At 64.8% G+C, this 55,878-nt stretch carries 54 protein-coding genes (1 of these 54 only partly in view); 42 read left to right on the top strand and 12 right to left on the bottom strand.

Annotated elements, in window-relative coordinates:
- Nucleotides 1-744: hypothetical protein (locus KHO41_RS12200; RefSeq protein WP_211953544.1), on the top strand; the 744-nt coding region annotated here is incomplete at its 5' end.
- Here the strand turns inward: KHO41_RS12200 and KHO41_RS12205 are convergent.
- Both KHO41_RS12205 and map read right to left on the bottom strand, forming a co-directional pair.
- Complete coding sequence (locus KHO41_RS12205; RefSeq protein WP_211953545.1) at nucleotides 705-3,287, bottom strand: [protein-PII] uridylyltransferase; 2,583 nt, start codon at nucleotides 3,285-3,287, stop codon at nucleotides 705-707. The genes KHO41_RS12200 and KHO41_RS12205 overlap by 40 nt on opposite strands.
- A gap of 77 nt (nucleotides 3,288-3,364) precedes the next feature.
- Nucleotides 3,365-4,183, bottom strand: coding sequence for a type I methionyl aminopeptidase (gene map, locus KHO41_RS12210; RefSeq protein ID WP_211953546.1), 819 nt, complete (start codon nucleotides 4,181-4,183; stop codon nucleotides 3,365-3,367).
- 342 nt (nucleotides 4,184-4,525) lie between these two features.
- On the opposite strand from map, the gene rpsB reads away from it, so the two are divergent.
- From rpsB to KHO41_RS12290, 16 genes are all read left to right on the top strand, one after another.
- Nucleotides 4,526-5,269: a 30S ribosomal protein S2 gene (gene rpsB / locus KHO41_RS12215; RefSeq protein ID WP_211953547.1), complete on the top strand. Its 744-nt coding sequence runs from the start codon at nucleotides 4,526-4,528 to the stop codon at nucleotides 5,267-5,269.
- Nucleotides 5,270-5,565: 296 nt separating this feature from the next.
- Nucleotides 5,566-6,444 (top strand): translation elongation factor Ts, encoded by an 879-nt coding sequence (tsf, locus tag KHO41_RS12220; RefSeq protein ID WP_211953548.1) that lies wholly within the window; start codon nucleotides 5,566-5,568, stop codon nucleotides 6,442-6,444.
- A gap of 273 nt (nucleotides 6,445-6,717) precedes the next feature.
- The gene (gene pyrH, locus KHO41_RS12225) at nucleotides 6,718-7,428 is read left to right on the top strand and encodes a UMP kinase (protein WP_011298042.1); all 711 of its coding nucleotides are present in this window, start codon (nucleotides 6,718-6,720) and stop codon (nucleotides 7,426-7,428) included.
- Between the two features lie 108 nt (nucleotides 7,429-7,536).
- Entirely contained in the window at nucleotides 7,537-8,097 is a 561-nt protein-coding gene (gene frr, locus KHO41_RS12230; RefSeq protein ID WP_211953549.1) for a ribosome recycling factor, read from the top strand.
- A 48-nt stretch (nucleotides 8,098-8,145) separates the two neighbouring features.
- Nucleotides 8,146-8,916, top strand: coding sequence for a polyprenyl diphosphate synthase (uppS, locus tag KHO41_RS12235; protein ID WP_041679969.1), 771 nt, complete (start codon nucleotides 8,146-8,148; stop codon nucleotides 8,914-8,916).
- A 39-nt stretch (nucleotides 8,917-8,955) separates the two neighbouring features.
- Nucleotides 8,956-9,777: a phosphatidate cytidylyltransferase gene (locus KHO41_RS12240; RefSeq protein WP_211953550.1), complete on the top strand. Its 822-nt coding sequence runs from the start codon at nucleotides 8,956-8,958 to the stop codon at nucleotides 9,775-9,777.
- A gap of 17 nt (nucleotides 9,778-9,794) precedes the next feature.
- On the top strand, nucleotides 9,795-10,982 hold the full coding sequence (gene ispC, locus KHO41_RS12245; RefSeq protein ID WP_211953551.1) for a 1-deoxy-D-xylulose-5-phosphate reductoisomerase: 1,188 nt from the start codon (nucleotides 9,795-9,797) through the stop codon (nucleotides 10,980-10,982).
- 104 nt (nucleotides 10,983-11,086) lie between these two features.
- A complete protein-coding gene (gene rseP / locus KHO41_RS12250) occupies nucleotides 11,087-12,478 on the top strand; it encodes an RIP metalloprotease RseP (protein WP_211953552.1) in 1,392 nt (463 codons plus the stop codon).
- Between the two features lie 98 nt (nucleotides 12,479-12,576).
- Nucleotides 12,577-14,931, top strand: a complete 2,355-nt coding sequence (gene bamA / locus KHO41_RS12255) for an outer membrane protein assembly factor BamA (protein ID WP_211953553.1) — start codon at nucleotides 12,577-12,579, stop codon at nucleotides 14,929-14,931.
- A gap of 21 nt (nucleotides 14,932-14,952) precedes the next feature.
- On the top strand, nucleotides 14,953-15,480 hold the full coding sequence (locus KHO41_RS12260) for an OmpH family outer membrane protein (protein ID WP_011298035.1): 528 nt from the start codon (nucleotides 14,953-14,955) through the stop codon (nucleotides 15,478-15,480).
- Between the two features lie 34 nt (nucleotides 15,481-15,514).
- Nucleotides 15,515-16,603 carry a UDP-3-O-(3-hydroxymyristoyl)glucosamine N-acyltransferase gene (lpxD, locus tag KHO41_RS12265; RefSeq protein WP_211953554.1) on the top strand — a complete coding sequence of 363 codons (1,089 nt, stop codon included), beginning with the start codon at nucleotides 15,515-15,517 and terminating at the stop codon, nucleotides 16,601-16,603.
- 10 nt (nucleotides 16,604-16,613) lie between these two features.
- Nucleotides 16,614-17,066, top strand: coding sequence for a 3-hydroxyacyl-ACP dehydratase FabZ (gene fabZ, locus KHO41_RS12270; protein WP_011298033.1), 453 nt, complete (start codon nucleotides 16,614-16,616; stop codon nucleotides 17,064-17,066).
- 129 nt (nucleotides 17,067-17,195) lie between these two features.
- A complete protein-coding gene (gene lpxA / locus KHO41_RS12275) occupies nucleotides 17,196-17,999 on the top strand; it encodes an acyl-ACP--UDP-N-acetylglucosamine O-acyltransferase (protein WP_211953555.1) in 804 nt (267 codons plus the stop codon).
- Nucleotides 18,000-18,087: 88 nt separating this feature from the next.
- Nucleotides 18,088-19,221 carry a lipid-A-disaccharide synthase gene (gene lpxB, locus KHO41_RS12280; protein ID WP_376988893.1) on the top strand — a complete coding sequence of 378 codons (1,134 nt, stop codon included), beginning with the start codon at nucleotides 18,088-18,090 and terminating at the stop codon, nucleotides 19,219-19,221.
- Nucleotides 19,221-19,877, top strand: coding sequence for a ribonuclease HII (rnhB, locus tag KHO41_RS12285; RefSeq protein WP_211953557.1), 657 nt, complete (start codon nucleotides 19,221-19,223; stop codon nucleotides 19,875-19,877). The genes lpxB and rnhB overlap by 1 nt, the downstream gene beginning before the upstream one ends.
- Nucleotides 19,878-19,905: 28 nt before the next feature.
- A complete protein-coding gene (locus KHO41_RS12290; protein ID WP_211953558.1) occupies nucleotides 19,906-20,691 on the top strand; it encodes a TrmH family RNA methyltransferase in 786 nt (261 codons plus the stop codon).
- On the opposite strand, the gene ppsR is transcribed toward KHO41_RS12290, so the two are convergent.
- The gene (gene ppsR, locus KHO41_RS12295; protein WP_244873807.1) at nucleotides 20,685-21,590 is read right to left on the bottom strand and encodes a posphoenolpyruvate synthetase regulatory kinase/phosphorylase PpsR; all 906 of its coding nucleotides are present in this window, start codon (nucleotides 21,588-21,590) and stop codon (nucleotides 20,685-20,687) included. The genes KHO41_RS12290 and ppsR overlap by 7 nt on opposite strands.
- A 278-nt stretch (nucleotides 21,591-21,868) precedes the next feature.
- On the opposite strand from ppsR, the gene ppsA reads away from it, so the two are divergent.
- The 3 genes from ppsA to KHO41_RS12310 all read left to right on the top strand — a co-directional run bounded on the left by ppsA (nucleotide 21,869) and on the right by KHO41_RS12310 (nucleotide 25,862).
- Nucleotides 21,869-24,253 carry a phosphoenolpyruvate synthase gene (gene ppsA, locus KHO41_RS12300; protein WP_211953559.1) on the top strand — a complete coding sequence of 795 codons (2,385 nt, stop codon included), beginning with the start codon at nucleotides 21,869-21,871 and terminating at the stop codon, nucleotides 24,251-24,253.
- 173 nt (nucleotides 24,254-24,426) lie between these two features.
- On the top strand, nucleotides 24,427-24,852 hold the full coding sequence (locus tag KHO41_RS12305; protein WP_211953560.1) for an NfeD family protein: 426 nt from the start codon (nucleotides 24,427-24,429) through the stop codon (nucleotides 24,850-24,852).
- 80 nt (nucleotides 24,853-24,932) lie between these two features.
- Complete coding sequence (locus tag KHO41_RS12310) at nucleotides 24,933-25,862, top strand: SPFH domain-containing protein (RefSeq protein ID WP_211953561.1); 930 nt, start codon at nucleotides 24,933-24,935, stop codon at nucleotides 25,860-25,862.
- Nucleotides 25,863-25,891: 29 nt separating this feature from the next.
- On the opposite strand, the gene smpB is transcribed toward KHO41_RS12310, so the two are convergent.
- Nucleotides 25,892-26,344 carry an SsrA-binding protein SmpB gene (gene smpB / locus KHO41_RS12315; protein ID WP_011298024.1) on the bottom strand — a complete coding sequence of 151 codons (453 nt, stop codon included), beginning with the start codon at nucleotides 26,342-26,344 and terminating at the stop codon, nucleotides 25,892-25,894.
- A 202-nt stretch (nucleotides 26,345-26,546) separates the two neighbouring features.
- On the opposite strand from smpB, the gene KHO41_RS12320 reads away from it, so the two are divergent.
- On the top strand, nucleotides 26,547-26,984 hold the full coding sequence (locus KHO41_RS12320; RefSeq protein WP_211953562.1) for a type II toxin-antitoxin system RatA family toxin: 438 nt from the start codon (nucleotides 26,547-26,549) through the stop codon (nucleotides 26,982-26,984).
- Nucleotides 26,971-27,318, top strand: a complete 348-nt coding sequence (locus tag KHO41_RS12325; RefSeq protein WP_211953563.1) for an RnfH family protein — start codon at nucleotides 26,971-26,973, stop codon at nucleotides 27,316-27,318. The genes KHO41_RS12320 and KHO41_RS12325 overlap by 14 nt, the downstream gene beginning before the upstream one ends.
- Nucleotides 27,319-27,347: 29 nt before the next feature.
- Here KHO41_RS12325 and KHO41_RS12330 read toward each other — a convergent pair whose 3' ends face one another.
- Together KHO41_RS12330 and KHO41_RS12335 are read right to left on the bottom strand one after the other, a co-directional pair.
- Nucleotides 27,348-27,866 (bottom strand): DUF4124 domain-containing protein, encoded by a 519-nt coding sequence (locus KHO41_RS12330; protein ID WP_211953564.1) that lies wholly within the window; start codon nucleotides 27,864-27,866, stop codon nucleotides 27,348-27,350.
- A 103-nt stretch (nucleotides 27,867-27,969) separates the two neighbouring features.
- Nucleotides 27,970-28,929: a DMT family transporter gene (locus tag KHO41_RS12335; RefSeq protein WP_211953565.1), complete on the bottom strand. Its 960-nt coding sequence runs from the start codon at nucleotides 28,927-28,929 to the stop codon at nucleotides 27,970-27,972.
- 123 nt (nucleotides 28,930-29,052) lie between these two features.
- On the opposite strand from KHO41_RS12335, the gene guaB reads away from it, so the two are divergent.
- From guaB to guaA, 3 genes are all read left to right on the top strand, one after another.
- Nucleotides 29,053-30,516 carry an IMP dehydrogenase gene (gene guaB / locus KHO41_RS12340; RefSeq protein ID WP_211953566.1) on the top strand — a complete coding sequence of 488 codons (1,464 nt, stop codon included), beginning with the start codon at nucleotides 29,053-29,055 and terminating at the stop codon, nucleotides 30,514-30,516.
- Nucleotides 30,517-30,592: 76 nt separating this feature from the next.
- Complete coding sequence (locus KHO41_RS12345) at nucleotides 30,593-31,216, top strand: hypothetical protein (RefSeq protein ID WP_211953567.1); 624 nt, start codon at nucleotides 30,593-30,595, stop codon at nucleotides 31,214-31,216.
- Nucleotides 31,191-32,810: a glutamine-hydrolyzing GMP synthase gene (guaA, locus tag KHO41_RS12350; protein ID WP_211953568.1), complete on the top strand. Its 1,620-nt coding sequence runs from the start codon at nucleotides 31,191-31,193 to the stop codon at nucleotides 32,808-32,810. The genes KHO41_RS12345 and guaA overlap by 26 nt, the downstream gene beginning before the upstream one ends.
- Nucleotides 32,811-32,932: 122 nt before the next feature.
- Here guaA and KHO41_RS12355 read toward each other — a convergent pair whose 3' ends face one another.
- Both KHO41_RS12355 and KHO41_RS12360 read right to left on the bottom strand, forming a co-directional pair.
- The gene (locus KHO41_RS12355) at nucleotides 32,933-33,319 is read right to left on the bottom strand and encodes a type II toxin-antitoxin system RelE/ParE family toxin (protein WP_211953569.1); all 387 of its coding nucleotides are present in this window, start codon (nucleotides 33,317-33,319) and stop codon (nucleotides 32,933-32,935) included.
- A 15-nt stretch (nucleotides 33,320-33,334) separates the two neighbouring features.
- On the bottom strand, nucleotides 33,335-33,634 hold the full coding sequence (locus KHO41_RS12360) for a type II toxin-antitoxin system Phd/YefM family antitoxin (protein WP_211953570.1): 300 nt from the start codon (nucleotides 33,632-33,634) through the stop codon (nucleotides 33,335-33,337).
- A 286-nt stretch (nucleotides 33,635-33,920) separates the two neighbouring features.
- Here KHO41_RS12360 and KHO41_RS12365 point away from each other — a divergent pair, with 286 nt between their 5' ends.
- Nucleotides 33,921-36,557: a ligase-associated DNA damage response DEXH box helicase gene (locus KHO41_RS12365; protein WP_211953571.1), complete on the top strand. Its 2,637-nt coding sequence runs from the start codon at nucleotides 33,921-33,923 to the stop codon at nucleotides 36,555-36,557.
- On the top strand, nucleotides 36,554-37,249 hold the full coding sequence (pdeM, locus tag KHO41_RS12370; RefSeq protein ID WP_211953572.1) for a ligase-associated DNA damage response endonuclease PdeM: 696 nt from the start codon (nucleotides 36,554-36,556) through the stop codon (nucleotides 37,247-37,249). Before KHO41_RS12365 ends, pdeM begins: the two co-directional genes overlap by 4 nt.
- A gap of 15 nt (nucleotides 37,250-37,264) precedes the next feature.
- Here the strand turns inward: pdeM and KHO41_RS12375 are convergent, their stop codons facing one another.
- A complete protein-coding gene (locus tag KHO41_RS12375; RefSeq protein WP_211953573.1) occupies nucleotides 37,265-37,666 on the bottom strand; it encodes a hypothetical protein in 402 nt (133 codons plus the stop codon).
- 201 nt (nucleotides 37,667-37,867) lie between these two features.
- Between KHO41_RS12375 and KHO41_RS12380 the strand changes: the two genes are divergently transcribed.
- Nucleotides 37,868-38,374 carry a DUF1993 domain-containing protein gene (locus KHO41_RS12380; protein WP_211953574.1) on the top strand — a complete coding sequence of 169 codons (507 nt, stop codon included), beginning with the start codon at nucleotides 37,868-37,870 and terminating at the stop codon, nucleotides 38,372-38,374.
- 27 nt (nucleotides 38,375-38,401) lie between these two features.
- Here the strand turns inward: KHO41_RS12380 and KHO41_RS12385 are convergent, their stop codons facing one another.
- Nucleotides 38,402-39,607 (bottom strand): MFS transporter, encoded by a 1,206-nt coding sequence (locus KHO41_RS12385; protein ID WP_211953575.1) that lies wholly within the window; start codon nucleotides 39,605-39,607, stop codon nucleotides 38,402-38,404.
- Nucleotides 39,608-40,021: 414 nt separating this feature from the next.
- Here KHO41_RS12385 and queE point away from each other — a divergent pair, with 414 nt between their 5' ends.
- The 5 genes from queE (at nucleotide 40,022) to KHO41_RS12410 (ending at nucleotide 44,553) form a co-directional block, all read left to right on the top strand.
- A complete protein-coding gene (gene queE, locus KHO41_RS12390) occupies nucleotides 40,022-40,657 on the top strand; it encodes a 7-carboxy-7-deazaguanine synthase (RefSeq protein ID WP_211953576.1) in 636 nt (211 codons plus the stop codon).
- 96 nt (nucleotides 40,658-40,753) lie between these two features.
- On the top strand, nucleotides 40,754-41,230 hold the full coding sequence (locus tag KHO41_RS12395; protein ID WP_211953577.1) for a 6-pyruvoyl trahydropterin synthase family protein: 477 nt from the start codon (nucleotides 40,754-40,756) through the stop codon (nucleotides 41,228-41,230).
- 8 nt (nucleotides 41,231-41,238) lie between these two features.
- Nucleotides 41,239-41,772, top strand: a complete 534-nt coding sequence (tadA, locus tag KHO41_RS12400) for a tRNA adenosine(34) deaminase TadA (RefSeq protein WP_211953578.1) — start codon at nucleotides 41,239-41,241, stop codon at nucleotides 41,770-41,772.
- Between the two features lie 25 nt (nucleotides 41,773-41,797).
- Entirely contained in the window at nucleotides 41,798-42,754 is a 957-nt protein-coding gene (ldcA, locus tag KHO41_RS12405) for a muramoyltetrapeptide carboxypeptidase (protein ID WP_211953579.1), read from the top strand.
- A 176-nt stretch (nucleotides 42,755-42,930) separates the two neighbouring features.
- On the top strand, nucleotides 42,931-44,553 hold the full coding sequence (locus tag KHO41_RS12410) for an ABC-F family ATPase (protein ID WP_211953580.1): 1,623 nt from the start codon (nucleotides 42,931-42,933) through the stop codon (nucleotides 44,551-44,553).
- Nucleotides 44,554-44,623: 70 nt separating this feature from the next.
- On the opposite strand, the gene KHO41_RS12415 is transcribed toward KHO41_RS12410, so the two are convergent.
- Complete coding sequence (locus KHO41_RS12415) at nucleotides 44,624-45,247, bottom strand: hypothetical protein (protein WP_211953581.1); 624 nt, start codon at nucleotides 45,245-45,247, stop codon at nucleotides 44,624-44,626.
- A gap of 189 nt (nucleotides 45,248-45,436) precedes the next feature.
- On the opposite strand from KHO41_RS12415, the gene KHO41_RS12420 reads away from it, so the two are divergent.
- The 4 genes from KHO41_RS12420 (at nucleotide 45,437) to KHO41_RS12435 (ending at nucleotide 50,999) form a co-directional block, all read left to right on the top strand.
- The gene (locus KHO41_RS12420; RefSeq protein WP_211953582.1) at nucleotides 45,437-46,867 is read left to right on the top strand and encodes an aldehyde dehydrogenase family protein; all 1,431 of its coding nucleotides are present in this window, start codon (nucleotides 45,437-45,439) and stop codon (nucleotides 46,865-46,867) included.
- Nucleotides 46,868-47,002: 135 nt separating this feature from the next.
- Nucleotides 47,003-49,492 (top strand): penicillin acylase family protein, encoded by a 2,490-nt coding sequence (locus tag KHO41_RS12425; RefSeq protein WP_211953583.1) that lies wholly within the window; start codon nucleotides 47,003-47,005, stop codon nucleotides 49,490-49,492.
- A 68-nt stretch (nucleotides 49,493-49,560) separates the two neighbouring features.
- Nucleotides 49,561-50,280 (top strand): glutamine amidotransferase, encoded by a 720-nt coding sequence (locus tag KHO41_RS12430; protein WP_211953584.1) that lies wholly within the window; start codon nucleotides 49,561-49,563, stop codon nucleotides 50,278-50,280.
- Entirely contained in the window at nucleotides 50,277-50,999 is a 723-nt protein-coding gene (locus KHO41_RS12435; RefSeq protein WP_211953585.1) for an MOSC domain-containing protein, read from the top strand. Before KHO41_RS12430 ends, KHO41_RS12435 begins: the two co-directional genes overlap by 4 nt.
- Nucleotides 51,000-51,016: 17 nt before the next feature.
- Here KHO41_RS12435 and KHO41_RS12440 read toward each other — a convergent pair whose 3' ends face one another.
- Nucleotides 51,017-51,259 carry a DUF1289 domain-containing protein gene (locus KHO41_RS12440; RefSeq protein ID WP_211953586.1) on the bottom strand — a complete coding sequence of 81 codons (243 nt, stop codon included), beginning with the start codon at nucleotides 51,257-51,259 and terminating at the stop codon, nucleotides 51,017-51,019.
- Between the two features lie 194 nt (nucleotides 51,260-51,453).
- On the opposite strand from KHO41_RS12440, the gene KHO41_RS12445 reads away from it, so the two are divergent.
- From KHO41_RS12445 to KHO41_RS12465, 5 genes are all read left to right on the top strand, one after another.
- Nucleotides 51,454-51,918, top strand: coding sequence for a PaaI family thioesterase (locus KHO41_RS12445; RefSeq protein WP_211953587.1), 465 nt, complete (start codon nucleotides 51,454-51,456; stop codon nucleotides 51,916-51,918).
- A 325-nt stretch (nucleotides 51,919-52,243) separates the two neighbouring features.
- Nucleotides 52,244-53,185, top strand: coding sequence for a LysR family transcriptional regulator (locus KHO41_RS12450; protein WP_211953588.1), 942 nt, complete (start codon nucleotides 52,244-52,246; stop codon nucleotides 53,183-53,185).
- 181 nt (nucleotides 53,186-53,366) lie between these two features.
- Entirely contained in the window at nucleotides 53,367-54,515 is a 1,149-nt protein-coding gene (locus KHO41_RS12455; RefSeq protein WP_244873808.1) for an acyl-CoA dehydrogenase family protein, read from the top strand.
- Between the two features lie 28 nt (nucleotides 54,516-54,543).
- Nucleotides 54,544-55,059: a MaoC family dehydratase gene (locus KHO41_RS12460; protein WP_011297997.1), complete on the top strand. Its 516-nt coding sequence runs from the start codon at nucleotides 54,544-54,546 to the stop codon at nucleotides 55,057-55,059.
- 10 nt (nucleotides 55,060-55,069) lie between these two features.
- Nucleotides 55,070-55,878, top strand: the 5' portion of a protein-coding gene (locus KHO41_RS12465) for a thiolase family protein (RefSeq protein WP_211953666.1). The gene runs 406 nt beyond the window's last position; 809 of the gene's 1,215 nt are visible here — the first part of the coding sequence; the start codon lies at nucleotides 55,070-55,072; its stop codon lies beyond the right edge, outside the window.

A 55,878-nucleotide genomic window follows, 5' to 3' on the forward strand; every position in this document is an offset into this window, starting at 1 on the left:
GAAGCGGCGGGGGCGTGCCTCATCGTCGCCGAAACGACGCGGACGCGATTCGTCATCGCGGAAGCGGCGCTGCGGCTGTTCGCCGCCTTCGGGACGCCGCGGGCGCTGCGGACGGTTGTCGTCGCTGAAGCGGCGGGGGCGAGCCTCATCGTCACCGAAACGACGCGGCCGCGATTCGTCATCGCGGAAGCGGCGCTGCGGCTGTTCGCCGCCTTCGGGACGCCGCGGGCGCTGCGGGCGGTTGTCGTCGCTGAAGCGACGCGGCCTGGCTTCATCATCGCCGAACCTGCGCGGAGCGCGGTCGTCATTGCCGAATCGCCGCGGACGGTTGTCATCGTCGCCGAAGCGGCGAGGGCGCGACTGGTCGTCATCAAAGCGGCGCGGCCGCGCCTGGCGCTCACCATCGGCGGGACGGCCTTGACGCGGCGGGCGATCGCTGTCGCCGCGCGCCGGCCGCGGAGCGCGGCCGGCTGCCGGGTCGGCCGGAGGCATCCCACCCTTGCCGGACTTGGCGCCAGCGCCGCCCTGGGCGCGCCGGATCCCTTCGGCCACGGCCTGCACGCGCTTGCGGTTCAGGTCGGAGACGCGCACGGGCCGATTGCCGGTCGGCTTGCGGGTGGCGGTGCCGTCGGGCGGCTTGATGCCGAGCGTCTTGCGCTTCGGCGAATTGCTGTCGGTCATATCTTCAATGCTGCGCGGCCGGATCAGATTTCCAGCGCGGCGAGCAAGTCCTGTTCAAGCTGAATCTGCAATCGGTTGTCGGCGGCCAGACGGCTGCCGTCGACCAGGAACACGTCTTCGACGCGTTCCCCAAGGGTGTTGATGCGCGCCGTATGCACGGACACGCGATGTTTCGCCAGCACGCGCGTGATCGCGTAAAGCAGGCCGGTGCGGTCATTGGCCGACAGCGACAGCAGGTAATACTGGCCGCGTTCGTCGGGCCGCAGGTCCACGCGCGGCTTGATCGGGAAGCTGCGCGACTGGCGCGACAGGCGGCCCTGGCTCGGTTCCGGCAGCGCGGCCTGCTGCTGCAGCCGGTCGCCGAGTTCATGCTCGACCAGCGCGAGGATGTCGCGATAGTTGCCGCCATCGTCGGCCATGCCCGGGTCCGTGACCTGGAACGTGTCCAGCGCGTAGCCATGGCGTGTCGTGTGGATCTTCGCATCCTGGATCGAGAACGCCTTGCGCTCGAAGTAGCCGCAGATGCGTGCGAAGAGGTCGGGCTGGTCCTTGACGTAGACGGCTACCTGCAGGCCTTCTCCGGCCGGGGAGATGCGTGCCTTGACCACCGGCAGCGGACTGTCGACCTTGTTGAAGAGGTGACGGGTCAGCCAGGCGATGTCGCGCGAATCGTGGCGCAGGAAGAAGGCTACGTCGAGTTGCGCCCACAGCGGTTTGCCCAGTTCGGGGTCAAACGCCTTCAGGCGCAGTTGCGAGATGGTTTCTTCCTGGCGCTGCGCCCAGATCGAATGCGGATCGACCCTGGCGCCGCCCAGCACGCGCAGCGTGATGCGGTACAGGTCTTCTAGCAGCTTGCCCTTCCAGGCATTCCAGACCTTGGGGCTGGTGCCGCGGACATCGGCCACGGTCAGCAGGTATAGCGCCGTCAGGTGCCGTTCGTCGCCGACCACGCGCGCGAACGCGTGAACGACGTCAGGATCGGTCAGGTCCTGCTTCTGCGCCACGTGACTCATCGTCAGATGGTGCTCCACCAGCCAGCAGATCAGGTCGGCGTCCTCGCGCCCGATGCCGTGCTGCTTGCAGAAGCGGCGCGCATCCACGGTGCCCAGCTTCGAATGGTCGCCGCCGCGGCCTTTGGCGATGTCGTGGAACAGCGCCGCCACCGACAGCACCCACGGCTTGTCGAAGCTCGCCATGAGCTGGCTGCAGAACGGGAATTCGTGCGTGTGCTCGACAATCGCGAAGCGGCGCATATTGCGCACCACCATCAGGATGTGCTGGTCCACGGTGTAGACGTGGAACAGGTCGTGCTGCATCTGGCCCACGATGCGCCGGAAATTGATCAGGTAGCGGCCCAGCACGCTGGTCTGGTTCATCAGGCGCAGCGCATGGGTGATGCCCTGCGGCTCCTGCAGGATGGCCAGGAACAGGCGGCGGTTTTCGGGGTCTTTGCGCCAGCGCGCATCCATCACGGTACGCGCGTTGTAGAGACCCCGCAGCGTGCGCGGCGACAGGCCCTTGATGCCCGGCGTGCGCTCATAGAGCAGGAAGGTCTCCAGGATCGCGTGCGGGTCGTCTTCGTAGAGGCTGTCGCTCGTGATCTCCAGCATGCCCTGGCGCTCGACAAAGCGCTCGTTGATCACGCGCGTCACCTGCGATTCGCTCGGGAACAGCAGCGCCTCGATATTGAGCAGCAGCACGCTGTTGAGCTGGGTCACCGCCTTGGCGGCCCAGAAGTACCGGCGCATGAGCTGCTCGCTGGCCCGCTTGTTGGCGTTCTGCCGATAGCCGAACGATTCTGCCAGCGCGGTCTGCAGATCGAACACCAGCACGTCCTGCCGGCGCCCGGCCACCAGGTGCAGGCGCGCGCGGATGGTCTTGAGCAGGCGTTCGTTGCGCGAAAGTTCCTGGGCTTCGCGCTGCGTCAGCAGCCCCCGCTCGAACAATTCTTTCCAGCTGTCGCCGAGGCCGGCAGCCTTGGTCATCCACAGGATCACCTGCAGATCGCGCAGGCCGCCCGGGCTTTCCTTGCAATTGGGCTCGAGCGCGTATGGGGTGTCCTGGTACTTGGCGTGGCGCTGGCGCATTTCCAGCAACTTGGCCTGGAAGAATGCGGCCGGGTCCAGATCGGCCTGGTGTTGCTTGCGCAGCGCCTCGAACAGCTTGCGGTCGCCGGTCAGCAGCCTGGCTTCGAGCAGCGAGGTCTGGATGGTGATATCGGCACGCGCCTCGCGGATGCAGTCTTCCACGGTGCGCACCGACGAGCCGATCTCCAGCCCCAGATCCCAGCACATGCCGATGAACCGTTCGAGCCGGCTCACAGTCTCGGCATTGGGTTCGGACGGCAGCAACAGCAGCACGTCCACGTCGGAGTATGGGAACAGCTCTCCGCGACCGTATCCGCCGACGGCCACCAGCGCCGCGCCGGCAGGCATGTCGAGCCCGCGCCATGCCTCGACAAGCGCGGCATCCACGGCGCGTCGCAGACGCGTGACCAGCGTGCCTACGTGAGGCGACAGGTCAAAATCGGCAAACAGGGCCTGCTTGTCGGCTTTCAACTGGTCGCGAACGCGCGCGGCGAGCAGGAGTTCCGGCGTGGTGTCCATGGGCAGGGCAGGAAGGTTCGTGGGCACGGCTGGAAAAAGAAAGGCGCCGGTCAGGCGCCCCCCAACGATGTTGCGGCTCAGGCCGCGACCGACTCAGTAATGAACGCGGGCGGCGCCGGCGTGGCGGCGGAGACCGTCAGCACCTCGTAGCCGGTTTCGGTCACGAGCACCGTATGTTCCCACTGCGCGGACAGGCTGCGGTCGCGGGTCTTGACCGTCCACTGGTCGGGCATGGTACGGATGTCGCGCTTGCCGGCGTTGATCATCGGCTCGATCGTGAAGATCATGCCTGCCTTGATCTCGGCGCCGGTACCCGCGCGGCCGTAGTGCAGGATCTGCGGATCTTCATGGAAGTTCTTGCCGATGCCGTGGCCGCAATACTCGCGCACCACGCTGTAGCCGGCCGCTTCGGCATGGACCTGGATCGCGTGGCCGATGTCGCCGAGGCGCGCGCCATGGCGGACCTGTGCGATGCCCTTCCACATGCATTCATACGTCACCTGGGCCAGGCGCTTGGCGAGGATCGAGCCTTCGCCGACGATGAACATGCGGCTGTTGTCGCCGTAGTAGCCTTCCTTGGTGATGACCGTGATGTCAAGGTTGATGGCATCGCCGCTCTTGAGCACGCGGTCGCCGGGAATGCCGTGGCAGATCACGTCGTTGACCGAGGTACAGATCGCGCCGGGGAAGGGCGGGTAGCCCGGGGGCGCATAATTGAGGGGTGCCGGGACGGTGCCCTGGACGTCACGCATGTAGGCGTGGCACAGGCGGTCGAGTTCACCGGTCGTCACACCAACCTTCACGAACGGCGTGATGTAGTCGAGGACTTCCGAAGCAAGGCGGCAAGCCACACGCATTTGGGCGACGTCTTCGGCGGTATTCAGGTGGATGCTCATGTTGCTTCGCCAGAATAAGTGATGGCGAGGCCACAGGCCGCGCCGGAATCGATAGGGTAATGTGGGATTATCGCACCATCGGCGCCCGATCGCAGCGATCCGCCGTGCAATCGGGGTCAGATGAAAGGCGCTGCCCGGTCCACCCGGCTCGCCGCGGCAGAATTGCTGGCCGCTTGAGTGGTGCGCCCATTTATTGCTAGAATAGCGGGCTGACTTGTTTGCGGTGCAGCATTTGCCGCGTCGGGTCAATATTCTGAACGAAATCGCTGGTCCGCCCATCCGGGGTGTTCCTTTTCAGGAATGTCGGGGCGGACTTCAGACCGAACCCTATTGGAGAATCACATGTCCGTTACCATGCGCGAAATGCTGGAAGCCGGTTGCCACTTCGGCCACCAGACCCGCTTCTGGAACCCGAAGATGGCCCCCTTCATCTTCGGCCATCGCAACAAGATCCACATCATCAACCTCGAAAAGACGTTGCCGATGTTCCAGGACGCACTGAGGTACGTGCGTCAGCTGGCAGCCAATCGCGGCACCATCATGTTCGTGGGTACCAAGCGTCAGTCGCGCGAAATCCTGGCTGAAGAAGCAGGCCGTGCCGGCATGCCCTACGTCGACGCCCGCTGGCTCGGCGGCATGCTGACCAACTTCAAGACGGTCAAGACCTCGATCAAGCGCCTGAAGGACATGGAAGCCGCCAAGGAAGCCGGCGCGCTGGAAACCATGAGCAAGAAGGAAGCGCTGATGTTCGAGCGCGAAATGATCAAGCTGGAAAAGTCGATCGGCGGCATCAAGGAAATGGGCGGCATTCCTGACGCCATCTTCGTGGTGGACGTCGGCTACCACAAGATCGCCGTGACCGAAGCCAACAAGCTGGGCATCCCCGTGATCGGCGTGGTTGATACCAACCACTCGCCGGAAGGCATCGATTACGTGATCCCGGGCAACGACGACTCGTCCAAGGCTGTGGCCCTGTACGTGCGCGGCGTGGCTGACGCGATCCTGGAAGGCCGTGCGAACGCCGTGCAGGAAGTCGTTGAAGCCGCTCGCGGCGGCGACGATTTCGTCGAAGTGCAAGAAGGCTGATTGCCGGCTGCCGAGAGGACCCCGATCACGCGCATCGCCACGGAACGATCACAAGGCATCGGCCACCGGACCTGACAAAAGGTGCGGGGCGTTGCGCGGAGCCGGTCAAAGCCGGCCTCGGCAAGTTGGAAAGAAAAAGGGGGCACATCCGGCGCCCCCTTTTTTTGAATTTGCAGTATCCGAATGATTGTCATCCGCCGCAGGCAAGCTCTGCCGCGGGTGAAGCTGTACACCCCCCGGCCGGTTGCGTGCCAGGAAACTGGCGCACCCGGCGCGAACCATTCAAGGAGTGACAAATGGCGGCAATTACCGCAAGCATGGTGGCTGAACTGCGCGCGAAGACCGACGCGCCGATGATGGAATGCAAGAAGGCCCTGACCGAGGCCGACGGCGATCTGAACAAGGCTGAAGAGCTGCTGCGCGTCAAGCTGGGCAACAAGGCCAGCAAGGCTGCATCGCGCGTGACCGCTGAAGGCGTGGTCGCTTCGTTCATCGACGGCACCACCGGTGTTCTGGTCGAATTGAACTGCGAGACCGATTTCGTCTCCAAGAACGACGACTTCCTGGCGTTCTCGGCCAAGGTTGCCGAGCTGATCGCCAAGCAGAACCCGGCCGACGTGGCCGCCCTGTCGGCGCTGGAAATCGACGGCGTGAGCGTTGAAGCTACCCGTACCGCCCTGATCGGCAAGATCGGCGAGAACCTGACGATCCGCCGCTTCGTGCGCTACGCCAATGGCGGCAAGCTGGTTTCGTACCTGCACGGCACCCGTATCGGCGTGATGGTCGAGTTCGACGGTGAAGAAGCCCCCGCCAAGGACGTCGCCATGCACGTGGCCGCCATGAAGCCGGTGTCGCTGTCGGCTGACCAGGTTCCCGCGGACCTGATCGCCAAGGAGCGCAGCATCGCCGAGCAGAAGGCTGCCGAATCGGGCAAGCCGGCCGAAATCGCCGCCAAGATGGTGGAAGGTTCGGTCCAGAAGTACCTGAAGGAAGTGTCGCTGTTCAACCAGCCGTTCGTGAAGAACGACAAGCAGACCGTCGAGCAGATGCTCAAGGCTGCCAACACGACCGTGAAGGGCTTCACGCTGTACGTGGTGGGCGAAGGCATCGAGAAGAAGCAGGACGACTTCGCTGCCGAAGTGGCCGCCCAGGTGGCCGCTGCCCAGAAGGGCTGATGTCCGGGGCGGCCGGTGCCTCCCGTCAGGGTTGGCACGCCGCCTATAATGCCGAAGGGGCGCCGCAAGGTGCCCCTCTGTGTAAGTGGGACCGAAGCAGCAATCCGCAGCCCCGGCTGCATGTTGCTGCAACAGCCAGTTTCCGGCGCCATCCGCCTGCCGCGGGTGCCGCCGAAAACCGGTTATCTCCGGCATCCGCGCGGCCGTGCCGCCCGGGTGTATCAAAACAATACGTCTCAAATCGAGCAGCCTTGCTCCTGTCCGAGGGTGAATATGCCAGCCTACAAGCGCGTCCTACTGAAACTCTCCGGTGAAGCCCTCATGGGCGATGATGCCTTCGGCATCAACCGCGCCACCATCGAAGGGATGGTCAACGATATCGCCGAAATCGTGAAGCTCGGCGTCCAGGTGGCGGTGGTCATCGGTGGCGGCAATATCTTCCGCGGTGTCGCGGGCGGTGCTGCCGGCATGGACCGCGCCACGGCCGACTACATGGGCATGCTGGCCACCATGATGAACGCGCTGGCCCTGCAGGACGCCATGCGCCACGCCAATATCGAAGGCCGCGTCCAGTCCGCGCTGCGCATGGACCAGGTGGTCGAACCCTACATCCGCCCGCGCGCGATCCGCCAGCTCGAAGAGGGCAAGGTCGTGATCTTTGCCGCCGGTACCGGCAATCCGTTCTTTACCACCGACACCGCCGCGGCACTGCGTGGCGCGGAGATCGGTGCGGAGATCGTGCTCAAGGCGACCAAGGTGGATGGCGTGTACACGGCCGACCCCAAAAAGGACCCGAGCGCCACGCGCTACACCACGATCACGTTCGACGAGGCCATCTCGCGCAATCTGCAGGTCATGGACGCCACGGCGTTCGCGCTGTGCCGCGACCAGAAGCTGCCGATCAAGGTGTTCTCGATCGTGAAGCCGGGCGCGCTCAAGCGCGTGGTGCTGGGCGAGGACGAAGGTACGCTGGTCCACGTCTGAGGACGGGTGCCGGCCGCGGAATCTGTTGCGCGGGCCGGCAAAGAGTAGAATGATTCATTTTCGATCCCGGAATAACGGGATCCTGGTAGCTGATTTCCGGAGGTAATCATGAGCGTCGCCGAAACCAAGAAGAGCGTCGAGCAGAAGATGCAGAAGTCGATCGAGGCCTTCAAGGCCGATCTGGCTAAGGTCCGCACCGGCCGTGCCCACGTTGGCCTGCTCGACCACGTGCAGGTGGACTACTACGGTTCGATGGTGCCGATCAGCCAGGTGGCCAATGTCGGCCTGGGCGATGCCCGCACCATTACCGTGCAGCCGTGGGAAAAGAAGATGGTCGGCGCGGTCGAGAAGGCGATCCGCGACTGCGACCTCGGCCTGAACCCGGCTACGATGGGCGAAGTCATCCGCGTGCCGATGCCGCCGCTGACCGAAGAGCGCCGCAAGGAACTGACCAAGGTCGTCAAGGGCGAGGCTGAAGGCGCCAAGATCGCCGTGCGCAACCTGCGCCGCGATGCCAACGAGCAGTTCAAGAAGCTGGTCAAGGACAAGGCGATCTCCGAGGACGACGAGCGCCGCGGCCAGGACGACGTGCAGAAGCTGACCGACAAGTATGTGGCGGAAATCGACAAGATGGTCGCCGAGAAAGAGAAGGAGATCATGACGGTCTGACGGTTTTCCGGCGCTTTGCCGCCGGGACCTTCAGTGTCGTCTGCCATCATGCAGCACATCAGTTCTACGCTCGCCGTCCCCGACAGTACCTATGTGCCCCGCCACGTTGCCATCATCATGGATGGCAACGGCCGCTGGGCGACTCAGCGCCATCTGCCGCGCGTGGCCGGCCACAGCCGCGGGCTCGATGCCGTGCGTGCCGTGGTCGAGGCCAGCGCCGCGCGCGGCGTACAGTTCCTGACGCTGTTCGCGTTCAGCTCCGAGAACTGGCGTCGTCCTGCCGACGAGGTATCGTTCCTGATGCGCCTGTTCATGACTGCCTTGCGCCGCGAGGTGGTCAAGATGCATGCGAACAGCATCCGCCTGCGCGTGGTGGGAGATCTGGGCCGGTTCAGCCCGCGCATCCAGCAACTGATCAAGGATGCCGAGGCGCGCACCGCCGGCAACACCGGCATGACGGTGACCATTGCTGCCAACTACGGCGGCCGCTGGGACCTGCTCCAGGCCATGCGCAAGATGCTGGCCCGCTCGCCAATGCTCGATCCGGAATCGATCGATGAATCGGTGCTGGCGCCGCACCTGGCGATGTCCTACGCGCCGGAGCCGGACCTGTTCATCCGCACTGGCGGTGAACAGCGCATCAGCAATTTCCTGTTGTGGCAGCTCGCCTATTCGGAGCTGTACTTCACCGATGTCTTCTGGCCGGACTTCGACGCGGCCGAGCTGGACAAGGCCTTTGCCTCGTACCGCCAGCGCGAACGCCGCTTTGGCCGCACCAGCGCTCAGCTGGTGGCGCCGGGGCTGTCCGGTACTGCCTGAACGGCAGGCCAATCCAACTTTCCACGGGACTAGCAGCGCATGCTTCTCACCCGCGTCATCACCGCCCTGTGCCTGTTGCTGCTGATCCTGCCGATCCTGTTCCTGGCGCCGCCCGCGGCGCTGGCCGGGCTGGTCGCCGTGATCGTGCTGCTTGGCGGCTGGGAGTTCGGGCGGCTCATCGGGCTGCGCGGTGCCTGGCCGTACGTCTATGCGGTGGCCTGCCTGCTGGCCTTGATTGGCTGGCATGATCTGCCGGACCGCCATGGCCTGACCTGGCTGCTTGAAGCCGCCGTGGTTTGCTGGGGCGTGGCGCTGATACTGCTCGCGCGCGGCGTGCGGACTGCGACGCCGGGGTTCACGGTGCTGGGCGCCATCCTCGGTCTCATCATGCTTCCCGCGTTCGGGCACGCCACCATGATCCTGCGCGGCGCCGGCATTGGCGTACTGCTGACAGCGGCCGTGCTCGTGTGGGCTGCGGACATCGGCGCCTATTTTGTCGGCAAGGCCATCGGCCGGCGCAAGCTCGCCCCGTCCATCAGCCCGGGCAAGTCGTGGGAGGGCGCGATCGGCGGCTGGCTGCTGGCCATGCTGATCGGCCTGGGCCTGGCCGCCACGCATGCCTTTGCGCCGACCTGGTTCTCCGTGATGGCCGACCGCGGTGGCCTCGTGCTCGTCGCGCTCTTGACCACGCTGCTGGTTGCGGCGAGCATCGTCGGTGACCTGTTCGAGTCGCTGCTCAAGCGGCAGGTCGGCATGAAGGACAGCAGCCGGCTGTTGCCTGGCCACGGCGGCGTGCTGGACCGCATTGACGCGCTGGTGCCGGTATTCCCGCTGGCCGCGCTGATGGTGACCTATTTCTGAAGCCGCTCTGTTCTGATATGCATCGAATTACCATCCTCGGCGCTACCGGCTCGATCGGCGAAAGCACGCTTGATGTGGTGCGACGCCATGCCGACCGGTATGCCGTACATGCCCTGACTGCGCACCGTCAGGTGCAGAAACTCGCCGCGAGTTGCATCGAGTTTCGTCCCGCCCGCGCTGTGGTCGGGACGCCGGAAGCCGCAGCCGAACTGGAAGCGCTGCTGCGCGCGGCCGGTGTCGCGACCGAAGTCAGCTACGGCGAAGCCGCGCTGGAGTCGGTGGCCAGTGACGCGCAGACCGATTCGGTCATGGCCGCGATCGTCGGTGCAGCGGGGCTGCGTCCGACGCTGGCAGCGGCGCGTGCCGGCAAGCGCGTGCTGCTGGCCAACAAGGAAGCGTTGGTCATGTCCGGGCGCATCTTCATGGATGCGGTGCGCGAACATGGCGCCACGCTGCTGCCGATCGACAGCGAACACAATGCCATCTTCCAGTGCCTGCCGGCGAACGATCAGCGTTATCGGGCAGGCGTTGCCAAGGTCGTGCTGACCGCTTCGGGCGGGCCCTTCCGTACGCGCGATCCGGCGACACTGCATGACATCACCCCGGACCAGGCCTGCGCGCATCCGAACTGGGTGATGGGCCGCAAGATCTCGGTGGACTCGGCGACCATGATGAACAAGGGCCTGGAAGTCATCGAGGCCCATTGGTTGTTCGAGGCACCTGCCGAACACATCGAAGTGCTGATTCATCCACAGAGTATCGTGCATTCGATGGTCGCCTATCGGGATGGATCGGTGCTTGCCCAGCTCGGCAATCCCGACATGCGCACGCCGATCGCCTATGGGCTGGCCTATCCGGAGCGGATCGATGCAGGGGTTTCTCCCCTCGACCTGACGCTCGCCGGGGCCCTGAATTTCGAGAAGCCGGATCTGGTGCGCTTTCCTTGCCTGGCGCTTGCCTTCGACGCGCTGCGTGCCGGCGGTGTGGCGCCCGCCGTGCTCAATGCCGCGAATGAGGTGGCTGTCGAAGCATTCCTGCAGGGAGGCATCCGCTTCACCGACATCGCCAGGATCGTCGGCAACGTGCTGGAAAAAGCACCCCATGGTGCGGCGGACTCGCTCGAATGCGTGCTCGATGCCGACCAGTTGGCGCGACAGTCCGCGCGTGCATGTCTGCAGGACGTGACAACAAGCGCCGTCCGCTGACGGTGGGGCCCGTGGCATCTGCGACAATGGCATTGCCGCCGCGACCGGCGCCTATGCCATGGCGACCTGCCGTGCGGCCCGGCCAACTTTCCTGACGACCCGCCATGCAAACCGTAATCGCTTTTGTCGTCGCCCTCTGTGTACTGATCTTCGTCCACGAAATGGGGCACTACCTTGCCGCGCGCGCTTGCGGAGTCAAGGTGCTGCGATTTTCGATCGGCTTCGGCCGGCCGCTGCTGCGCTGGATTTCCAAGGGACGGGACCACACCGAATGGACCGTCGCGGCCATTCCGCTTGGCGGCTACGTCAAGATGCTCGACGAGCGTGAACGGGACCCTGAGCACGATGCGCCGATCGACCCGGCGGAACTGCCGCGCGCGTTCAACCGTCAGTCCGTCGGGAAGCGCTTCATCATTGTCGCCGCCGGACCGCTGGCCAACTTTGCGCTGGCGATCGTGCTGTATTTCGGTCTTTTTACCGGCGGCATGCGCGAGCCGGCGCCGATCCTGGCAACGCCCGCTGCCGGCACCATGGCCGCCGAGGCCGGTGTGCGTGAGGGCGACCGGGTGCTGTCGTTGCAGGCCAACGGCAGGGAAGAGGCCGTGCGCTCCTGGAACGAACTGCGTATGGCGGTATTTGCCGAAGGGTTCGGCGATGCCCGCGCGGTGCTGCGTGTACGCGGATCCGATGGCAGCGAGCGGGACCTGACGCTGGCGCGGCTGCCCAGCACCGGGAGCAACCCGGAGCAGGATCCGCTGGCCACGCTAGGCCTTTCGCTCAAGGGCGGCCCGGTGACGATCACCGAGGTCATGGCTGGTTCCGCTGCTGAACGCGCCGGGCTGAAGGCTGGCGACCGGGTGGTCGCATGGCAGGGCAAGCCGCTGACGCAGGCCGCGGAACTGATCAAGGCGGTGCGGGCGCAGCCGGGCCAGCGCGTGGCGCTTGGCATCGAACGCAACGGCCAACGGCTGGATATCCCCGTCACGCTTGATACCACACCGCCCCGGGAGGGCGAGGCGTCCGGTGCGGCGCCGGCCGGCAAGCTGGGCGCGGCACTGAGCCAGGCGGTGGAGATGGAGACCGTCCGCTACGCCCCGGTCCAGGCCCTGGGCCGTGCCGTCGGGCAGGTCTGGAACACCAGCGCGTTGTCGCTGAAGTTGCTCGGAAAGATGCTGATCGGGCAGGCTTCGCTGCAGAATCTGAGCGGCCCGCTGACCGTGGCGGACTACGCCGGACGTGCCGCCCACCTCGGGCTGCAGGCCTTCGTCAGCTTCCTGGCGCTGGTCAGCGTCAGCCTCGGCGTGCTGAATTTGTTACCTATTCCGGTTCTGGACGGGGGGCATTTGCTGTATTATTGCGTGGAATTTTTGACTGGCAGGCCCGTCCCAGACCACTGGCAGGCAATGCTGCAGAAGGTAGGCATCGCCTGCATCTTGCTCCTGACTTCGCTCGCTTTGTTCAATGACGTCAGCCGGATGTTCCTGGCCAATGGCTAGGAGCAGTACTGGCAAACAGGGCGATCGTGTTGCCGACACCGTCGCCCGGGATGCTATTGACAGGCGCAGTCCCACGAAGCATCGGAGCGCAATCCTGGATGGAATCAAAGAGGGGATCAAGATTGATCAGACATAAGCGCGTCTCGCTGGGCTTGCTCGCGAGTGCCGTTATTGCAGCCTGGAGCCCGGCGGGCTGGGCCGCCGATCCGTTTGTCGTCAAGGACATCCGCGTTGAGGGCCTGCAACGCGTGGAACCTGGTACGGTCTTCGGCTACCTTCCCGTCCGCGTCGGCGAAACGTTCACCGACGACAAGGGCGCCGACGCTATCCGCGCGCTGTATAACACCGGTTTCTTCAAGGACGTGCAGATCCGCGCCGAAGAGGGCGTGCTGGTCGTGCAGGTCGAAGAGCGTCCTGCCATTTCGCAGCTCGAGTTCGTCGGCATCAAGGAATTCGACAAGGACACGCTGCGCCGCTCGCTGCGTGCCGTGGGCGTTGCTGAAGCGCGTTACTACGACAAGGCCCTGATCGACAAGGCCGAGCAGGAACTCAAGCGCCAGTACGTGGCCCGCGGCTACTACGCGGCTGACGTGCAGACCACGGTGACGCCGGTGGACCGCAACCGCGTGTCGGTGGTGTTCAACGTGGAAGAAGGCCCCGTCGCCAAGATCAAGCAGATCAATATCGTCGGCAACAAGGCTTTCAAGGAAGGCACGCTGCGCGACGAGATGCAGCTTTCCACGCCGAACTGGTTGTCCTGGTACACCAAGAACGACCTCTATTCCAAGCAGAAGCTCACGGCTGACCTGGAAGCACTGCGTTCGTACTACCTGAACCGCGGCTACCTGGAATTCGCCATCGAGTCGACGCAGGTATCGATCACGCCGGACAAGAAGGACATCTACCTGACGCTGAACATCAAGGAAGGCGAACAGTACAAGGTGTCCGATATCCGCCTGGCCGGCGAACTGCTCGGCAAGCAGGAGGAAATGGAAAAACTGCTGCAGCTGAAGAAGGGCGATATTTTCTCGTCCGAGAAGCTGACAGCAAGCACCAAGTCCATTACCGACCTGCTCGGCACTTATGGCTACGCGTTCACCACGATCAACCCGCAGCCGCAAATCGACCAGGAAAAGCGCGAAGTTGCGCTGACGCTGATGGTCGACCCGGGCCGCCGCGTGTATGTGCGCCGCGTCAACGTGGTCGGCAACAGCAAGACCCGCGACGAAGTGGTGCGCCGTGAAATGCGGCAGATGGAAAGCTCGTGGTTCGACAGCGAGAAGCTGACGCAGTCGCAGGCGCGTATCAACCGCACGGGCTACTTTACCGACACCAACATCACCACCGAAGACGTGCCGGGCGCGCCTGACCAGGTCGATGTGAACGTCAACGTGACCGAAAAGCCGACCGGCCAGATCAGCTTGGGTGTGGGCTTCTCGTCCACGGACAAGCTGGTGCTGCAGGCCGGCCTGCGCCAGGACAACGTGTTCGGTTCGGGTACCAGCCTGGGTCTGGACGTGAACACCGCCAAGTCGTTCCGTACCATTGCGCTGACGCAGTACGACCCGTATTTCACGGTGGACGGCATCAGCCGCTCGACCGACATCTACTACCGTACGTCCCGCCCGCTGTACTACACGGGCGACCAGGACTACAAGATCGAAACGGCCGGCGGCGGCTTCAAGTTCGGCGTGCCGTTCTCGGAAGTCGACACCGTGTTCTTCGGCATCGGCTACGAGTGGACTCGTATCTCGGTGTCGCCGAATACGCCGTCCCAGTACGTGAAGTTCCTGCAGGACATCGGCAAGATGTCGCCTGGCCAGACGGTGGGCACGGCTTCGCCGATCAACAACTTCCCGTTCACGATCGGCTGGGCGCGCGACCGCCGCGACTCCGCACTCGTTCCGACCAAGGGCCCCTACACCCAGGCCAACCTGGAAGTCGGCATCCCGGGCGGGGACGTGCAGTACTACCGTGCCAGCGTCCAGCAGCAGTACTTCTACCCGATTTCGAAGGCCTTCACGCTGGCCCTTAACGGTGAAGTCGCCTACGGTCACGGCTACGGCAACACGCCGTTCCCGGTGTACAAGTACTTCTATGCCGGTGGTATCGGCTCGGTGCGTGGCTACCAGACCAGCACGCTGGGTCCGAAGGACCAGAACGGCAACCCTGTCGGCGGCGCGTCCAAGATGATCGGCAACGTCGAATTCATCTTCCCGCTGCCGGGTTCGGGTGTGGATCGTACGCTGCGCCTGTTCACGTTCTTCGACTTCGGTAACGTGTATCAGGAAGGTGCGCCGCTGTCGTTCAGCGAGCTGAAGTACTCCACCGGTTTCGGTATGTCGTGGTTGTCGCCGATCGGTCCGCTGAAGATCAGCATGGGCTTCCCGCTGAAGAAGGATAGTACCGACAAGGTTCAGCGCTTCCAGTTCCAGATCGGCACTGCGTTCTGATTCTGTAAAAGGATCTGTTTCATGAATACAAAATCCAAACTGGTCAAATCCCTGAGCGCCGCCGCCGTGGCTGCTGCGGCGCTGTGTGCCGCGGCGCCGGCAATGGCTCAGGAAGCCCGCATTGCCGCCGTGAATTCCGAGCGCATCCTGCGCGATTCGCAGCCCGCCAAGGCGGCTCAGGTCAAGCTGGAGCAGGAATTCTCCAAGCGCGACCGCGAACTGCAGGACATGGCCCAGAAGATCAAGGGTATGGCCGACAAGCTGGACAAGGATACGGCCGTGCTGGCCGATTCGGACCGCCAGCGCCGCCAGCGCGAAGTCGCGGACCTTGACCGCGAATTCCAGCGCAAGCAGCGCGAATTCCGTGAAGACCTGAACCAGCGCCGCAACGAGGAGCTGGCTCAGGTGCTCGAACGCGCCAACCGTGTGATCCGCTCGCTTGCCGAGCAGCGCAAGTACGATCTGATCGTGCAGGAAGCGGTGTACGTGAACCCGCGCATCGACATCACGGATGATGTGATGAAGGCGCTGAACGCGGGCGGCAAGTAAGCCGCTGGCCGTTCTTTTTTCAGGAAGTACCGCCATGCAGACACCCACACTGGGGCAGCTCGCCACCGAGAACGGCGCGCAGGTTGTGGGTGATCCCGACCTCGTGATCATCGGCCTGGCTCCGCTGGATCAGGCCGGTTCCGGCGAACTCTCGTTCCTCTCCAATCCGCTGTACCTTGCACAGGCGCTGTCGTCCGCGGCTGGCGCTGTGATCGTGTCCGCGGCGGACCTGGAGCGCATCCGCGCCGAGGGGCAGGCCGACGGCCGCAACTGGCTCGTAGCGCGCAATCCGTATGTGTGCTTCGCGAAGATTGCGCAGCGGTTCGACAAGGCCAACCAGGACGCACGCACAGGTATCGATCCGCGTGCCAGCGTTGCCGCGGATGTCACGGTTCCCGCTTCGTGCTTTATCGGCCCGAACGTGGTCATCGAATCCGGTGCGCGTATCGGCGAGCGCGTGCGCATTGTGGCGAACAGCTTCGTCGGCGCGCATGCCGAGATCGGCGACGACTCGCTGCTCTACGCCAATGTCTCGGTCTACCACCATTGCGTGGTTGGCGCGCGCGCGATCCTGCACAGCGGGGTCGTGATCGGTGCGGACGGGTTCGGCTTTGCGCCGGACATCGGTCCCACGGGTGTCGAATACGTGAAGATTCCGCAGACCGGCCGCGCCGTGCTCGGCAACGATGTCGAAGTGGGCGCCAATACCGCCATCGACCGCGGCGCCATGGCGGACACCGTGATCGAAGACGGCTGCAAGATCGACAACCAGGTCCAGATCGCGCACAACGTGCGGGTCGGCGCGCATACCGTGATTGCCGGATGCGCCGCCGTCTCGGGCAGTACGCATATCGGCCGGTTCTGCGTGATCGGCGGCGCCGCGAATTTTTCGGGGCACCTGAAGATTGCCGACCGCACCACGGTGTCCGGTGGGACTTCGATCACCAAATCCATTACCAAGCCCGGTGGCCACTTCACCAGCGTGTTCCCGTTCCTGCCGCATGGCGAATGGGAGCGCAATGCCGCCATCGTGCGCGGCCTGACCAAGCTGCGTGAACGCGTCATGCAACTGGAGCGCCGCCTGCGCGGCCAGTCCGCCGGGACCCAAACCTCACAAGACTAAGAGAAACATCATGACCGCCGCCGAAATCGACATCCGCCAGATCCTGAAACTGCTGCCGCATCGCTATCCGATGCTGCTGGTGGACCGTGTGCTCGAATTCGAACCGCAGAAGCGGATCAAGACGCTGAAGAACGTCACGATCAATGAGCCGTTCTTCCAGGGGCATTTTCCGGGACAACCGGTGATGCCCGGCGTGATGATCCTGGAAGCACTGGCACAGTCCGCCGGCCTGCTGACCTTTGGCGCGGACATGGAGCGCAAGGAAGGCGCGCTGTATTACTTCGTCGGCATTGATGGCGCGCGCTTCAAGCAGGTCGTCTATCCGGGCGACCAGCTGCACATGAACGTGACCGTGGAGCGCTATATCCGCGGCATCTGGAAGTTCAAGGCATTCGCCACGGTGGACGAAAAAGTCGCGTGCGAAGCGGAACTGATGTGCACGGTCAAGCAGGCTGACGCCTGAGTCCCGCGCCCGCGGCAGCGCCGCGGGCAAGGCGGCGGAAGGCCACGAACGGCCACCAAATGCCGCCATTCCTGGGCCGGGCGGCCCAGCCCCCCGGCCCCCAGACACCAGACCCACAGGACAGGACGTATGACGCAAATCCATCCCACCGCACTGGTCGATCCGAAAGCAGAACTTGCCGCCGACGTGACCGTCGGCCCGTTTTCCATTGTCGGTCCGAATGTGCGGATCGGCAGCGGCACGAATATCGGCGCGCACTCCACGGTGGAGGGATACACCACCATCGGCGAGGGCAACAACATCGGCCCCTACGCTTCCGTGGGCGGCGTGCCGCAGGACATGAAGTACCGCAACGAGCCGACCCGGCTCGACATCGGCGACCGCAACACCATCCGCGAATTCACTACGATCCATACCGGCACGGTGCAGGATCGCGGCGTGACCACGATCGGCAGCGACAACTGGATCATGGCGTACGTGCACATCGCGCATGACTGCACGGTGGGCAACCACACGGTGTTCTCGAGCAATGCGCAGATCGCGGGCCACGTGGAAGTGGGCGACTGGGCCATCCTCGGCGGCATGAGCGGGGTGCACCAGTTCGTGCGCATCGGCGCGCATGCGATGCTCGGTGGCGCGTCGGCGCTGGTGCAGGACGTGCCGCCGTTCGTGATCGCCGCAAGCGACAAGAGCGGTAACAAGGCTACGCCGCACGGCATCAACGTCGAAGGCCTGCGCCGCCGCGGTTTCGACGCGGGGCAGATTGCCGGCCTGCGTCAGGCCTACAAGCTGCTTTACAAGTCGGATCTGAGCTTCGATGATGCGCGCAACGAGATCGGCGGGCTCTTGGCCCAGGCCGATGCAAGCACGGCAGAGCCACTGCGCGCATTCCTCGACTTCATCGCCGCTACTCAGCGCGGCATCGTGCGCTGAGACTGGCCCGGACATGGTCGACGCCGCGATTCGGGGCACATTGCCTGCTGGTACCGGGACCAATGCCAGCCAGCGTGGCACGATTGCCATGGTGGCCGGCGAAGCTTCCGGCGACCTGCTGGCATCGCTGATGCTGGGCGGGCTCAAGGCCCGCCTCGGCGATACGGTCAGCTATGCCGGCATTGGCGGCAAGCGCATGATGACCGAGGGTTTTGTTTCGCACTGGCCGATGGAGACGCTGTCGGTCAATGGCTACGTCGAGGTGCTGGGCTCGCTGCGCGAGATCCTGGCCACGCGCCGTGCCGTCCGTGATTCGCTGCTGGCGAATCCACCGCTGTGCTTCATCGGCGTGGATGCGCCGGACTTCAATTTCGGGCTCGAGGTGCCGCTGCGGCGTGCCGGAATTCCGGTGGTCCATTTCGTCAGCCCGTCGATCTGGGCCTGGCGGGGCGGGCGCATTCGTACCATCGCGCGCGCAGTGGACCACATCCTCTGCCTGTTCCCGTTCGAACCCGAGATCTACGCCAAGGCCGGCATTCCTGCGACCTATGTGGGCCATCCGCTGGCGGACGTGATCCCGATGGTGCCGGATGTTGCGGGCGCGCGCGCCGCGCTGGACTTGCCGGCCGGCTGCCGCGTCGTGGCCGTATTGCCGGGCAGCCGGCAGTCCGAGGTTCGCAACCTCGGCGCGACATTCTTCGCTGCCATGGCGCGAATGCACCGCATGGACCCGAACCTGGCGTTCGTGCTGCCTGCGGCCAGCGCCCCCTTGCGCGCCATCGTCGAGGAGTTGCATCAGCAGTACCCCGAGCTTCGGTTGACCATCGTCGACGGCAACTCGCATCAGGCGATGGAAGCGGCCGACGTGGTGCTACTGGCCAGTGGTACCGCGACGCTCGAAGCGGCGCTCTACAAGAAGCCGATGGTGATCTCCTACAAGGTGCCCTGGCTGACCGCGCAGATCATGAAGCGGCAGGGTTACCTGCCGTATGTGGGCTTGCCGAATATCCTGTCGGGGCGCTTCGTCGTGCCCGAACTGCTGCAGGACGACGCCACGCCGGAAGCGCTCGCGCGCGAGACGCTGCTGCAGCTCAATGACCAGGGCAATATCGCCTTCCTGTACGAACACTTCACGCGGATGCACGAAACGCTCAAGTGCAATACGGCACAGCTGGCCGCCGATGTGGTCGTCGACCTGATGCGCACGCGGGGGCTGGTCTGATGGCGCGCGGAAAACTTCCGTCTCCGCAGATGGGGCTCGACCTTGCGCCGGTGGCGGCAAGCGTCCAGTTCCTGTGCGGCGTTGACGAGGCTGGCCGTGGGCCGCTGGCCGGTCCGGTGTATGCCGCCGCGGTGGTGTTCGATCCGTCCAGGCCAATGCTCCGCGGACTGGCGGATTCCAAGATCCTCACCGCGAGGAAGCGTGAAGAGCTTTACGACAAGATCTGTGAGCGCGCGCTCGGCTGGCATATCTCGTTCGCCACCGTCGAGGAAATCGATACGCTGAACATCCTTCATGCCTCGATGCTCGCGATGCAACGCGCGGTGCAGGGGCTGGCCGAGAAGGGCGTCACGCCGGACCTGGTCCAAGTGGACGGCAACCGCTGCCCGCAGGTGCCGTTTCCGGTCGAAGCGATCGTCAAGGGCGACTCGCTGGTCAAGGCGATCTCGGCGGCGTCCATCCTGGCCAAGGTGGCACGCGACCGGGAGCTGCTGACGCTGCACGAAGTCTATCCGCAGTACGGCTTCGACGCGCATTCCGGCTATCCGACACCGCAGCATCTTGCCGCGCTGGCGCAATTCGGCGCCACGCCGCACCACCGGCGTTCGTTCGCGCCAGTGCGCGAGGCTATTGCCCGAGGCCTGGTGGCCTTCTGACGCCGGGCGCGAACCGAGATCCACTCCTGTGAAGCACGTCACATCGCGCGACAACGCGCTGTTCAAACATCTGAAGGCCCTGGCTACGTCGACACACCAGCGTCGCAAGGCAGGCCAGTCGCTGCTCGATGGCGTGCATCTCGCGCAGGCCTATGTCGCGGCATTGGGGCAGCCGGTGAGTTGTGTGGTGTCGGAGCACCACTACGATCATGCCGAAGTGGCGCCGCTGCTGGCTGCGGTCGACAGCCAGCGGGTCGTGGTGCTGGCCGATGCGTTGTTCACGCAGATCTCCGGCGTGGTGAACGGCATCGACCTGATGCTCGTGATCGAGACGCCGGCAGGGCACTTGCCGGCGCGTATCGAGGAAGACTGCATCATCCTCGACGGGCTGCAGGATGCAGGCAATGTCGGGTCGATCCTGCGCAGCGCCGCAGCGGCCGGCATCCGTCACGCGTTTCTCGGCACCGGCTGCGCGTTCGCATGGTCGATCAAGACGCTGCGCGCTGGCATGGGCGCCAATTTCCACCTGAACATTGTCGAGCACTGCACGATCGACATGCTTGCGCCGCGGCTCGCGGTGCCGTTGCTGGCGACGTCGTCGCATGCGGATGCCGCGGTGTTCGACACCGACCTGCGCGGCCCCGTGGCCTGGATCGTCGGGAACGAGGGCGCCGGCGTCAGCGATGCCTGGATGGAGCACGTTTCGCGCACCGTCGGCATTCCGCAGCCGGGCGGCCTGGAGTCGCTGAATGTTGGCGCCGCCACCGCGATCTGCCTGTTCGAGGCAGTGCGGCAGCGGCGCGGCGCTCAGTAGTTGTCGCGGTCGACCTTGATTTCCTGCAGGATGGTCGTGGCGATTTCCTCGATCGACTTGTGCGTCGAGGACAGCCACTTGATGCCTTCCCGCCGCATCATGGCCTCGGCCTCGTTGACCTCGTAGCGGCAGTTCTCGATCGCGGCGTACTTGCTGCCCGGGCGGCGCTCATTACGGATCTCCGTGAGGCGCTGCGGGTCGATCGACAGGCCGAAAATCTTGGGCTTGTAGTCGTACAGCGCCTTCGGCAGCTTGCCACGCTCGAAATCATCGGGGATCAGCGGATAGTTCGCGGCTTTCAGGCCGTACTGCATGGCCAGGTAGAGGCTGGTCGGCGTCTTGCCGCTGCGCGAGACGCCAACCAGGATCACATCAGCCTCCTGGAGGTTCTTGTGTGATTGGCCGTCATCATGCGCAAGCGAGAAGTTGATGGCCTCGATGCGATTCTTGTAGGCCTCGGTGTCCGCATTCTGGTGGAAGCGGCCGATCGCATGCGTCGACTTGAGCCCGAGTTCCTTTTCCAGCGGTTCGATGAAGGTCTGGAACATGTCCAGGATCATCGCCTTGGCGCGGCGCAGTGCCTTGTTCGCTTCCTGGTTGACGAGCGTGGTGAAGACGATGGGCGGCACCCCTTCGGCGTGGAACGCTTCGTTGATTTTGCCGACGGCGATATGTGCCTTTTCCGGGGTATCGACGAACGGCATGCGCACCTTGCGGAAACGCATTTCGAACTGTGCCAGGATCGAATGGCTGAACGTTTCGGCGGTAATGCCGGTTCCGTCAGACACAATGAAGACCGTGCGGGTGGCGGGGCGATCGCTCGCTGGAGGTTGGGGAGACGGCGGCGTTGCACCGGCATTGGCCGGGTGGGCGCCGTCCGGCGCGACTGGCTCAGGCATGGGCGAGCAGAATAAATTAGATTCAACGTTCCGCAGAAAAGTGCGGCGCAGCACGGTAGAATAGCGGCGATCTTTTCGCTAAGCAATTCTGCCGGGCCTTTGCCCGTGCGGTTATCCCGCGTGGAATTGTCGACAATGTGCGCTGCGAGACGAAAGCCACAAGACGCAATTCCCCTCAGAGGTGCGGGGTTGTTTAGCCAAGCGATCCGTTCGGGAACAGAACAACAAGAACATACCGGACACCCGCGCCAGTTTTCTTACTTTGTTTTGAGGCTTTCATGACTAACCAGGCAAATAACGGCGCCTACGTGCAGCCGTTCGAGCAGTTGCGCATGCAGGATGTGGAAACGGTCGGCGGCAAGAATTCGTCGCTGGGCGAGATGATCTCGCAGCTGGCCGAGGCCGGCGTCCGTGTCCCCGGTGGTTTTGCCACCACCGCGCTGGCGTTCCGCGACTTCCTCGCCCACAACGACCTGACCACCCGCATTTCCGATCGCCTGAAGACCCTGAACGTCGATGACGTCAAGGCCTTGGCCGAAGCTGGCGCCGAGATCCGCGGCTGGGTGGTCGATGCCCCGTTCCAGCCCCGCCTGGAGCAGGAAGTCCGCGAATTCTACGCACGCGCCGCCGAGCGCGAAGGTGCCGAGGCATCGTTCGCCGTGCGTTCCTCCGCTACCGCCGAAGACCTGCCGGATGCTTCGTTCGCTGGCCAGCAGGAGTCCTACCTGAACGTCAGCGGCATCGACGACGTGCTGGACAAGATCAAGCACGTGTTCGCCTCGCTGTACAACGACCGCGCCATTTCCTACCGCGTGCACAAGGGCTTTGCCCACGACGTGGTCGCTCTGTCGGCCGGCGTGCAGCGCATGGTCCGTTCGGACCTGGCATCGTCGGGCGTGATGTTCACGATCGACACCGAGTCGGGCTTCCCGGACGTGGTCTTCATCACCTCCAGCTACGGCCTGGGCGAAACGGTGGTGCAGGGCGCCGTGAACCCGGACGAGTTCTACGTCTTCAAGCCCACGCTGCAAGCCGGCAAGTACCCGATCATCCGCCGCTCGATCGGCTCGAAGCTGATCAAGATGGAATTCACCAAGCCGGGCGAAGCCGGCCGCGTGAAGACCGTCGATGTCCCGGCCGAACTGCGCAACCGCTACTCGATCACCGACGCTGACGTGTCCGAGCTGGCCAAGTACGCAATGATCATCGAGAAGCACTATGGCCGCCCGATGGACATCGAGTGGGGCAAGGACGGCAAGGACGGCAAGATCTACATCCTGCAGGCCCGCCCGGAAACCGTGAAGAGCCAGTCGGCCGGCAAGGCCGAGCAGCGCTTCAAGCTCAAGGGCACCGCTCCGGTGCTGACCAGCGGCCGTGCGATCGGCCAGAAGATCGGTACGGGCCCGGTGCGCGTCATCAACGATCCGTCCGAGATGGAACGCGTGCAGCCCGGCGACGTGCTGGTGGCCGACATGACCGACCCGAACTGGGAGCCGGTGATGAAGCGCGCCTCGGCAATCGTCACGAACCGTGGCGGCCGTACCTGCCACGCGGCCATCATCGCCCGTGAACTGGGCGTGCCGGCCGTGGTTGGCTGCGGCGACGCGACCGACATCCTGAAGGACGGCACCCTGGTGACCGTGTCGTGCGCTGAAGGCGACGAAGGCCGCATCTACGACGGCCTGCTGGAAACGGAAGTGACCGAAGTCCAGCGTGGCGAAATGCCGGAAATCGACGTCAAGCTGATGATGAACGTCGGCAACCCGCAACTGGCGTTCGACTTCGCGCAGATCCCGAACTGCGGCGTGGGCCTGGCTCGCCTCGAGTTCATCATCAACAACAACATCGGCGTTCATCCGAAGGCCATCCTCGACTATCCGCAAGTCGATGCCGATCTGAAGAAGGCCGTCGAAAGCGTGGCCCGCGGCCACGCCAGCCCGCGTGCGTTCTACGTCGACAAGCTGGCTGAAGGCATCGCCACGATCGGCGCGGCGTTCTACCCGAAGCCCGTGATCGTGCGCCTGTCGGACTTCAAGTCGAACGAGTACAAGAAGCTGATCGGCGGTTCGCGCTACGAGCCGGATGAAGAAAACCCGATGCTGGGCTTCCGCGGCGCCTCGCGCTACATCGCTGACGACTTCGCCGAAGCGTTCGAGATGGAATGCCTGGCCATGAAGCGCGTGCGCGACGAGATGGGCCTGACCAACGTCGAGATCATGGTGCCGTTCGTGCGGACCCTGGGTCAGGCCGCGAAGGTCATCGAGCTGCTGGGCAAGCACGGCCTGAAGCGCGGCGAGAACGGCCTGCGCATCATCATGATGTGCGAAGTGCCGTCCAACGCGATCCTGGCCGAAGAGTTCCTGCAGTACTTCGACGGCTTCTCGATCGGCTCGAACGACCTGACGCAGCTGACGCTGGGCCTGGACCGCGACTCCGGCATGGAGCTGCTGGCCAAGGACTTCGACGAACGCGATCCGGCCGTGCGTTTCATGCTGTCGCGTGCGATCACCACGGCCAACCGCCTGGGCAAGTACGTCGGCATCTGCGGCCAGGGCCCCTCGGACCATCCGGACTTTGCTGTCTGGCTGGCCAAGGAAGGCATCAAGTCGATCTCGCTGAACCCGGACTCGGTGGTCGAAACCTGGCAGCAACTGGCGTCCTGATGGATTTGGCGTCACAATAACGACAACTGCCGGCGCCGCGATGCGCCGGGTAGCACCGGCCCTGCGGCAGGTGTGAACAAGGGCCCCCGCAGGCGCCACTGGCGTTGCGGGGGTTTTTCTTTGCCTACCGCATTTAAAGACGGTTGACCGGCCGGGCCGGGGGAAGGGGACAGATGGCATTGCACTACGTGTGGTTCGTTGCCGTGGTTGTGCTCGTGATCGCGGAGCTGGCGACCGGAACGTTCTATCTGCTGATGGTGGCGCTCGGGCTTGCTGCCGGGGGCCTGGCGGCGCTGGCGGGGCTGGAGCCGTCCGCGCAGACGCTGGTGGCTGCGCTGGTGGCCGTCATCGGCATTGTCCTGCTGCGTCGCACACGTTTCGGCCGCCTGCGCCGGGGCAATGCGGCAGCCGACCCTGGCGTCAATCTCGACATCGGCCAGGAACTTGAAGTGCCGGTGTGGGATACCTATCGACGCGCCCGCGTGCCATACCGTGGTGCCGACTGGACCGTCGAACTCGCGCCCGGTGCCGACGCCGCACCGGGACGCTTCCGCATTGTCGAAATCCGCGGTTCGACGCTGATTGTCCTGCCGCGCTGATTGCCGTTGTTGCCGCGCCTCTGCGGCGCGGCATTGTCGTCTCTTGTCGTCCGTTTTGGTCAACTGTCCGGAGGGTTTACATGGAAGTCTTTCAGCTTGGCTTGTTGCCGCTGATTATCCTGATTGCCGCGATCGTGCTGATTGCGAAGGGCATCAAGATCGTGCCCCAGCAGCATGCGTGGGTGCTCGAGCGCCTGGGGCGCTACCACGCGACGCTGACACCGGGCCTGTCGATCGTGGTGCCGTTCATCGACCGCGTCGCCTACAAGCACATCCTGAAGGAAATCCCGCTCGACGTGCCCAGCCAGGTCTGCATCACCAAGGACAATACGCAGCTGCAGGTCGATGGCGTGCTGTACTTCCAGGTCACGGATCCGATGAAGGCTTCGTATGGCTCAAGCAATTTCGTGGTGGCCATTACGCAGTTGTCGCAGACCACACTGCGTTCGGTCATTGGCAAGCTGGAGCTCGACAAGACCTTCGAGGAGCGCGAATTCATCAACCACAGCGTGGTCAATGCGCTCGACGAAGCCGCGGCCAACTGGGGCGTGAAGGTGCTGCGCTATGAGATCAAGGACCTCACGCCGCCGAAGGAAATCCTGCACGCGATGCAGGCTCAGATCACGGCGGAGCGCGAGAAGCGCGCGCTGATCGCGGCGTCCGAAGGCAAGCGCCAGGAACAGATCAACCTGGCATCCGGCGCGCGCGAAGCTGCCATCCAGAAGTCCGAAGGCGAGAGGCAGGCCGCCATCAACAAGGCGCAGGGCGAGGCCGCAGCCATCCTGGCGGTGGCGGAGGCCAATGCGCAGGCGATCCAGAAAATCGGTCAGGCCATCCGCGTGGATGGCGGCATGGAAGCCGTGAACCTCAAAGTGGCCGAGGAATATGTCACGGCCTTCGGCAACCTGGCCAAGCAGGGCAATACGCTGATCGTGCCGGGCAACCTTGGCGAGATGAGCAGCATGATCGCTTCCGCGCTGCAGATTGTGAAAGGCCAGAAGGCAAGCTGACCGCGGACAAAGCGAGTGGGGCTGGCGGCTTACTCCTTGCTGCCGCCCTTCATGATGCGCGATTTCTCGCGCTGCCAGTCGCGTTGCTTCTCGGTTTCGCGCTTGTCGAACAGCTTCTTGCCCTTGCCGAGACCGATTTCGCATTTGACGCGCCCACGCGTGTAGTGCAGGTTCAGCGGCACCAGCGTATAGCCGCGCTGCTCGACCTTGCCGATCAGCTTCTTGATTTCGTCGGCCTTGAGCAGCAGCTTGCGCGTGCGCACCGGGTCCGGATTCACGTGGGTGGAGGCGCTCTGCAACGGGCTGATGTGGGCGCCGATCAGGAACATTTCGGCGTCGCGCACGACTACGTAGCCTTCCTTGATCTGCACGCGGCCGGCGCGGATTGCCTTGACTTCCCAGCCTTCCAGCACGATGCCGGCCTCGAATCGCTCTTCAATGAAGTAGTCGAAAAAGGCCTTCTTGTTATCTGCGATGGTCATGCGTGCGGGTAAGGGATGCGTAATGGGAGCCGCTGGCCGTTATTGGCCCGTTCTGAGGCGGGGGTGCCTCGGGCGGCTACGTCGGCTAGAATCCCCATTTTAGCAAACCAGCCCCGGTACCGGTCCATGCCCGCCGCGCGCGAGGTTTAACCTCGCGTGATATTGCAGTGCGGTATGGCTGGAAAACCTGATTTTCCCATTCATGGCAGACGTCCATAAATCCGTCCTGCTCGGCTACTCGGCTGCGCAGATGTACGACCTGGTCACACGCGTGGAGGACTATCCGAAGTTCCTCCCGTGGTGTGGCGGCGTGGAGGTCTTCGAGCAGACCGAGACCGCGCTGGATGCAAAGATCCACATCCAGTTCAAGGGTATCCAGCAGTTCTTCCACACGCGCAATACGCAGGAACGGCCTACGCGCATCGACATGACGTTTGCAGACGGGCCATTCAAGACCTTCAATGGCTCCTGGCGCTTCACGCCGCTGCGCGAGGATGCCTGCAAGATCGAATTCCACCTTCACTACGAGTTTTCCAGCCTGTTGCTGGAAAAGATTATTGGCCCGGTATTCAGCATCATCGCGAATACCTTCGTCGATGCCTTCGTCAAGCGTGCCGAGGTGGTTTATGGCGCAAATTGATGCCGCGCCTGGCATGGTGCGCATTTCGGTGTGCTACGCCAGGCCGGATTCGGTGTTCCTGAAAGAATTCGACGTGCCCCAGGGCACGACGATTGCCGCCGCCATTGTCGGCTCGGGGCTCCAGCAGGTCTGTCCGGAGGTCGATCCGTCGACCATGCGGGTTGGCATATACGGCAAACTGAAGACACCCGATACCGTCGTGCGTACCGGAGACCGCGTGGAGATCTATCGGGCCCTGACTGCCGACCCGAAGCTGGCCCGGCGCCGCCGCGTGCAGAAGACGCGCGAGAGCGGCACGCGGGAAGGCCAGAAGTGGCTGCGTGGCGGCGCGTGAGCCGCTGAGGCCGCGCGGGCCTGCTGGTCTTAGCCGCAGTCTCTCTCTAGGTTGGCGTTGGTCTTCACGATCTCGGCCTGGCGCTGTTCGCCGACAAGATGCTGGACGCTGCCGTCGGTGGTCATCACGCCGGCACGCACGCCCTGCTGCAAGCCGTTGGCGTAGTTGCGCAGTTCGGCGCAGCGGGTCGCACGCTCGCCGGCTTCCCGCTCTTTCCGCGCTTCCTCGGTGGCGGCCTCGAGTTGCGCGGCGCGGCGCTTCTGGAAAGCTTCTTCAGCGGTCGGAGCCGCCGCAGCAGCGGGCTTGGCGACGACAGCCTTCGCCGGGGCGCCTTCCGCAATCGCGGGCGCTGCCTCGGTCGGCTTGTATTCACCAGCGGATTGTCCCGGTGCTCTGACGATGCGCGTAACCGAAGGCGGCGGGGGCACGTCGCTGTACACCATGCGGCCGTTGGCGTCGCGCCATTGCCACTGGGCGGATGCTACTGCCGGCACGGCGGCGAGGGCGGCGGCGAGCAGCGAAAGCGACAGCGCGGACGAGCGGATCATGGCAGGGAGTCGGTAGTGGCTGGACGATTTTTTCGCGGGCCGGCAACGGTTGCGGCCCCAGTCAAATGCCACGGATGTGACCCCGGCGGCATCGATCGCCAGTCTACGCAGTCTTGTCGTTGGCGTGCAAGCGGACAGACCAGGCGACGCCGACCATGAGTAGCACGATGGCGGCGATTTCCAGTGGCCGCGGCCAGCGGTGATCGAACACAAACCCATATGCCAGCGCGAAAAGCGTCTCGAACACGATCATCTGGCCCGACAGCGTGAGCGGCAGCCGGCGGCTCGCGATATTCCAAAGGTTGTTGCCAATCAGCGACGCTCCGAGCGCTACCGCTGCGTTGACCATCCAGAACCATTGCCAGACACGCCCGGTGTCCGGGGCGCTCAGCGCATCACCGGCCAGCAGCCAGCCTGCCAGCGCGAGCAAGGCAGATACTGCCCCGGTCGACAACCCGTACAGGGCCGACCATTCGTTGCCGCTGTAGTGCGGATTGCGTTGCAGGTAGCGTGCATTGTCCACGGCATACAGCGTCCAGCAGATCAGCGCGCCGGCCGCGCAGGCAACGCCTGCAAGCTTCTGCCAGACCGGTCGGACCACGGCATCTGCGGCGGCGGCATGGGCGCTCTGGCTGCCGCCGAACAGGTCGACATTGATGCAGGCAATGCCGGCCGCCACCACCAGCAGCGGCCAGATCAGCCGCGACAGCGGCACCGCGCCATGGTCGCGCCGGCCCATGATGGTCACGGAAATCGGCAGGATGCCGATGATCAGCGAGGTGGGGCCCACGCCGGCCAGTTGTACGCCGAAGGCCAGCAGCACGTAGTAGAGCAGGTTGCCGGTGAAGGCCTGGCGCAGCAGCGCCACGCAGTCGGCGCGCGTGAGCTTGCGCGCAATCCGCTTCATCAGGGGCAGGGCGGCGACAAGCGCGACCACCCCATAGGCCAGGTAGCGCCCGATGGCGAGCTCCCACGGGGAGAATGCCGGCAGCAGCTTCGGGGCGATGAACACCATCCCCCAGAATGCCCCCGCCAGCAGCCCGCACAGTACACCGATCCCCATTGCCTGCAACGCTCGAAAGAAAAAGACATCGAGCATAGCAGAGCCCGTGTTGCGCGGGCGTTGGCGGCGCGTCAGGGCGCGCGGATTCCTGTATAATTCGCTTTTGCGCCTAGAGGATTTGCTATGCGTCTTGTCCAGAAAGCACTCACGTTCGATGATGTGCTGCTCGTGCCGGCCTATTCGGCCGTCCTGCCCCGGGATGTCTCCCTTCGTACCCGCCTGACCCGTTCGATCGACCTGAACATTCCGCTCGTGTCCGCCGCCATGGATACCGTGACGGAGGCTCGCCTTGCCATTGCCATGGCGCAGGCCGGCGGCATCGGCATCGTCCACAAGAATTTCAAGCCGGCGGACCAGGCCCGCGAAGTGGCTCGCGTCAAGCGCTACGAATCGGGCGTGTTGCGTGATCCAATCACCATTTCGCCTGACATGAAAGTGCGGGAAGTGATCGCGCTGTCCCAGCAGCATGGCATCTCGGGTTTCCCGGTGCTGGAAGGCAAGACTGTTGTCGGCATCATCACCAACCGCGACCTGCGCTTCGAGGAAGAGCTCGACGCACCGGTGCGCGCCAAGATGACCCCGCGCGAAAAGCTGGTGACCGTCAATGAAGGTGCGACGCTGGAAGAAGCCAAGCGCCTGATGAATCGCCACCGCCTCGAGCGCGTGCTGGTGGTCAACGCGGCGTTCGAGCTGCGTGGCCTGATCACGGTGAAGGACATCCAGAAGGCCGTGGATAACCCGCTGGCCAGCAAGGATGACCATGGCCAGCTGCGCGTCGGCGCAGCGGTCGGCGTAGGCCCGGAAAATGACGAGCGTGTCGAACTGCTGGTCAAGGCCGGCGTGGACGTGATCGTGGTCGATACCGCGCACGGCCACAGCCAGGGCGTCCTGGACCGCGTGCGTTGGGTCAAGCAGAACTTCCCGCAAGTACAGGTGGTCGGCGGCAACATTGCCACCGGCGATGCCGCGCGCGCGCTGGTCGAGCACGGTGCGGACGGTGTCAAGGTCGGGATCGGCCCGGGCTCGATCTGCACGACGCGTATCGTGGCTGGCGTCGGTGTGCCGCAGATCACTGCGGTATCCAACGTGGCCGAGGCCCTGAAGGGTACGGGCGTGCCGCTGATCGCCGATGGTGGCATCCGCTACTCGGGTGACGTCGCCAAGGCTCTGGCAGCCGGCGCCCACACCGTGATGATGGGCGGCATGTTCTCGGGTACCGAGGAAGCGCCGGGCGAGGTGTTCCTGTTCCAGGGCCGCTCGTTCAAGAGCTACCGCGGCATGGGTTCGGTGGGTGCGATGAAGGACGGCGCGGCCGACCGCTACTTCCAGGAAGACAACACCGCCAACGTCGACAAGCTGGTTCCGGAAGGCATCGAAGGCCGCGTGCCCTACAAGGGCTCGGTCATGGCGATCATCCACCAGCTCACCGGCGGCGTGCGTGCCTCGATGGGCTACTGCGGCAGCAAGTCGATCGCCGACTGGCATGAGAATGCCCAGTTCGTGCAGATCACGGCAGCCGGCATGCGTGAGTCGCACGTGCACGACGTGCAGATCACCAAGGAAGCGCCGAACTACCACATCGACTGACCCGCGCGGCAGGCATGCCGAGCCAGGTGCCAGGCATCCCGGCAGGCATGATTGCCGTGCCTGCTGAGGAACGCTCATGAAGGTATTGCTGCGAGCCGTGCTGTTCTTCGATGCCTTGCTCGACCTTCTGCTCGGCGTGCTGCTGTTGATGTCGCCGTTCACCACGCTGTATGCGGCACTGCAGTTGCCGCAGCCGCAGCCGGCGCTGTTCGGCCAGTTGCTGGGCGTGGCGCTGATCGGCCTGGCCTGGCTGCTGTGGCATGCCACCTTCAACGGACAGATGACGGTGACGGTCGCGCGGACCGTCGGCTACGTCAATCTGGCCAGTGCGCTGCTGATCGTTTCCTGGATGATTTTCCTGGAGTTGCCGCTCGAAGGCGCAGGCAAGCTCTGGTTGCCCGTGCTGGCCGTCATGCTTGGCTTCTTTGCGCTGGTGCAGATACCGGCAGCCAAGCGCGTACGCAACCGGGAGCGGCAACTTGAGGCAGAACGTGAGCTGCAGCAGGGCGCCACTGCCAACGACCCGCGCAAGCAACCCGGCGCCGTGCGCCGACCGCAAACAACGCAATTCCCCGACAGCCGGCGCGAGCCGGTGATCACGCCACCGCCCGGCTACGGCCCCGGCACGGAAGTGACAACCGAACCCGAACCGGAAGATACGCCACACGTCCATCATGCACGACAAAATCCTTATTCTTGATTTCGGTTCGCAGGTCACGCAGCTGATCGCCCGCCGCGTTCGCGAGGCGCACGTCTACTGCGAGATCCACCCGAACGATGTGAGCGACGAATTCGTCCGCGAATACGCGCCCAAGGGCATCATCCTGTCGGGCAGCCATGCGAGCACCTACGAAGACCACCAGTTGCGCGCACCGCAGGCCGTGTGGGATCTGGGCGTTCCCGTGCTGGGCATTTGCTACGGCATGCAGACCATGGCTGTGCAACTGGGCGGCAAGGTCGAGTGGAGCGATCACCGCGAGTTCGGCTACGCCGAAGTGCGCGCCCATGGCCACACGCCGCTGCTCAAGGACGTTCAGGATTTCACCACGCCCGAAGGCCACGGCATGCTCAAGGTCTGGATGAGCCACGGCGACAAGGTCGCCGCGCTGCCGCCGGGCTTCAAGCTGATGGCCTCCACGCCGAGCTGCCCGATCGCCGGCATGGCCGACGAGGCGCGCGGCTACTACGCCGTCCAGTTCCACCCGGAAGTCACGCACACGTCGAAGGGCCGCGAGATGATCGAGCGCTTCGTGCTGGGCATCTGCCGCGCCAATGCGGACTGGGTGATGAAGGACCACATCGAAGAAGCCGTTGCGCTGATCCGCAAGCAGGTCGGTGACGAGGAAGTGATCCTCGGCCTGTCGGGCGGCGTGGACTCGTCGGTGGCCGCCGCGCTGATCCATCGCGCGATCGGCGACCAGCTCACCTGTGTGTTCGTCGACCACGGCCTGCTGCGCCTGGACGAGGGCAAGATGGTGATGGACATGTTCGCCGGCCGCCTGCATGCCAAGGTCGTGCACATCGACGCATCGGAACAGTTCCTCGGCCACCTGACCGGCGTGACCGACCCCGAGCAGAAGCGCAAGATCATCGGCCGCGAGTTCGTCGAAGTCTTCCAGGCGGAAGCCAAGAAGCTCAGCAACGCCAAGTGGCTGGCCCAGGGCACGATTTATCCCGATGTGGTCGAGTCGGGCGGTACCAAGACCAAGAAGGCCACCACCATCAAGAGCCACCACAACGTGGGCGGCCTCCCGGAAACGCTGGGCCTGAAGCTGCTGGAGCCGCTGCGCGACCTGTTCAAGGACGAAGTCCGCGAACTGGGCGTGGCGCTCGGCCTGCCGCCCGAAATGGTGTACCGCCATCCGTTCCCGGGCCCGGGCCTGGGCGTTCGCATCCTCGGCGAAGTCAAGCGTGACTACGCCGACCTGCTGCGCCGTGCCGATGCGATCTTCATCGAAGAACTGCGCAAGACCATCGCGACCGAGCAGGATGCCGCCGCTGGCCTGTGCGAGCCGCAGCAGGTGGGCAAGAGCTGGTATGACCTGACCAGCCAGGCGTTTGCCGTGTTCCTGCCGGTGAAGTCGGTGGGCGTGATGGGCGATGGCCGGACCTATGACTACGTCGTCGCGCTGCGTGCGGTGCAGACCACCGACTTCATGACCGCGCACTGGGCGCACCTGCCGTATTCGCTGCTTGGCCGGTGCTCGAACCGCATCATCAACGAAGTCCGGGGTCTGAACCGGGTGGTGTATGACGTGTCGGGGAAGCCGCCCGCGACGATCGAGTGGGAGTGAGTTGAGGTCGTCTGAAGTCAGTCGCTGACTGTCGGAATGCCATGGAAACCCGCGAAATTTCGCGGGTTTCGTCTTTCCGGCTTCCGGCGGAGTGAAGGGTGACAGAGCCCTTTGCTAATTGCTTACGCTTGCCAGTGGCCTGCCAAATCGAACGACAGTTGCCTGTGGTGTCGAATTGAGAGCAGATACACCGTGTCGCGGATCTTCGCGTACAGCAGCAAGTAATGCGGCATCACGTACTCGCGCAGTTCGCCGTCTTCGGCAATGGCCTCAAGTTGTTGGGTCAGGCGTGCAATACCGTTGCTCGCCTCGACGGAGCGGGCCGGCAGTTCGAGGAACAAGCGGCCCATGTCAGGAAAACGCTCCAGATTCGGAATGACGGTATCCGTCAATTCGTCCAGCAGTGCATCGAATGCTTGCGGGACTTCGGCATCAAGCAGGAACGCTTCGACTTCTTCAAGGTTGTGCTCGAAGTTTGCGGTGAGTTTTATGGTGTGGCGAGCTGTCACTGGGCGAAGCGCGGGTTAGTCTGGTTTGGTGGTGCGGCGGCGCTTGATAGCTGAAAGAACGCCGCGAGCGTCCTTTACCTTGCCCGCAGATACATCGGCAAGACCCTTGCTGGCATCTTCGATCAGCAACAAGTGGATGCGCTCCCGCTCGAGCTGGTGGTAGTAGTCCAGCCGCTGGGCGTCGACGATGGCGACATAGCTTTCGCCGTTTTTTGTGATGATTTTCTCGGCCCCGGCTTTCACCTGGTCGGCCAGTTCGGACAAGTTGGCCCTGGCTTGGGACAGCGGGATCACATCGCGGGCCGAGAATGGCATGGCTGACTCCGTAAGTTAATATTTGTACAGAATAATGTACAGAATACTCCATTTGATCCCATGCTGTGACAGTCGTGGCACCATTTTGGCCTGGAGCGGATGGAGATGTCGGACTGCGCCGACAAGCGAACGGGACGTCTCCGACTGACGGCTGCGAAGTAGCCGACTACGCTGCACCATACCGGGTGGCCGGCAAGCTTCCCACCACGTCGCGCGAGGTTGCTCCATGAGCGCACGTCGCTCCACTACAGCCACGGCGGGCGCTTCCTTTGCACCAGCACCGCCGATGGCGCGCAAACTGCCCGATCTGTTTGCAGCCCGTCACTGGCAGCCGTTCGACTTCCAGCGCGCGGTATGGGATGCCATTGGCCGAGGCCAAAGCGGCCTGCTGCACGCCACCACGGGCACCGGCAAGACCTATGCCGCATGGCTGGGCGCATTGCTGGCGTTTGCCAGTCCGCCATCCCGCCCCGGCGCGCCGTCTCCTGCGCTGACCGTGCTGTGGCTGACGCCGATGCGCGCGCTCGCGGCGGATACCACGCGAGCGCTGATTGCACCGCTTGCCGAACTCGGCCTCGACTGGACCGTCGGGCTTCGCACCGGCGATACCAGCAGCAGCGAGCGTGCTGCGCAGGCCCGCCGTCTGCCGACTGCCCTGGTCACCACACCTGAAAGCCTGTCGCTGCTCCTGACGCGTGCCGATGCGCGCGAGACGCTCGGAAGCGTTAGGCTGGTCGTGGTCGACGAGTGGCACGAACTGATCGGCAGCAAGCGCGGGGTGCAGGTGCAACTGGCGCTGGCACGGCTGCACCGTTGGCAGCCTGACCTGTGCGTCTGGGGCCTGTCAGCGACGCTTGGCAACCTCGAGCATGCGCGCGATGTGCTGCTGGCCGGTGTCTTGCCAGAACGACGTGTGCTGGTGCATGGCCATACGCCAAAGACACTGATCATCGACACGCTGCTGCCGGACGCCGCCAGCCGTTTTCCATGGGCGGGGCACCTTGGCCTGTCGATGCTCCCGCACGTGGTGCGCGAACTGGAAGCGAGCAGCACGACGCTGGTCTTTCTCAATACGCGATCCCAGGCGGAGCTGTGGTATCAGGCATTGCTCGATGCGCGGCCGGAGTGGGCGGGGCTGATTGCGTTGCATCACGGATCGTTGGACCGTGCCGTGCGCGAATGGGTCGAACAGAACCTCAAGAACGGCGCGCTGCGGGCCGTGGTGTGTACCTCGAGCCTGGATCTCGGTGTGGACTTCCTGCCCGTGGAACGCGTGCTGCAGATCGGATCGCCCAAGGGGGTGGCGCGACTCCTGCAGCGCGCCGGGCGATCGGGACACGCGCCGGGCCGGGCCTCGCGCGTGACCGTGGTGCCCACGCACAGCCTGGAGCTCGTGGAGTCTGTCGCCGCGCGCCAGGCCGCGCTGGCCGGGCGGATCGAGGCGCGCGATTCGCCGGACAAGCCGCTCGACGTGCTGGTGCAGCATCTGGTCACCGTGGCGCTCGGCGGCGGGTTCCGTGCAAGCGAGCTACTAACCGAAGTGCGTACCACATGGGCCTACCGCGCGCTGACCGATGATGAATGGCAATGGTGCCTGGCCTTCGTACGCGATGGCGGCGGCACGTTGTCGGCCTACCCCGACTATCGTCGTGCGATGCCTGACGATGACGGCGTCTGGCGCGTACCGGACGCCCGGCTGGCGCGCCGGCACCGGATGAGCGTCGGCACGATTGTCAGCGACACGACGATGCAGGTGCGCTACTGGACCAGGGCGGGCAGCGGTGGTGCGTCGCTGGGGACCGTCGAGGAAGGCTTTATTGCGCGTCTGGCGCCGGGCGACTGCTTCCTGTTCGGCGGCCGTCTGCTGGAACTGGTGCGCACGCAGGAGATGACCGCCTACGTGCGCCGTGCCACGGGCAAGCGGCCCGCCGTGCCGCGCTGGAACGGCGGCAAGATGCCGCTTTCCACGGAACTTGCCGACGCCGTCGTCGCGACGCTCAACGCCGTGCAGGCGGGCCGGCTGGATCCGTCCACCACGCCGGAACTGCCGCTGATCCAGCCGCTCGTGGAGCTTCAGATGCGCTGGTCTGCGCTGCCCACCCCAAATACGCTGCTCGCGGAAACGCTGCATTCACGCGAAGGCTGGCATCTTTTCCTCTATCCGTTTGCAGGACGGTCGGTGCATCTCGGCCTGGGCAGCCTGTTGGCGTGGCGGCTGGGCCAGAAGGTGCCGGCTACGTTCTCGGTCGCGGTCAACGACTACGGGCTGGAATTGCTGGCGTCCGCACCCCTCGACTGGGGGCAGTGGCTGCCGCAGGTGCTGGCCGAAGAGCGCCATCGCGATCTGGCCGCCGACGTGATGGGCAGCCTGAACGCAGGCGAGCTGTCGCTGCGCCGCTTCCGCGAGATCGCGCGCGTGGCGGGACTGGTGTTCCAGGGCTATCCCGGCGCCGCCAAGAGCGCGCGACAACTGCAAGCCTCGTCCAGCCTGTTCTATGAAGTCTTTCGCAAGTACGACCCCGGCAATCTCCTCCTGGGCCAGGCCGAACGCGAGGTGCTGATGCAGGAGCTGGATGCGCACCGCCTGGCCACCACGCTGGCGCGGCTGGCGTCAATGCGGCTCGACTTGCGCGTGCTGGAGCGGCCCTCGCCGCTGGCGTTTCCACTGATCGTCGAGTTCCTGCGCGAAAAGCTCAGTACGGAAAAGCTTGCCGATCGCATCGCCCGCATGCTCGCCGACCTTGAGCGGGCGGCGGGGCCCGCACCGGACTATACGGGGCCGATGCATGACATGCAGGCCGGGGCCGATGCGGCCTGGGTGGCGGCGCAGGCGCGTTTCGGCATGTCCGATCATGCTGGCCCAGCAGGCCCGCGCAAGCCCCGACGGGCGCGCAAGCTTTCCCGGCCGCTGCCGCTGCTATGACGCGGATCCGTGACATCAATCCGGTTGCGATGGGAGCCCATGTCGTGCACGTGGCCGGTGAAACGCTGTGGCTGCTGCCGGAGCATGCGGTGTGGTGGCCCGCCGGCGGCATGCTGTTCGTGGCGGATGTCCACATCGGCAAAGGCGCGGCATTCCGTGCGCTGGGACAGCCGGTGCCTCACGGGACCACCACAGACAACCTGACCCGTCTTCACGCGCTGGTGCTGCGCTATCCGGCGAGCGAGCTGGTCTTTCTCGGTGACTTTCTGCACGCCCGCGCCGCGCGTACTGCCGGGGTGCTGGTGGCGCTGCACGATTGGCGCCGGTCTCTGCCGGCGCGCTTGCGCTGCACGCTGGTACGTGGCAACCACGACGCGCATGCCGGCGATCCACCCCCGGAGCTGGGGATCACGGTCGTCACCGAACCGCTTGCGGCGGGGCCATTCGCCTTGTGCCACATGCCTGGCGCCTCGTCTGAAGGGTTTGTGCTGGCGGGGCATCTGCATCCGGCCTGCGTGCTGCGTGGCACCGGCGGCGATGCCTTGCGGCTGCCGTGCTTCGTGTTCGGCGCACAATGCGCGATCCTGCCGGCGTTTGGCGCGTTCACAGGCCACACCACCATCCGGGCTCAACCGGGGGAGCAGTACTACGTAGTCGGTGACGGCCGCGTTTGGCCTGTACCGGCCAGGTAAGGGCAGGGCCGCAGTTCAGGCGCCGCCCAGCAGGTCCTGCTCATCCAGCAGCGCATAAGCAATCTCGGGCGTCGTCTCCATCGCCCTGCGGATCGCGGCAGGGATCGCCTGCTTGGTCTTTCTGCACAGTCCCGGCTGGTCTTCCAGCTGGATGTTGATCCCCCGCAGCGTGCGCACGCCATTCGCGCTCGGCGTCATGGTCAGGACGATGCCAAGTTGGGCCTGCAACCGGTCACCCACATGCCGCAGGTCCGCCAGGCTCGTCACGCTTTCCAGGCGCGCCACCAGGCGTTTTTCTTCCTCGCGGGTCAGGCGCAATACGCGGATGTCGGCGTTGGGATCGGCAAGCAACTCTTCCCTGCGGCAGGTGCAGGCGCCGGGCGGGCACTCCGTGCGGATCGGGAAGGGCGCGTTCATCGGGGCGGCGGCGTCTTGGGCGGCATGTAGGGCCCCGTGGCAAGGGGCGTTCGCCGGATATCTTAAATCACGACACGGGGCCGGGCGCAATGGGCCGACAGCAGGATATGCGGATTCGATTTATGCTGCCGCTGGCGGCGCAGCGCCGCCTCATCGCCAAGAACAGAGCTAACACCACACACGACCATGCCAGGAGACCACATGGCCCTCTCGATGTATGACGTATCCATCCCCGCGTTCATTCGCGCGCTGACCAACCTGTCCGCCATCCTGGAAAAAGGGGCGGCGCATGCGCAGGCGCAGGGCACGGATCCGGCCGACCTGATTCAGACGCGCCTGATTGCCGACATGGACACACTGGCGGCCCAGGTGCAGCGCGCCAGTGATGCGGCGAAGGGCTGTGCGGCACGGCTTGCCGGCATCGACAATCCGTCCATGGCCGATACCGAAGCGACCTTTCCCGAGTTGCAGGAGCGCATCACCAGGACGATCGACTTCCTGAAATCGATCCGTCCCGAGCAGCTTGATGGCAGCGAGACGCGGACGATTGAGCTGAAGCTGCGGCAGGGCGCCATCACCTTCGATGGCAAGAGCTATCTGTTGGGCTTTGCGCTGCCGAACTTCTATTTCCACATCACCACTGCCTACGACATCCTGCGCCACAAGGGCGTGCAAATCGGCAAGATGGACTATCTCGGCACGCGTTGAGCGTGCCGGTCCCGGTAGCGCCGGGGCTCAGTGCATCGCGGCGCCTGCAGGCAGGCTGCCGCGTGCATCGAAGCCGGCGGCGCGGTCCAGCCGGCCGCTCAGCTCAGTCAGGCCCAGTGCAACCAGCACGACGAGCGCGCCGATCCATGGCGTATGCATCAGCCCCAGGTGGGTCACGATCAGGCCACCGGCCCACGCCGCCCCGGCAATGCCAAGGTTGAAGGCCGCGATGTTCAGGCCGGATGCGACGTCGACAGCATGCGGCGTGTGGCGCTCCGCCTGCTTGACCACGTAGACCTGCAGGCCCGGCACATTGCCGAAGGCCACGGCGCCCCAGGCGAGCACAGTCGCCACGACGAGCCACGGGTGCGGTGCCGTGAACGTCAGCACGAACAGCACCGCCGCCAGCAGCAGGAACACCAGGCGCAGCGCAGGGATCGGGCCATGGCGGTCCGCAAGACGGCCGCCCCAGATATTGCCCACGGCCACGGACACGCCGTACACGAGCATCACCAGCCCGACAGCGTTGGCGCTGAACCCCGAGACATCCTGCAGGATGGGCGCGAGGAACGTGAACGGGATGAACGAGCCGCCATAGCCGATCGCCGTCTTGGCGTAGACGAGCAGCAGCCTAGGCTCGGCGAGCACGCGCGCCTGCTGCACCAGCGAGGCGGGCGGCGTATGCCGGATCGAAGACGGCACGAACAACAGGCTGCCCACGAAGGCGATCGCGCCAAGTCCGGAGACGGCCAGGAACGTCTCGCGCCAGCCGAAATGCTGGCCGATGAACGTGCCCAGCGGGACACCCGTTACCAGTGCGACGGTCAGGCCGGTGAACATGATGGCGATCGCGCTGGCGGCCTTTTCCTTCGGCACGAGGCCAGTGGCGATGGTCGAGCCGATCGAGAAGAACACGCCGTGCGCCAGGCCCGTCAGGATTCGTGCGGCGACCAGCGACTCATAGCTCGGCGCTTTCCATGCGAGCAAATTGCCGAGCGTGAACAACGCCATCAGCGATAGCAACAGCGCCTTGCGCGGCAGGCGGCCGGTCAGCGCCGTGAGCACGGGTGCGCCAACAGCCACGCCGAGTGCATACAGGCTGACCAGCAGGCCCGCCGAGGGCAGGCTGATGTGCAGGTCCGCGGCGATGGTGGGAATCAGCCCGACGATCACGAATTCCGTCGTGCCGATGGCAAATGCGCTGATGGTCAGCGCTAACAGGGCAATGGGCATGTCTGCCTCCGAGTAGTGGATGGCGGCAGTGTGCCCGCATTATCTTTGCGGATTAAGGTGGTGATCGACAGAAGATATTTGAACTGAATTCAAGAATGGATCCACTCGCCGGCATGCTCGAAGTTGCGTATCCTGGACTGCGGTGTGACGACATCTGCCTTCGCCCAACGTGCGCGTCAGTCGCCCTATCAGCGAAAACCCTGACTCGTCTGGTATACTTGTGCGATGTCTGGCCGCTGCCGGATACAGCCTGCGAGAGGCTACGCGGACCATCGCCCCGATCGACTGCCGGTGGCCGTTTTACCTCATGCCATCTCTGATCCGGAGTCCTGGCCTCGCTCTCCCGACCCATGAAAGACAGGCCGCTATCGGCCGATGAAACCATTGCGTTCCTGACCGGAGCGCGCGCAAAGCATGACTTACGCCGTCAAGGAAATCTTCTATACGCTGCAGGGCGAGGGCGCCAACGCTGGCCGTGCCGCGGTGTTCTGCCGTTTTGCCGGCTGCAACCTGTGGAGCGGGCGCGAAGAGGACCGGGCGACGGCGGTCTGCCAGTTCTGCGACACGGACTTCGTGGGCACCGACGGCACGCGCGGTGGCAAGTACCGTACCGCTGAGGAGCTGGCGGCGACGGTGGCTTCCGAATGGCCGCAGGGCGCCGGCGGCAAGCCGCTGGTGGTATGCACGGGTGGCGAGCCGCTGCTGCAGCTCGACGCGCCGCTGATCGATGCACTGCACGCACAGGGCTTCGAGATCGCGATCGAAACCAATGGCACCATCGAGGTGCCCCCGGGCATCGACTGGGTTTGCGTGAGCCCGAAGATGGGTTCCGAGCTGGTGGTCAAGAAAGGCGATGAACTGAAGGTGGTGATTCCGCAGATCGGCCAGGACTTTGCTGCATACGAGCAGCTGGATTTCCAGTATTTCCTGGTGCAGGCCATGGACGGCCCGCTGGCCCGCGAAAATACCGCCGCCGCCGTGGCGTTCTGTCAGCAGCATCCGCGCTGGCGGCTGTCGCTGCAGACCCACAAGCTGCTCGGGATCCGCTGATTGCTGTCGCGCAGGTCGCACCTCGGCGACAATAGCCCCCGCGGACCCCGGCACGAAGCCCATCCAACGCAGGCCGCCTAGCAAGCGCCCGTACTCATGAGCAAACAAGTTTCCATTACCCGCCGGCTGGAATTCGATTCCGGCCACCGCATCCCGAACCACTGCGGCCAATGCCGCAATATCCACGGCCATCGCTATCGCCTGGACCTGACGCTGTCGGGCGAAGTGCTGCATCGTGAAGGCGCGTCGGACGACGGCATGATCCTCGATTTCGGCGATATCAAGTCGCTGGCGCAGGAGCATCTGGTGTCGAAGTGGGACCATGCGTTCCTGATCTATCGCGGCGACACCGCGCTGCTGAACTTCCTGCAATCGATGGAAGGGCACAAGACGGTGGTGCTCGATGCCATCCCGACGGTCGAGAACCTCGCGCAGATCGCCTTCGACATGCTGGCGCCGGTGTTCAAGGACTGCTTCGGCCACCACCTGCAGCTGACCCGCCTGGTCCTGTTCGAAACGCCGAACTGCTGGGCGGAAGTCACCGCCACGGCAGTGCTGCCCGCGCAGGACTGAGCTCGGCGATGACGGATACCCGCACCGCGGATGAGATTGCGCGCGACGAGCGCTACCTGCGTGCCGCCATGGACGAGGCCCGCCTGGCCGAGGCCGCGGGCGAGGTGCCGGTTGGTGCGGTGGTGGTGTGGAACGATGCCATCATCGCGCGCGGCCACAACCTGCCGATCAAGTCGATGGATCCGTCGGCCCATGCCGAAATGCAGGCGCTGCGCGCAGCGGCCCAGGTGCTCGGCAATTACCGCATGCCGGAGTGCGAGCTGTATGTGACGCTGGAACCGTGCGCGATGTGCAGCGGCGCGATCCTCCATGCGCGTCTGCGCCATGTGGTGTTCGGCGCGTCGGACCCGAAGACCGGCGCCGCCGGCAGCGTGGTGAACCTGTTCGAGCAGGCACAACTGAATCACCAGACCACTATCACGGGCGGTGTGCTCGCGGACGAGTGCGGGCAAATGCTGAAGGACTTCTTCGGTGCCCGGCGCCGCGCGCAGAAAGCGGCGCAGCTCGCTGCCCGGACGCTCTCCGACCCCGAACAACCCTGATCCGCCCAGACGATCACGAACGCGCATGAGCACACCGAGCCCCAAGCCGCATACCGAAGTCCGCCTGATCGCATCGTCGGGTTACCCGCACGATGTCGCCATTGCGGCGCGAGGCTGTGCGTGGCTCAAGTCGCACGGGTATCACACGACCAATCCCGATGTGCTGGCGCGGCGCTACCTGCGCTTCGGCGGTACCGATGCGGAACGGCTGGCGGACCTGCACGCGATCGGCACCGGCGCGCCGCATGAACTGACGCTGGCCGTGCGCGGCGGCTACGGCATTGCGCGACTGCTGGATCGGCTCGATTTCGCACAGATCGGCGAACAGGCGCGTGCGAGTGCCACGCCCATCGTCGGCCACAGCGACTTCACGGCGTTCCAGTTGGCCTATCTGGCCGCAACCGGCGGCGTAACGTTTGCCGGCCCGATGCTCCTCGCCGACTTCGGCGCCGACCCGGTCGACCCGTTCATGTGGGAGCACTTCGAGGGTGTGCTGCGCGACCCGGCTTACACGGTGACGGTGCTGGCACCGCAAGACGGCGGCCAGCCTTTCTCGGGCACGGTGACGGGCACGCTATGGGGCGGCAACCTGGCCATGCTGTGCAGCCTGCTTGGCACGCCGTTCATGCCGCAGGTGGAAGGCGGCATCCTGTTCCTCGAGGACATCAACGAGCCGCCGTACCGCGTGGAGCGCATGCTGCTGCAATTGCTCCAGGCCGGCGTGCTCGGCACGCAGCGCGCGATCATCCTTGGAGATTTCTCCAACTACCGCGTGACGGATTACGACAACGGCTACGACATGGACGCCGTGGTCGCCTATCTGCGCGACCAGATGCAGGTGCCGGTGCTGACCGGCCTGCCGTTCGGCCACTGCGCGCGCAAGCTGACGCTGCCGGTCGGCGGCCAGGCGCAGCTCAGTGCACATGCGGAAGGCTTCACGCTGGCGATGTCGGGCTATCCGGTGCTTCCGCCGCTGGCCTGACAGCATGTCCCGCCGCGCCATCCGGTCGCCGGAAAGGCGTGCGGATGGTAAAATAATCGGTTATTTCCCCCATTTCCTGCCGGGTTCTCCCATGAACCGGGGCGCATCGACGGCGCACCGTTCCGGCAAGCCAGGCGCACAGGCGCCATACCCCGTTTCCAGACAAGGTTCCAGACGTGCTTTCTACCGCAAACATCACCATGCAGTTCGGCCCCAAGCCGTTGTTCGAGAATATCTCGGTCAAGTTCGGCGAGGGCAACCGCTACGGCCTGATCGGCGCGAACGGTTGCGGCAAGTCCACCTTCATGAAGATCCTGGGCGGCGATCTCGAGTCCTCCGCGGGCAACGTCATGCTGGAGCCGGGCATCCGCCTGGGCAAGCTGCGCCAGGATCAGTTCGCGTATGAAGACATGCGCGTGCTGGACGTCGTCATGATGGGCCACACCGAGATGTGGGCCGCCGCGCAGGAGCGCGACGCGATCTACGCCAACCCGGAAGCGACCGACGAAGACTACATGAAGGCCGCCGAGCTGGAAGCCAAGTACGCCGAGTACGACGGCTACACGGCGGAAGCGCGCGCTGGCGAACTGCTGCTGGGCGTGGGCATTCCCACCAGCCAGCACCAGGGCCCGATGAGCGATGTCGCCCCCGGCTGGAAGCTGCGCGTGCTGCTGGCGCAGGCACTGTTCTCGAACCCGGACGTGCTGCTGCTCGACGAACCGACCAACAACCTGGACATCAACACGATCCGCTGGCTGGAGACCGTGCTAAACGAGCGCAACTCCACCATGATCATCATTTCCCACGATCGCCACTTCCTGAACTCGGTCTGCACGCACATGGCCGACATGGACTACGGCACGCTGAAGGTCTACCCGGGCAACTACGACGACTACATGGAAGCGTCGATGCAGGCCCGCGAGCGCCAGATGGCCGCCAACGCGCGCGCCAAGGAGCGCATCAGCGAACTGCAGGACTTCGTGCGCCGCTTCTCGGCCAACAAGTCGAAGGCGCGCCAGGCCACCTCGCGTGCGAAGCAGATCGAGAAGATCAAGGTCGAGGACATCAAGCCGTCGTCGCGCCAGAACCCGTTTATCCGCTTCGAGTTCGAGAAGAAGCTGCACAACCTCGCCGTGGAAGTCGAAGGCGTCACCAAGACCTACGAGCGCAAGATCATCAACAATCTGTCGATGGCGATCCAGGCCGGCGAGCGTGTGGCGATCATCGGCGAAAACGGCGCGGGCAAGACCACGCTGCTGCGCAGCCTGCTGAACGGCGCGGTGCAGACCGGCGTGCAGCGCGGTGTCGAGGTGGACCGTGGCGCGGTCAAGTGGGCGGAGAACGCCAACGTCGGCTACATGCCGCAGGATACCTACGAGGAATTCCCGGAAGACCGTGACGTGATGGACTGGATGAGCCAGTGGACGCAGGCCGGCGACGACGAAACGTCGCTGCGCGGTACGCTGGGCCGCCTGCTGTTCTCGGCCGACGACATCAGGAAGAACGTCAAGGTGCTGTCCGGTGGCGAGAAGGGCCGCATGATCTGGGGCAAGCTGATGCTGGGCCGCCACAACGTGCTGGCGCTGGACGAGCCGACCAACCACATGGACATGGAGTCGATCGAGTCGATGCAGATCGCGCTGGACAAGTTTACCGGCACGCTGATTTTCGTTTCGCACGACCGTGAGTTCGTGAGCGGCTTGGCCACGCGCGTGATCGAGGTGCGCACCGATGGCACGCTGACGGATTACCTCGGCACGTATGACGAGTACCTGCAGTCGCAGGGTATCGACGGCTGATTGCCGAGAGTCGTGACAATGCAAAAGGCCGCCTTCGGGCGGCCTTTGTGTTTGCTGCGTCGGCGTTGCCTCAGATTTCTTCGTCCACTTCGATCGCCTCGACGATCTGGTCGAGCTGCCCCGTGATGGCCTGCGCGGTGATGTCGCCCTTGGCCTTGAGCAGCGCCGCATGCAGCGGATCGCGCAAGGCGATCAGCGACGGAAGGTCGGTCGCCTTTTCCACCTTGACCTGCATGAGATAACCGCGCAGGCCCAGATGCTGGCTGATGACGTCCGTGTAGAAGTGATAGAGGCGCTGGTAGGCCTGGATTGCCGCCGGCGAATGCACGGCGCCTTCGCTGGCGGGCGACAGTGCCGCGACCGAGGCCTGGGCCGCAGGCGCGTCGACGCGGCGCATGGCGTATAGCGAGAAGAGATTGCTGTCTTCGGCGACCGGCGCAGGGGCTTGCGCTGGTGCCTTGGAAAGCGACGCCTGGGCAGCCTCTGGCACTGGCTCGACCAGCGACATCTGCACGAGCTGGCCAAGCGACTCCGGCCCCACGCCCATACCGTCGAGCTGTGACAGCAGTTCCTGCTCGCACCGCTCGCCGTTGACGATCAGCAGCAGCGCCCGCAGCTTGTGATCGAGCTTGCGTGCGCGCGTCCTGATCTCGTCGAGGCCCGCTTCCGTCTTGCGGTAAACCGGATTGACCATGTCTCGCTCCTTGTTATGTATCGGCCGCGCGGGCGAGCTCTCCTGAGGCGCGGCCGATTATCGCCATCTGTTGTATCGTGGACTTCGCGGCGCAAAAAGCCACCCGGCGCAATCCGCTCTACAATGTGCGTGCACCATAAAAGTAACAAAAATTGCAACCGCTGATTGACCAATCTGACAACTGTGGCCATGCAACAACGAGACAAACTCTTCATTAACGGTAAATGGGTCAGCCCGCACGGCACGGGGCTGATCGACGTCATCCACTCCACCACCGAAGCGGTCATGGGCCGCATCCCCGAGGGCAGCGCGCGCGACGCGGAAGACGCGATCCAGGCGGCCCGCGCGGCATTCGACGGCTGGGCCGCCACGCCGCCGGCAGAGCGCGCCGGCTACATCCGCAAGATTGCCGAGGGCCTGAAGGCACGGACCGAGGAACTGGCCCAGCTCATCGCGGGCGAAGTTGGCATGCCGATCAAGCTGGCGCGCGCGATCCAGGTCGGCGGCCCGGTCTACAACTGGGGCCAGGCCGCGAAGCTGCTCGAAGGTTTCGAGTTCGAGGAAGAGGTCGGCAATTCGCTGGTCGTGCGTGAGCCTGTCGGCGTGGTCGCGGCCATCACGCCGTGGAACTACCCGCTCAACCAGATCACGCTGAAGGTGGCCCCGGCATTGGCTGCCGGCTGCACGGTGGTGCTCAAGCCGTCGGAAGTGGCGCCGCTGAATGCCTTCGTGCTGGCCGAGGTGATCGAGGAGGCGGGATTGCCGCCGGGCGTGTTCAACCTGGTGACGGGCTATGGCCCGGTCGTCGGCGAAGTGCTGGCCAGCCATCGGGACGTGGACATGGTGTCGTTTACCGGTTCGACCCGCGCCGGCAAGCGCGTGTCCGAACTGGCGTCGCAGACCGTGAAGCGCGTGGCACTCGAACTCGGTGGCAAGTCGGCGTCGGTGGTCCTGGACGATGCCGACCTGGCCGCGGCGGTCAAGGGCACCATCAACGCGTGCTTCCTGAACTCGGGCCAGACCTGCTCCGCGCATACCCGCATGCTGGTGCCGCGCAGCCGCTATGACGAGGTAAAGGCGATCGCCGCGAAGGTACTCGAGGGCTTTACCGTTGGCGACCCACTGCAGGAAACCACCAGACTCGGACCGCTGATTTCTGCTGTGCAGAAGGACCGTGTGACGGGCTATATCCGCCGCGGCCTGGAAGAGGGTGCCGAACTGGTCGCGGGCGGTCCGGATGCTCCGGCCGGCCTGGAGAAGGGCTTCTTCGTCAAGCCGACGGTGCTCGGCAATGTGGAGCCCCGTGCCACCGTGGCGCAGGAAGAGATCTTCGGGCCGGTGCTGTCGATCATCTGCTACGACACGGAAGAAGACGCCGTACGGATCGCGAACGACAGCATCTATGGGCTCGGTGGCGGTGTCTGGGCGGGCGATGAGGCACGCGCGATTCGCGTGGCGCGCCGCATCCGTACCGGCCAGGTCGATATCAACGGCGGCCCGTTCAATATGGCGGCGCCGTTCGGCGGCTACAAGCAGTCCGGCAACGGGCGCGAGGCCGGCAAGTACGGGCTTGAGGAATTCCTCGAGTACAAGTCCCTGCAATTCAAGAAGCCGGCCTGATCGCGCGATCCGGTATTTCGGAGCGAGGTCGGAGCAAAGCCCCGCATGGCAGCATGCGGGGCTTTTTATTTGGACGCATTCGTGGCGATAATTGCGGCCAAACAATAAGGACGAGTCCTCAAAGGGAGACAACAGATGCGCTGGTTCCGACGCCTGGCCTGGCTGGTGATCGTGCTGTTGCTGGTTTCCGCAGCGGCGCTGGCGGGCGGCTATATCTGGTACCGGCAGGCATCGCAACCGCAGACTGCAGGGACCTTGTCTTTGCAGGGGCTGCAGGGTCGCGTCACCATCGTGCGCGATCGCAATGCCGTACCGCATATCCGCGCGGCGTCGCGCCTCGACGCTTACTACGCGATGGGCTTCGTGCATGCGCAGGACCGGCTGTGGCAGATGCAGATGAACAAGCGTGTCGTGGCCGGCCGGCTCGCTGAAATCCTCGGGCCGAAGGCGCTCGATACGGACAAGTTCCTGCGCACGCTCGGCGTACGCCGCAACGCCGAGGCCATCTACGCGCAGCTCGAACCCGATACGCGCGCCGCGTTGCAGGCCTATGCCGCCGGCGTGAACGCCTATATCGACCAGCGCAAGGGACCGCTGCCGCCCGAATTCCTGCTGCTGCAGACACGTCCCGAACACTGGGAGCCTGCCGATACGCTGGGCTGGCAGACCATGATGGCCTGGGACCTCGGCGGCAACTGGACCCAGGAAACGCTGCGCATGGCCCTGTCGCAGGTATTGCCGACCGCACGCATCAGCGAGCTGCTCGCGCCCTATCCGGGCGAGCGGCCAGTGCGCACGCTCGACTACGGCAACCTGTACCGCCATCTGGCACCGCTTGCCTCGGCACTGGCCCGCGTCGGCGACATGGCGCCTGCCAGCTATGTGGAGGGCATGGGGTCGAACAACTGGGTCGTGTCGGGCGCGCATACGCAATCGGGCAAGCCGATGCTGGCCAACGATCCGCACCTGGGCCTGCAGGCGCCGGCGCTGTGGTACTTCGCCCATCTGCAGGCACCGGGTCTGGACGTGACCGGCGCCACGCTGCCCGGCGCGCCGCTGGTCGTGCTGGGCCACAACGCGCGCATCGCCTGGGGCTTCACCAATACCGCGCCGGACGTGCAGGACCTGTACCTCGAGCGCCTGCAACCGGGCAGCACCGATAACTACCAGACGCCGGACGGTTGGGCCACGTTCGTGACGCGTGCCGAGACCATCCATGTCAAAGGCGCGGCCGATGTCGTGCTGACGGTACGCGAGACGCGCCATGGTCCTGTCATCTCCGATGTGTCGGAGCCGGTCGCCAATGCCGCGTCGCCGCTGGGCGCGCGCTACGTCGTCGCATTCCAGTGGACCGCGCTGCGCGCTGACGATCGCACGTTCCAGGCCGGCCTGAAGTTGAATCTCGCCACCGACTGGGCCAGCTTCACGCAGGCGCTGCGGGACTTCCACTCGCCGCAGCAGAACATGGTCTATGCCGACGTGGACGGCAATATTGGCTTTATCGCACCGGGGCGCATTCCGCTGCGCCGCGCCGACAACGATCTCAAGGGACTGGCACCGGCGCCGGGCTGGGACGCGCGCTATGACTGGAACGGCTTCATCCCGTTCGAACACCTGCCGCGCGCCTACAACCCGCCCAACGGCATCCTCGTGACCGCGAACCAGCGCATCGTGGGCGCGGACTATCCGTACTTCATCACGAGCGAATGGACCGTGCCGTATCGCTACCAGCGCATCCGGTCGCTGCTCGATGCCACGCCGCGCCATACCTTCGAGTCGTTCGGTGCGATCCAGAAGGATGTGGTGTCGCTGGCCGTGCGCGATATCCTGCCGCTGCTGCTGGCCTCGCCGGTAGCGAGCGACAAATCGCGGCCCGGGCGCGAGCGCGAGTTGTTCGAGGCGCTGCGCAAATGGGATGGCACCATGGATGCCATGTCTGCCGAACCGCTGGTGGTATCCGCGTGGCTGCGCGAGCTGTCGCGCCGGCTGTTCGAAGACAAGGTCGGCGAGGCCCTGTTCCAGCGCATGTGGGATCAGCGCAACGTGCATCAGCCGATGCTGAACATCCTGCGCAATCCGGCGGGTCCGGGATCGCTCGGCAGCTTCTGGTGCGACAAGCTGGGTACGACCGAGCATGAGTCGTGCGCCGATGCCGTTGCGGATGCATGGACGCTCGCCATTGCCGACCTGTCGCGGCGCTATGGCGACAACGCCGGCAAGTGGCGCTGGGGCAAGGCACACACAGCGCGTTCCGAGCACAAGCCGTTCGGCAAGCAGCCGTACCTGTCGGGTTTGTTCAACCTGCGCGTGCCGACCGGCGGCGATACGTACACCGTCAACGTCGGCCGCAACAACCTGCGCGACGAGCAGGCGCCGTTTGAGAGCACGCATGCGGCTAGTTTCCGGGCGCTCTATGACCTGTCCGATCTGGAGGCTTCGCGCTTTATGGATTCGACCGGGCAATCAGGGAATCCCGTGTCGCCGAACTACCGGGACTGGACCGGCAAGTGGGCCGCCGTCGAATACATCACCATGGCGGGCAAGCGGGAGCCGGTGCGCGAGCCGTTCGATACGCTGGTGCTAGAACCCGCCAAGGTTCGGGAAGGGGCAGTGCGCGGCAAATAGCCGCGCGCCGGACGTCGCCAGCGGAATGGCGTTACTATTTCGGGCCATTCTTTCGGCAGGAGCCGTGCATGGCAACGTCCACCCCATCGCGTACCACTCACATCATCCAGCACGTCGCTTTCGAGCACGGCGGCGTGATCGCCGAAGCGCTGCGCGCGCGCGGCCACACCCTGCGGGTGTTCCAGGCGGGCGTGGATGACCTGCAACCGATTGCAAATAACCCTCCGGACCTGCTGCTGGTGCTCGGCGGCCCGATCGGCGTGTACGAGACCGCTGCCTATCCGTGGCTGGAACAGGAAGTCGCGCTGATCCGCGCGCACCTTGCCGCGGGCGGCAAGGTGATCGGGGTTTGCCTTGGTGCGCAGCTGATTGCTGCCGCCTCCGGCGCCCGCGTCTATCCCGGCACCCGTGAGATTGGCTGGGCGCCGATCGTCCCGACGGCACGTGGCCGCGATTCCGCGCTGGCGGAACTGGAGGCAGCAGACTGGGAGGTGTTGCACTGGCACGGCGACACCTTCGATCTGCCGGCAGGCGCCGAATTGCTGGCCTCGACCGCGGCCGTCACGAACCAGGCCTACGCCATCGGCAAGCAGGTGCTGGCGCTCCAGTTCCATCCCGAGGTGATGCCGCGCGATATCGAAGCCTGGCTGATTGGCCACACCGTGGAACTGGCCAAGGCCGGCATTGATCCGCGCACCATCCGCGCCCGCACGGCCGAGGTTGGCGAGCGCGTCGCGGCAGCAGGGCAGCGCATGTTCGCGCGCTGGCTCGATGAGGCAGGCCTGTGAGCCGGGCAGCCTTGGCGTTACCCGAGGTCACGATCGATACGGTGCTGATCGGCCAGGTTCGTCCGTTCGGCCCCAAGGGGATCCCGAGCGGCATCGACAAGCTCCCCCTTGCGGAAGCCGTAGCCGTGACGACGCTGGGCCTGGCCGGCGATGGCCAAGGCGACCCGAAGCATCACGGCGGTCCGGAAAAAGCGCTGCATCACTACGCGTTCGACCACTATCCGGCTTGGCGAGCCGAGCTTGCAGAGGTTTCAACGCAGGCCGGCGCCGTCCTGTCCGCGCCTGGCGCCTTTGGCGAGAACCTGAGCACTTCAGGACTGACCGAGGCGGACGTCTGCATTGGCGACCGATTCCGTCTTGGCACGGCATTGGTGGAGGTGTCACAGGCGCGCCAGCCGTGCTGGAAGCTGAACCATCGCTTTGGCCACACGGGCATGTCCCGCGCCGTGCAGGAGAGCCTGCGGACGGGCTGGTATTACCGCGTGATCGAAGAGGGGAAACTGCGCGCTGGCGATGCGCTGACACTCGTCAGCCGGCCGTATCCCGGCTGGAGCCTGGCGCGCCTGCTGCGTGTGCTGTACGTGGATCGCCTCGACTTTACGGCACTGGCGGAGATGGCGGAATTGCCGCCCTTGGCCGACAGCTGGCGCAAGCTCGCGCGCCAGCGTGTAGCGCAGCATGAAGTCGAGGATATGGAGAAGCGTCTGGCCGGTGGCTGACGCCACCCGCGGCGCGCTCAGCCCTGGCGAAATCGCCGGGCTGTGCCCTCGCGGGTGATGCGTTCCCAGACGACCTGCTTTTCCTCTTCGCTCAGAAACACCCAGTTGCTGACTTCAGCGGCCGTGCGCCCGCAGCCCTGGCAGATCTCGTCGAACAGCGTCGAGCAGATGCCGATGCAGGGGCTGTCAGGACGGTCAGCCAATCCCGTGGCGTCGGAGTGGACGGCGGGCAGGGCGGAATCTTGGGGGAGGGACGACATGCAAAAGGGGGAGGAACTGGCAGTCCGGCATTATAAACGGCCAGCCAGGGGCGTCCCGGGATTCCGGCCGGCCAGCCCGGGCATTGTCTGCCAGACCGGCGTCGAATCGTGCCGATTACCTCGGAAGTCGTTGAGCGGATACGCCATGCCCGGTACGCTGCATCTCGTCGATGACCGATCCCAAGGAGCCAGAAATGCGTGAAGCCGTAGCCCAGGCCGTTCCTGTCCCCGCCGTCACCCATCCGCGCATGCGTCAGATGGTGGAAGAAGTGCTGATCGGGTCCCCCGTTGCGCGTGCGCTCGGCGTTCAGCTCGATGTGCTCAAGCCGGAACACGTTGAACTGGTGTTGCCGTTCCGTCACGAGAACATTACCGTCGGCAATATGGTCCACGGTGGCGTCATCGCCACGCTGATCGATATCGCGGGTGCGGCCGCGTCGGCTTCCGGTGCGGACCCGGAACACATGAAGGGCGGGGCGACCAACTCGTTGACCGTGCAGTACCTTGCTCCGGCCAACGGCACCAGCCTGCGTGCGGTGGCGACCGTGGTGCGCCGCGGGCGCCGCCAGGTCGTCAGCGAAGTGGAGGTGTATGCCGAGGAGCCCGATGCCGGCACGCTGGTTGCCAAAGCGCTGATGAGCAGCACGATGTTTGGATAAGGGCGGAAACGCGGCGGCGGGCTGACGCTCGCGCCTTTCTCCCGCGCATCTCTTGCGCCTCGCCCACAAGCCGTGCGACCGCTTCGACCAGAACGAACCGTCGCTTCGGAAAAGGCCAGTTGGCCTGCCCAACCGTGCGCCCTACGCTTTGGACCTGCATGGCAAGCTGGCAGCGGAGCGCTCGGGACGGATGAACGCATCGCTGCCATGGCAGAAATGGCAGGCAGTGTGCGCCCAGGCCTGGCCACGCCGCGCGGCGTGCCGCGGCGAGGCGTAATATCCTGCTCATCACACCTGTCCCGACCTCCGACAATTGGGCACATCCATGGGCACATTCAACCGCCTGCACCTGATCCGGCAGATCGACCTGTTCACGCTGCGCCTCTTCCTGTCCGCCGTTGAGGAGCAGCAGATCCAGCGTGCTGCGCTGCGGGAAAACATCGCCGCCTCGACGGCGACCAAGCGTATCCAGGACCTCGAGGACATCGCGGGCGTCAAGCTGCTTGAACGCGGTCCGAAAGGCGTGGTGCCCAGTCCGGCCGGCGCGGTGCTGGTGCATTACGCGCGCCGCATCTTCGAAAACGTCGAGGACATGCGCTCCGAGATATCGGCCTTCACCGAAGGCATGCGCGGCAAGGTCGTGGTGGCGTCGGCTCGCTCGATCATTGCGCCGTTCCTGGCCCGCGAACTGGGCGACTATGCGCGCGATTTTCCGCTGGTCGAACTGGCCGTGCGCGAGGTGGAGAACGCCCAGATCCTGGAAGCGGTGTCCCGCAGCGATGCCGACATCGGCGTGTTTGCCATGGCCCACGAGCTGGAACTCGGCGGCGTGGATGTCACGCCCTACCGCCGCGACCGGCTGGTGGCCGTGGTGCCCAAGACCCACGCGCTGGGCGCGCGCGAAACCGTCACGTTCGCCGACCTGCTGCCCGAGCGCGTGATTCCGGTCGATGCGATGCTCGGTGCCTTTCGCGTCGCGGCAAAACGGCTAGGGAAGGAGTTCGAACCCTTGTTCAGCGTCCGCAGCGCTGGCACGGCAATCAGTCTCGTGCAGTCGGGGCTAGGCGTGACGGTGCAGCCGGAGTGCCTGGTGAGCCATGAACTGTTCGATGACGTGAGCTGCATTCCGCTGGACGAACCGTGGGCCGTGCGCAGTGTCCACATCGCCACGCCACGCGGCCGCGTGCTGAGTCCCGCCGCCGCCGCGCTGATGAAGCAACTGCTCGAACGTCCTGGCGAACAGGCGCCCGCGCCGGCGCAGGACTGACCTGACACCCCGGATTTCCGGATCGTCAGCAAGGCGGGCATTCGTGCCCGCCTTTTTCATTTCGATTGCACCGAATCGACGCTTCAAAAATGGCCAGTTGGCCTCGCGGTGGCACGACTCTACTCTTCCAATACGCGCCGCATACATGCAAGCCGGCGCAACCCAACAACGGAGAGACGAAGTGCAATCGAACTTCCTGAACGAATCCCAGGCCCTGTGGCTCGACACCGTGAACCGCTTCATGGACAACGAGGTCACGGTCGAATACGTACGCAAATGCGACCAGAACCGCGACTATCCGTACGAGGCCTACGACAAGATCGCCAAGCAGGGCTGGCTGGGCCTGCTGTTCAGCGAGGAAGAGGGCGGCGCAGGCGGCGACATCTTCGACTACACGCTGATGGCCGAGGGCCTCGGCAAGTTTGGCTTCGACTTTGCGGCCGCGGTGCTGGTGCCGACCTTCACGGCGATGAATATCGGCAAGTACGGCACGGCGGCGCAGAAGGACAAGTACATCAAGCCGTTCATCGACGGCAAGATCCGCTTCTCGGTGTCGATCTCCGAGCCCGACGCCGGCTCCGACGCCTCGAACACCAAGACCCGCGCCCGCCGCGACGAGAACGGCGACTGGATCGTCTCGGGCCAGAAACTGTGGTGCAGCGGCGCGGCCGCGAAGGACACCGTCATCGCGATGCTGGTGCGCACCGATCCCGACAACAAGCACGGCGGCCTGTCCGTGCTGCTCATCCCCAATACCACGCCGGGCCTGGTCATCAACAAGCTGCCGACGCTGTCGCGCCACGCCACCGGTACCACCGAGATCTTCCTTGATGAAGTCCGTGTGCCGGCCGACGCGCTGCTCGGTGAAGAAGGGCAGGGCTGGGAAATCATCACCAAGCACCTCGAACTGGAGCGCTGCTCGGTCGCGGCCGCCTACGTCGGCAATGCGCAGACGGCGGTGTCGAAGGCGGTGCAGTACGCCCACGAGCGCATCCAGTTCGGCAAGCAGCTGTGGGACTTCCAGGTGCTCAAGCACATGCTGGCCGACCGCCAGACCGAAGTGGATGCCGCGCGCCTGCTGTGCTACCGCGCCGCGCAGATGGCCGCCGCCGACGTGCCGTGCAGCCGCGAAGTGTCGATGGCCAAGCTGTACGGCTCCGAAACGCTCAAGCAGTGCGCGCTGACCGGCATGCAGGTGCTCGGCGGCTACGCCAACCTGCCCGAAGCCGACATGGAGCGCTACCTGCGTGAAAGCGTGCAGTCGACCATCGGCGGCGGCACCTCGCAGATCCAGAAGACCATCATCGCCAAGTCGATGCGGCTCGGCTGAAGCAGACAATATTCACGGAGATACAGACATGAGCGACACGAGCAAGCGGATCATCAACAACCGCATCGACCAGACCTACGACGAACTGGAAATCGGCCAGGTGTTCCGCTCGGGCGGGCGCACCGTCACCGAAGCCGACGTGGTCAACTACTGCGCGCTGACCGGCAACTGGATCGAGATCCACTCCAACACGCACTATGCGTCGAAGACGCGCTTTGGCCAGCGCCTGGTGCAGGGCTCGCTGACGTATTCCATCGTCACTGGGCTGATCCAGTTCGGCCTCGGCATCCAGGCCAACTACGGCATCGACAACATGCGCTTCCGCAACCCGGTGTACATCAACGACACCATCTATGCGGTCTGCGAAGTCATCGGCAAGAAGGAGAAGGACGAGAAGTACGGCGTCATCAAGTTCCGCATCAGCGCGATCAACCAGAACGGCGACCTACTCCAGCAAGGTGAGTGGAGCCTGCTGATGCTGCGCAAGCGCGAGGACCTCGATGCGCTGATCGCATCGTCGCTGCCTGAACTGAAGGCGGCCTGAGGGCGGCATGATGTCGACGAAGCCAGTCGCCGCGATTGTCGGGGTGGGGGATGCCTACGCCTCCCGGCAGGATCGCAAGGATCCCCTTCAGCTTGCGGCCGAAGCCACGCGGCGCGCGCTGCGTGACGCGGGCATCCGCAAGGAGCAGGTCGATGCGGTCTACACGGGCCGCTCGCCGTGGGCCGACAAGCGCTCGCAGTGGAGCAACATCTTCATCTCGCACATGCAGATGCCGGTGAAGCGCACCACCGAGATCACCATGCACGGCGCCGGCCTCACGGCGACGCTGGCGGTGGCTGCGGAGATGATTGCGGCCGGGCAAGCGGAGTACGTGCTGTGCCTGCAGAGCGACGCGACCGAGTTGTTCGTCGACGCTGTCGCCATGGGCGCCGAAGCCGACGCCGATCCGCAGTTCGAAGTGCCGTACGGGCCCATCATCCCGGCGCTGTACGGACAGGCGGCCTGCCGTTACCTGCACGAGTACGGCCTGACCGAGGCCGATCTGGCCGACGTGGCGGTGTCGAACCAGCGCTGGGGCATCCACCATCCGCATGCGGCCAAGGCGCGCTTCGGCGAGGTGGACCGCGAGACGGTGCTGGCGTCGCCCTATGTCGCCAGTCCGCTGCGGCGCTGGATGTGCTCGACGTGGGGCGGCGGCACGGGCGGCGCGCTGGTGGTGACGTCGCCGGAACGCGCGCGGGCCATGCATGCCGATCCGGTCTATCTGCTCGGCTATGGGTCCGCCACGACGCACGAGTACCTGACGGACCGCATGAACATGCGTACATGCCGCTTCCCCGAACTCGGCACCATGCCCAA

The organism is Cupriavidus numazuensis (assembly GCF_905397435.1).
Taxonomy (GTDB): domain Bacteria; phylum Pseudomonadota; class Gammaproteobacteria; order Burkholderiales; family Burkholderiaceae; genus Cupriavidus; species Cupriavidus numazuensis.

Excerpts from the sequence above, each read along its gene's own strand:
- ispC (WP_211953551.1), top strand. The coding sequence starts at position 9,795 with ATGCATCGAATTACCATCCTCGGCGCTACCGGCTCGATCGGCGAAAGC.
- KHO41_RS12375 (WP_211953573.1), bottom strand. The coding sequence starts at position 37,666 with ATGAACGCGCCCTTCCCGATCCGCACGGAGTGCCCGCCCGGCGCCTGC.
- KHO41_RS12365 (WP_211953571.1), top strand. The coding sequence starts at position 33,921 with ATGGCGCGCAAACTGCCCGATCTGTTTGCAGCCCGTCACTGGCAGCCG.
- KHO41_RS12305 (WP_211953560.1), top strand. The coding sequence starts at position 24,427 with ATGGCATTGCACTACGTGTGGTTCGTTGCCGTGGTTGTGCTCGTGATC.
- KHO41_RS12325 (WP_211953563.1), top strand. The coding sequence starts at position 26,971 with ATGGCGCAAATTGATGCCGCGCCTGGCATGGTGCGCATTTCGGTGTGC.
- guaB (WP_211953566.1), top strand. The coding sequence starts at position 29,053 with ATGCGTCTTGTCCAGAAAGCACTCACGTTCGATGATGTGCTGCTCGTG.
- KHO41_RS12395 (WP_211953577.1), top strand. The coding sequence starts at position 40,754 with ATGAGCAAACAAGTTTCCATTACCCGCCGGCTGGAATTCGATTCCGGC.
- KHO41_RS12385 (WP_211953575.1), bottom strand. The coding sequence starts at position 39,607 with ATGCCCATTGCCCTGTTAGCGCTGACCATCAGCGCATTTGCCATCGGC.
- KHO41_RS12310 (WP_211953561.1), top strand. The coding sequence starts at position 24,933 with ATGGAAGTCTTTCAGCTTGGCTTGTTGCCGCTGATTATCCTGATTGCC.
- KHO41_RS12430 (WP_211953584.1), top strand. The coding sequence starts at position 49,561 with ATGGCAACGTCCACCCCATCGCGTACCACTCACATCATCCAGCACGTC.
- KHO41_RS12320 (WP_211953562.1), top strand. The coding sequence starts at position 26,547 with ATGGCAGACGTCCATAAATCCGTCCTGCTCGGCTACTCGGCTGCGCAG.
- KHO41_RS12240 (WP_211953550.1), top strand. The coding sequence starts at position 8,956 with ATGCTTCTCACCCGCGTCATCACCGCCCTGTGCCTGTTGCTGCTGATC.
- guaA (WP_211953568.1), top strand. The coding sequence starts at position 31,191 with ATGCACGACAAAATCCTTATTCTTGATTTCGGTTCGCAGGTCACGCAG.
- smpB (WP_011298024.1), bottom strand. The coding sequence starts at position 26,344 with ATGACCATCGCAGATAACAAGAAGGCCTTTTTCGACTACTTCATTGAA.
- fabZ (WP_011298033.1), top strand. The coding sequence starts at position 16,614 with ATGACCGCCGCCGAAATCGACATCCGCCAGATCCTGAAACTGCTGCCG.
- KHO41_RS12445 (WP_211953587.1), top strand. The coding sequence starts at position 51,454 with ATGCGTGAAGCCGTAGCCCAGGCCGTTCCTGTCCCCGCCGTCACCCAT.
- KHO41_RS12460 (WP_011297997.1), top strand. The coding sequence starts at position 54,544 with ATGAGCGACACGAGCAAGCGGATCATCAACAACCGCATCGACCAGACC.
- lpxB (WP_376988893.1), top strand. The coding sequence starts at position 18,088 with ATGGTGGCCGGCGAAGCTTCCGGCGACCTGCTGGCATCGCTGATGCTG.
- KHO41_RS12205 (WP_211953545.1), bottom strand. The coding sequence starts at position 3,287 with ATGGACACCACGCCGGAACTCCTGCTCGCCGCGCGCGTTCGCGACCAG.
- lpxA (WP_211953555.1), top strand. The coding sequence starts at position 17,196 with ATGACGCAAATCCATCCCACCGCACTGGTCGATCCGAAAGCAGAACTT.
- KHO41_RS12335 (WP_211953565.1), bottom strand. The coding sequence starts at position 28,929 with ATGGGGATCGGTGTACTGTGCGGGCTGCTGGCGGGGGCATTCTGGGGG.
- rseP (WP_211953552.1), top strand. The coding sequence starts at position 11,087 with ATGCAAACCGTAATCGCTTTTGTCGTCGCCCTCTGTGTACTGATCTTC.
- map (WP_211953546.1), bottom strand. The coding sequence starts at position 4,183 with ATGAGCATCCACCTGAATACCGCCGAAGACGTCGCCCAAATGCGTGTG.
- ppsR (WP_244873807.1), bottom strand. The coding sequence starts at position 21,590 with ATGCCTGAGCCAGTCGCGCCGGACGGCGCCCACCCGGCCAATGCCGGT.
- queE (WP_211953576.1), top strand. The coding sequence starts at position 40,022 with ATGACTTACGCCGTCAAGGAAATCTTCTATACGCTGCAGGGCGAGGGC.
- KHO41_RS12425 (WP_211953583.1), top strand. The coding sequence starts at position 47,003 with ATGCGCTGGTTCCGACGCCTGGCCTGGCTGGTGATCGTGCTGTTGCTG.
- rnhB (WP_211953557.1), top strand. The coding sequence starts at position 19,221 with ATGGCGCGCGGAAAACTTCCGTCTCCGCAGATGGGGCTCGACCTTGCG.
- KHO41_RS12420 (WP_211953582.1), top strand. The coding sequence starts at position 45,437 with ATGCAACAACGAGACAAACTCTTCATTAACGGTAAATGGGTCAGCCCG.
- KHO41_RS12380 (WP_211953574.1), top strand. The coding sequence starts at position 37,868 with ATGGCCCTCTCGATGTATGACGTATCCATCCCCGCGTTCATTCGCGCG.
- tsf (WP_211953548.1), top strand. The coding sequence starts at position 5,566 with ATGGCGGCAATTACCGCAAGCATGGTGGCTGAACTGCGCGCGAAGACC.
- uppS (WP_041679969.1), top strand. The coding sequence starts at position 8,146 with ATGCAGCACATCAGTTCTACGCTCGCCGTCCCCGACAGTACCTATGTG.
- rpsB (WP_211953547.1), top strand. The coding sequence starts at position 4,526 with ATGTCCGTTACCATGCGCGAAATGCTGGAAGCCGGTTGCCACTTCGGC.
- pyrH (WP_011298042.1), top strand. The coding sequence starts at position 6,718 with ATGCCAGCCTACAAGCGCGTCCTACTGAAACTCTCCGGTGAAGCCCTC.
- KHO41_RS12440 (WP_211953586.1), bottom strand. The coding sequence starts at position 51,259 with ATGTCGTCCCTCCCCCAAGATTCCGCCCTGCCCGCCGTCCACTCCGAC.
- ppsA (WP_211953559.1), top strand. The coding sequence starts at position 21,869 with ATGACTAACCAGGCAAATAACGGCGCCTACGTGCAGCCGTTCGAGCAG.
- frr (WP_211953549.1), top strand. The coding sequence starts at position 7,537 with ATGAGCGTCGCCGAAACCAAGAAGAGCGTCGAGCAGAAGATGCAGAAG.
- lpxD (WP_211953554.1), top strand. The coding sequence starts at position 15,515 with ATGCAGACACCCACACTGGGGCAGCTCGCCACCGAGAACGGCGCGCAG.
- bamA (WP_211953553.1), top strand. The coding sequence starts at position 12,577 with ATGGAATCAAAGAGGGGATCAAGATTGATCAGACATAAGCGCGTCTCG.
- KHO41_RS12415 (WP_211953581.1), bottom strand. The coding sequence starts at position 45,247 with ATGGTCAATCCGGTTTACCGCAAGACGGAAGCGGGCCTCGACGAGATC.
- KHO41_RS12330 (WP_211953564.1), bottom strand. The coding sequence starts at position 27,866 with ATGATCCGCTCGTCCGCGCTGTCGCTTTCGCTGCTCGCCGCCGCCCTC.
- KHO41_RS12360 (WP_211953570.1), bottom strand. The coding sequence starts at position 33,634 with ATGCCATTCTCGGCCCGCGATGTGATCCCGCTGTCCCAAGCCAGGGCC.
- ldcA (WP_211953579.1), top strand. The coding sequence starts at position 41,798 with ATGAGCACACCGAGCCCCAAGCCGCATACCGAAGTCCGCCTGATCGCA.
- pdeM (WP_211953572.1), top strand. The coding sequence starts at position 36,554 with ATGACGCGGATCCGTGACATCAATCCGGTTGCGATGGGAGCCCATGTC.
- tadA (WP_211953578.1), top strand. The coding sequence starts at position 41,239 with ATGACGGATACCCGCACCGCGGATGAGATTGCGCGCGACGAGCGCTAC.
- KHO41_RS12450 (WP_211953588.1), top strand. The coding sequence starts at position 52,244 with ATGGGCACATTCAACCGCCTGCACCTGATCCGGCAGATCGACCTGTTC.
- KHO41_RS12345 (WP_211953567.1), top strand. The coding sequence starts at position 30,593 with ATGAAGGTATTGCTGCGAGCCGTGCTGTTCTTCGATGCCTTGCTCGAC.
- KHO41_RS12260 (WP_011298035.1), top strand. The coding sequence starts at position 14,953 with ATGAATACAAAATCCAAACTGGTCAAATCCCTGAGCGCCGCCGCCGTG.